Source organism: Nocardioides cavernae (assembly GCF_016907475.1).
Taxonomy (GTDB): domain Bacteria; phylum Actinomycetota; class Actinomycetes; order Propionibacteriales; family Nocardioidaceae; genus Nocardioides; species Nocardioides cavernae.
The window spans coordinates 1,760,605-1,818,275 of record NZ_JAFBCA010000001.1 but is presented as its reverse complement, the minus strand read 5'-3'; the positions used below and the strand labels follow the sequence as shown (position 1 = coordinate 1,818,275).

General features: G+C 70.8%; 51 protein-coding genes, 1 pseudogene and 1 riboswitch (2 of these 53 only partly in view). Of the genes and pseudogenes, 26 read left to right on the top strand and 26 right to left on the bottom strand.

The window, feature by feature from the left end:
• The 5 genes from JOD65_RS08395 to JOD65_RS08375 form a co-directional block, all read right to left on the bottom strand.
• Positions 1 to 547 carry the 5' portion of a family 43 glycosylhydrolase gene (locus JOD65_RS08395; protein WP_191196296.1) on the bottom strand. 503 nt of this gene lie to the left of the window's left edge, so 547 of the gene's 1,050 nt are visible here — the first part of the coding sequence; its start codon is at positions 545 to 547; the stop codon falls past the left edge of the window.
• A gap of 25 nt (positions 548 to 572) precedes the next feature.
• The gene (locus JOD65_RS08390) at positions 573 to 1,187 is read right to left on the bottom strand and encodes a histone deacetylase (RefSeq protein ID WP_204811035.1); all 615 of its coding nucleotides are present in this window, start codon (positions 1,185 to 1,187) and stop codon (positions 573 to 575) included.
• Positions 1,184 to 2,746: a peptide ligase PGM1-related protein gene (locus JOD65_RS08385; protein ID WP_191196294.1), complete on the bottom strand. Its 1,563-nt coding sequence runs from the start codon at positions 2,744 to 2,746 to the stop codon at positions 1,184 to 1,186. The genes JOD65_RS08390 and JOD65_RS08385 overlap by 4 nt, the downstream gene beginning before the upstream one ends.
• 4 nt (positions 2,747 to 2,750) lie before the next feature.
• The gene (locus tag JOD65_RS23960; RefSeq protein ID WP_191196293.1) at positions 2,751 to 3,860 is read right to left on the bottom strand and encodes an adenylate/guanylate cyclase domain-containing protein; all 1,110 of its coding nucleotides are present in this window, start codon (positions 3,858 to 3,860) and stop codon (positions 2,751 to 2,753) included.
• Positions 3,861 to 4,056: 196 nt separating this feature from the next.
• Positions 4,057 to 5,364 (bottom strand): cytochrome P450, encoded by a 1,308-nt coding sequence (locus JOD65_RS08375; protein WP_191196292.1) that lies wholly within the window; start codon positions 5,362 to 5,364, stop codon positions 4,057 to 4,059.
• A 33-nt stretch (positions 5,365 to 5,397) separates the two neighbouring features.
• Here JOD65_RS08375 and JOD65_RS08370 point away from each other — a divergent pair, with 33 nt between their 5' ends.
• Complete coding sequence (locus JOD65_RS08370) at positions 5,398 to 5,766, top strand: DUF3054 domain-containing protein (RefSeq protein WP_191196291.1); 369 nt, start codon at positions 5,398 to 5,400, stop codon at positions 5,764 to 5,766.
• Positions 5,753 to 6,970 carry an MFS transporter gene (locus JOD65_RS08365; RefSeq protein ID WP_191196290.1) on the top strand — a complete coding sequence of 406 codons (1,218 nt, stop codon included), beginning with the start codon at positions 5,753 to 5,755 and terminating at the stop codon, positions 6,968 to 6,970. The genes JOD65_RS08370 and JOD65_RS08365 overlap by 14 nt, the downstream gene beginning before the upstream one ends.
• Before the next feature lie 18 nt (positions 6,971 to 6,988).
• On the opposite strand, the gene JOD65_RS08360 is transcribed toward JOD65_RS08365, so the two are convergent.
• Both JOD65_RS08360 and JOD65_RS08355 read right to left on the bottom strand, forming a co-directional pair.
• Entirely contained in the window at positions 6,989 to 7,762 is a 774-nt protein-coding gene (locus tag JOD65_RS08360; RefSeq protein WP_307821030.1) for an FAD:protein FMN transferase, read from the bottom strand.
• Positions 7,759 to 8,022 carry an FMN-binding protein gene (locus tag JOD65_RS08355; RefSeq protein WP_224747943.1) on the bottom strand — a complete coding sequence of 88 codons (264 nt, stop codon included), beginning with the start codon at positions 8,020 to 8,022 and terminating at the stop codon, positions 7,759 to 7,761. The genes JOD65_RS08360 and JOD65_RS08355 overlap by 4 nt, the downstream gene beginning before the upstream one ends.
• Here JOD65_RS08355 and JOD65_RS23190 point away from each other — a divergent pair.
• A complete protein-coding gene (locus JOD65_RS23190; RefSeq protein WP_224747942.1) occupies positions 8,021 to 8,185 on the top strand; it encodes a hypothetical protein in 165 nt (54 codons plus the stop codon). The genes JOD65_RS08355 and JOD65_RS23190 overlap by 2 nt on opposite strands.
• A 63-nt stretch (positions 8,186 to 8,248) precedes the next feature.
• On the opposite strand, the gene JOD65_RS08350 is transcribed toward JOD65_RS23190, so the two are convergent.
• Entirely contained in the window at positions 8,249 to 9,664 is a 1,416-nt protein-coding gene (locus tag JOD65_RS08350; protein WP_191196288.1) for a ferredoxin reductase family protein, read from the bottom strand.
• A 114-nt stretch (positions 9,665 to 9,778) separates the two neighbouring features.
• On the opposite strand from JOD65_RS08350, the gene JOD65_RS08345 reads away from it, so the two are divergent.
• From JOD65_RS08345 to JOD65_RS08330, 4 genes are all read left to right on the top strand, one after another.
• Positions 9,779 to 10,696, top strand: a complete 918-nt coding sequence (locus JOD65_RS08345) for a carbohydrate kinase family protein (protein ID WP_191196287.1) — start codon at positions 9,779 to 9,781, stop codon at positions 10,694 to 10,696.
• Positions 10,697 to 11,611: a pseudouridine-5'-phosphate glycosidase gene (locus tag JOD65_RS08340; protein WP_191196286.1), complete on the top strand. Its 915-nt coding sequence runs from the start codon at positions 10,697 to 10,699 to the stop codon at positions 11,609 to 11,611.
• Between the two features lie 65 nt (positions 11,612 to 11,676).
• Positions 11,677 to 11,898, top strand: a riboswitch (cobalamin riboswitch).
• A 131-nt stretch (positions 11,899 to 12,029) separates the two neighbouring features.
• Complete coding sequence (locus tag JOD65_RS08335) at positions 12,030 to 14,411, top strand: ribonucleoside-diphosphate reductase subunit alpha (RefSeq protein WP_204811033.1); 2,382 nt, start codon at positions 12,030 to 12,032, stop codon at positions 14,409 to 14,411.
• Positions 14,408 to 15,430, top strand: a complete 1,023-nt coding sequence (locus JOD65_RS08330; protein ID WP_307821028.1) for a ribonucleotide-diphosphate reductase subunit beta — start codon at positions 14,408 to 14,410, stop codon at positions 15,428 to 15,430. The genes JOD65_RS08335 and JOD65_RS08330 overlap by 4 nt, the downstream gene beginning before the upstream one ends.
• 103 nt (positions 15,431 to 15,533) lie before the next feature.
• Here JOD65_RS08330 and JOD65_RS08325 read toward each other — a convergent pair whose 3' ends face one another.
• Together JOD65_RS08325 and JOD65_RS08320 are read right to left on the bottom strand one after the other, a co-directional pair.
• The gene (locus JOD65_RS08325; RefSeq protein WP_191196285.1) at positions 15,534 to 15,932 is read right to left on the bottom strand and encodes a YccF domain-containing protein; all 399 of its coding nucleotides are present in this window, start codon (positions 15,930 to 15,932) and stop codon (positions 15,534 to 15,536) included.
• Positions 15,933 to 15,971: 39 nt separating this feature from the next.
• Positions 15,972 to 16,259, bottom strand: a complete 288-nt coding sequence (locus tag JOD65_RS08320) for a glutaredoxin domain-containing protein (RefSeq protein WP_204811031.1) — start codon at positions 16,257 to 16,259, stop codon at positions 15,972 to 15,974.
• A gap of 32 nt (positions 16,260 to 16,291) precedes the next feature.
• Here JOD65_RS08320 and JOD65_RS08315 point away from each other — a divergent pair, with 32 nt between their 5' ends.
• Entirely contained in the window at positions 16,292 to 16,708 is a 417-nt protein-coding gene (locus tag JOD65_RS08315; RefSeq protein ID WP_191196284.1) for a VOC family protein, read from the top strand.
• Positions 16,705 to 17,295: a GNAT family N-acetyltransferase gene (locus JOD65_RS08310; RefSeq protein WP_307821027.1), complete on the top strand. Its 591-nt coding sequence runs from the start codon at positions 16,705 to 16,707 to the stop codon at positions 17,293 to 17,295. Before JOD65_RS08315 ends, JOD65_RS08310 begins: the two co-directional genes overlap by 4 nt.
• Before the next feature lie 182 nt (positions 17,296 to 17,477).
• Here the strand turns inward: JOD65_RS08310 and JOD65_RS08305 are convergent, their stop codons facing one another.
• The 3 genes from JOD65_RS08305 to JOD65_RS08295 are packed head-to-tail and all read right to left on the bottom strand — an operon-like array spanning position 17,478 to position 23,167.
• Entirely contained in the window at positions 17,478 to 18,920 is a 1,443-nt protein-coding gene (locus JOD65_RS08305; RefSeq protein ID WP_191196283.1) for a basic amino acid/polyamine antiporter, read from the bottom strand.
• A 30-nt stretch (positions 18,921 to 18,950) separates the two neighbouring features.
• Entirely contained in the window at positions 18,951 to 22,325 is a 3,375-nt protein-coding gene (lysX, locus tag JOD65_RS08300; RefSeq protein WP_191196282.1) for a bifunctional lysylphosphatidylglycerol synthetase/lysine--tRNA ligase LysX, read from the bottom strand.
• Positions 22,322 to 23,167, bottom strand: a complete 846-nt coding sequence (locus JOD65_RS08295) for a DMT family protein (RefSeq protein ID WP_191196281.1) — start codon at positions 23,165 to 23,167, stop codon at positions 22,322 to 22,324. The genes lysX and JOD65_RS08295 overlap by 4 nt, the downstream gene beginning before the upstream one ends.
• Before the next feature lie 89 nt (positions 23,168 to 23,256).
• Between JOD65_RS08295 and JOD65_RS08290 the strand changes: the two genes are divergently transcribed.
• Positions 23,257 to 24,531: an LssY C-terminal domain-containing protein gene (locus JOD65_RS08290; protein WP_191196280.1), complete on the top strand. Its 1,275-nt coding sequence runs from the start codon at positions 23,257 to 23,259 to the stop codon at positions 24,529 to 24,531.
• Positions 24,532 to 24,541: 10 nt separating this feature from the next.
• The gene (locus JOD65_RS08285; protein ID WP_191196279.1) at positions 24,542 to 25,225 is read left to right on the top strand and encodes a DUF998 domain-containing protein; all 684 of its coding nucleotides are present in this window, start codon (positions 24,542 to 24,544) and stop codon (positions 25,223 to 25,225) included.
• On the opposite strand, the gene JOD65_RS08280 is transcribed toward JOD65_RS08285, so the two are convergent.
• Genes JOD65_RS08280 through JOD65_RS08270 form a run of 3 tightly spaced genes read right to left on the bottom strand, consistent with a single transcriptional unit; the run spans position 25,179 to position 26,943 of the window.
• Positions 25,179 to 25,676 carry a VOC family protein gene (locus tag JOD65_RS08280; RefSeq protein ID WP_191196278.1) on the bottom strand — a complete coding sequence of 166 codons (498 nt, stop codon included), beginning with the start codon at positions 25,674 to 25,676 and terminating at the stop codon, positions 25,179 to 25,181. The genes JOD65_RS08285 and JOD65_RS08280 overlap by 47 nt on opposite strands.
• A 5-nt stretch (positions 25,677 to 25,681) precedes the next feature.
• Positions 25,682 to 26,497, bottom strand: a complete 816-nt coding sequence (locus JOD65_RS08275; protein ID WP_204811029.1) for a maleylpyruvate isomerase N-terminal domain-containing protein — start codon at positions 26,495 to 26,497, stop codon at positions 25,682 to 25,684.
• 2 nt (positions 26,498 to 26,499) lie between these two features.
• The gene (locus JOD65_RS08270; protein ID WP_204811027.1) at positions 26,500 to 26,943 is read right to left on the bottom strand and encodes a hypothetical protein; all 444 of its coding nucleotides are present in this window, start codon (positions 26,941 to 26,943) and stop codon (positions 26,500 to 26,502) included.
• 234 nt (positions 26,944 to 27,177) lie between these two features.
• Between JOD65_RS08270 and JOD65_RS08265 the strand changes: the two genes are divergently transcribed.
• Positions 27,178 to 27,702 carry a DUF402 domain-containing protein gene (locus JOD65_RS08265; protein ID WP_191196276.1) on the top strand — a complete coding sequence of 175 codons (525 nt, stop codon included), beginning with the start codon at positions 27,178 to 27,180 and terminating at the stop codon, positions 27,700 to 27,702.
• A gap of 16 nt (positions 27,703 to 27,718) precedes the next feature.
• On the opposite strand, the gene JOD65_RS08260 is transcribed toward JOD65_RS08265, so the two are convergent.
• A complete protein-coding gene (locus tag JOD65_RS08260) occupies positions 27,719 to 28,729 on the bottom strand; it encodes a quinone oxidoreductase family protein (RefSeq protein ID WP_204811025.1) in 1,011 nt (336 codons plus the stop codon).
• A gap of 193 nt (positions 28,730 to 28,922) precedes the next feature.
• Between JOD65_RS08260 and JOD65_RS08255 the strand changes: the two genes are divergently transcribed.
• Positions 28,923 to 30,212 carry an esterase-like activity of phytase family protein gene (locus JOD65_RS08255; protein ID WP_191196275.1) on the top strand — a complete coding sequence of 430 codons (1,290 nt, stop codon included), beginning with the start codon at positions 28,923 to 28,925 and terminating at the stop codon, positions 30,210 to 30,212.
• 224 nt (positions 30,213 to 30,436) lie between these two features.
• Here JOD65_RS08255 and JOD65_RS08250 read toward each other — a convergent pair whose 3' ends face one another.
• Positions 30,437 to 31,450, bottom strand: coding sequence for an NAD(P)-dependent alcohol dehydrogenase (locus JOD65_RS08250; protein ID WP_224747941.1), 1,014 nt, complete (start codon positions 31,448 to 31,450; stop codon positions 30,437 to 30,439).
• Positions 31,451 to 31,491: 41 nt separating this feature from the next.
• A complete protein-coding gene (locus JOD65_RS08245; RefSeq protein ID WP_204811023.1) occupies positions 31,492 to 32,085 on the bottom strand; it encodes a DJ-1/PfpI family protein in 594 nt (197 codons plus the stop codon).
• Positions 32,086 to 32,322: 237 nt separating this feature from the next.
• On the opposite strand from JOD65_RS08245, the gene JOD65_RS08240 reads away from it, so the two are divergent.
• From JOD65_RS08240 to JOD65_RS08215, 6 genes are all read left to right on the top strand, one after another.
• Positions 32,323 to 35,052 carry a helix-turn-helix transcriptional regulator gene (locus tag JOD65_RS08240; RefSeq protein WP_191196273.1) on the top strand — a complete coding sequence of 910 codons (2,730 nt, stop codon included), beginning with the start codon at positions 32,323 to 32,325 and terminating at the stop codon, positions 35,050 to 35,052.
• A gap of 111 nt (positions 35,053 to 35,163) precedes the next feature.
• Positions 35,164 to 36,492, top strand: a complete 1,329-nt coding sequence (locus tag JOD65_RS08235; protein WP_191196272.1) for an alpha/beta fold hydrolase — start codon at positions 35,164 to 35,166, stop codon at positions 36,490 to 36,492.
• Between the two features lie 92 nt (positions 36,493 to 36,584).
• Entirely contained in the window at positions 36,585 to 38,114 is a 1,530-nt protein-coding gene (locus tag JOD65_RS08230; protein ID WP_191196271.1) for an MFS transporter, read from the top strand.
• 363 nt (positions 38,115 to 38,477) lie between these two features.
• Positions 38,478 to 39,947, top strand: a complete 1,470-nt coding sequence (locus tag JOD65_RS08225; RefSeq protein ID WP_191196270.1) for an MFS transporter — start codon at positions 38,478 to 38,480, stop codon at positions 39,945 to 39,947.
• A gap of 181 nt (positions 39,948 to 40,128) precedes the next feature.
• Positions 40,129 to 41,241 carry a sugar phosphate isomerase/epimerase family protein gene (locus JOD65_RS08220; protein WP_191196269.1) on the top strand — a complete coding sequence of 371 codons (1,113 nt, stop codon included), beginning with the start codon at positions 40,129 to 40,131 and terminating at the stop codon, positions 41,239 to 41,241.
• Positions 41,242 to 41,351: 110 nt separating this feature from the next.
• Positions 41,352 to 44,708, top strand: a complete 3,357-nt coding sequence (locus JOD65_RS08215) for a PQQ-dependent sugar dehydrogenase (protein ID WP_191196268.1) — start codon at positions 41,352 to 41,354, stop codon at positions 44,706 to 44,708.
• Positions 44,709 to 44,901: 193 nt separating this feature from the next.
• Here the strand turns inward: JOD65_RS08215 and JOD65_RS08210 are convergent, their stop codons facing one another.
• The 5 genes from JOD65_RS08210 to JOD65_RS08190 form a co-directional block, all read right to left on the bottom strand.
• The gene (locus JOD65_RS08210) at positions 44,902 to 47,241 is read right to left on the bottom strand and encodes a hypothetical protein (protein ID WP_191196267.1); all 2,340 of its coding nucleotides are present in this window, start codon (positions 47,239 to 47,241) and stop codon (positions 44,902 to 44,904) included.
• Between the two features lie 590 nt (positions 47,242 to 47,831).
• Positions 47,832 to 48,542, bottom strand: coding sequence for an SDR family oxidoreductase (locus JOD65_RS08205; protein WP_307821022.1), 711 nt, complete (start codon positions 48,540 to 48,542; stop codon positions 47,832 to 47,834).
• Positions 48,543 to 48,710: 168 nt separating this feature from the next.
• Entirely contained in the window at positions 48,711 to 49,007 is a 297-nt protein-coding gene (locus JOD65_RS08200) for a DUF4193 family protein (RefSeq protein WP_191196265.1), read from the bottom strand.
• A 314-nt stretch (positions 49,008 to 49,321) separates the two neighbouring features.
• Positions 49,322 to 50,362, bottom strand: a complete 1,041-nt coding sequence (locus JOD65_RS08195; protein ID WP_191196264.1) for a PASTA domain-containing protein — start codon at positions 50,360 to 50,362, stop codon at positions 49,322 to 49,324.
• Complete coding sequence (locus JOD65_RS08190) at positions 50,363 to 50,560, bottom strand: hypothetical protein (protein WP_204811021.1); 198 nt, start codon at positions 50,558 to 50,560, stop codon at positions 50,363 to 50,365.
• 322 nt (positions 50,561 to 50,882) lie between these two features.
• On the opposite strand from JOD65_RS08190, the gene JOD65_RS08185 reads away from it, so the two are divergent.
• The 7 genes and pseudogenes from JOD65_RS08185 to JOD65_RS08155 all read left to right on the top strand — a co-directional run.
• Positions 50,883 to 52,073 carry an IS110 family RNA-guided transposase gene (locus tag JOD65_RS08185; RefSeq protein ID WP_204811019.1) on the top strand — a complete coding sequence of 397 codons (1,191 nt, stop codon included), beginning with the start codon at positions 50,883 to 50,885 and terminating at the stop codon, positions 52,071 to 52,073.
• Between the two features lie 84 nt (positions 52,074 to 52,157).
• Positions 52,158 to 52,727 (top strand): GrpB family protein, encoded by a 570-nt coding sequence (locus tag JOD65_RS08180; protein WP_191192902.1) that lies wholly within the window; start codon positions 52,158 to 52,160, stop codon positions 52,725 to 52,727.
• A 524-nt stretch (positions 52,728 to 53,251) separates the two neighbouring features.
• Positions 53,252 to 53,572, top strand: a complete 321-nt coding sequence (locus JOD65_RS08175) for an ArsR/SmtB family transcription factor (protein WP_191192903.1) — start codon at positions 53,252 to 53,254, stop codon at positions 53,570 to 53,572.
• A gap of 27 nt (positions 53,573 to 53,599) precedes the next feature.
• On the top strand, positions 53,600 to 53,887 hold the full coding sequence (locus JOD65_RS08170; RefSeq protein WP_191192904.1) for a hypothetical protein: 288 nt from the start codon (positions 53,600 to 53,602) through the stop codon (positions 53,885 to 53,887).
• Between the two features lie 4 nt (positions 53,888 to 53,891).
• A complete protein-coding gene (locus JOD65_RS08165; protein ID WP_191192905.1) occupies positions 53,892 to 54,590 on the top strand; it encodes a DUF4386 domain-containing protein in 699 nt (232 codons plus the stop codon).
• A gap of 196 nt (positions 54,591 to 54,786) precedes the next feature.
• Positions 54,787 to 55,623, top strand: coding sequence for a hypothetical protein (locus tag JOD65_RS08160; protein WP_191192906.1), 837 nt, complete (start codon positions 54,787 to 54,789; stop codon positions 55,621 to 55,623).
• Positions 55,624 to 55,859: 236 nt separating this feature from the next.
• A pseudogene (locus tag JOD65_RS08155) lies at positions 55,860 to 56,093 on the top strand (tyrosine-type recombinase/integrase); the annotation flags it as partial.
• 59 nt (positions 56,094 to 56,152) lie between these two features.
• Here JOD65_RS08155 and ychF read toward each other — a convergent pair.
• Together ychF and JOD65_RS08145 are read right to left on the bottom strand one after the other, a co-directional pair.
• On the bottom strand, positions 56,153 to 57,229 hold the full coding sequence (gene ychF / locus JOD65_RS08150; RefSeq protein WP_191192907.1) for a redox-regulated ATPase YchF: 1,077 nt from the start codon (positions 57,227 to 57,229) through the stop codon (positions 56,153 to 56,155).
• A 120-nt stretch (positions 57,230 to 57,349) separates the two neighbouring features.
• Positions 57,350 to 57,671, bottom strand: partial view of a M57 family metalloprotease gene (locus tag JOD65_RS08145; RefSeq protein WP_191192908.1) — the end only. It continues 500 nt past the right edge of the window; only the last 322 of its 822 coding nucleotides appear in the window; the start codon falls outside the window, past its right edge; its stop codon occupies positions 57,350 to 57,352.

Below are 57,671 nucleotides of genomic sequence, written 5' to 3'. Positions count from 1 at the left end.
ACGACGACCCGTCGGCGTCGCGGAAGTAGGACGGGTCGATCACCCCGGCGCGCGGGAGCGTCGGGTCGCGCGGCAGCAGCGGGTCCTGCGCGGTGGGCGTGCCGGCGTACGACGGGCACACGAGCGGAGCACTGCCGACCGGCCGGAACGGCCCGCGCGCGGCACGCGAACGCGCGACGCCGATGCAGCGTCCGTGCTCGCCCATCCCCTTCACCGGGGTCGCGTAGTAGAGGAGCCACTGGCCGCGGACCCGCGCCACGTCGACCGCCCACACGCCGCCCTCGCGCGACCAGGACGGCTTGTGCGTCAGCAGGCCCGGCCCGCGCCGCCACGGCCCGTCGGGCTGCCGCGACCAGGCGTGTGGGACGAGGTCCCCGGTGGCGTAGGCGACCAGGCCGCCGGGCGCGGCCACGACCGCCGGATCGGGGAAGTCGACGTTGAGCACGGGGCGCGGCACCCACTCGTCGGCGGACGCGGGACCGGCGATCGACAGCACGGTCGCGGCGAGCAGCAGCACGAGCAGGCGCGCTGCTCCTCGGTTCGGCACCGGGGGAACCTATCCCGGGGTCGACTCACGCGGGCAACATTCGACGGAGCGTCGGCACGGTCCAGCGGAGAGCGACCCCGTCGGCGCTCGCGAGGTAGGCGACCCGGGCGTCCGCGTCGAGCCCGAACCCGTCGGCCAGGCCCTCGAGCATCGTGCGGACGTACGACGCCGACGGGGCGTGGGCCGGCGGGACGCTCGAGCCGGTGAGGGTGAGCATGCGGTGCCCGTCGAGCTCACCGACGTCGAGCAGGACGTCGTACGTCCGCGAGAGCCCGTGACGGGTCGGGCGCCTGTCGGGCGCGAGCACGAGGTCCGCGCCCACCGGCTGCCGCACCTCCTGCGCGACGAGGTCGCCGAGCTGCTCGAGGCGCAGCAGGTAGGCACGCGCGTGGACCACTCCGCCGGCGTCGCTGGTGAAGAACGCCATGCCACCTCCCCACACGCTCGACTCACCGGCGAAGGTGAGGCGGCCACGCAGCTCGACGGGTCGGACGTCCCGTGGCGGAGAGGGGTCGCGGCATCCGTCGTAGCGGCGCTCGGCTCCCGAAGGACGTCCACCGGAGAGGTAGCAGCCCAGCCGGACCGTCGACAGGTTCGTCCCGTAGGCGGCGTACCAGACGAACGGCCCGCCGCCCGTCACCTGGGGAGCATCCCCGGCGTGCACGCCAGCTCGGCCTCCTCCAGCAGCGCCTTCGTGGCGTCCTGGTAGGTGTCCCAGGCCTGCTCGGGGCTGTCGCCGATCGCCGTCATGCCGAGCCGCCCGCACTCGGTCACGCAGCTGATCATGTGGAAGACGACACCGGTCTTGCGCGAGTGGTCGAAGTGCAGTCGCCGGCGTGCCACCACGTCGAACACGTCGCGCGGGGTGAGCGCCATCAGGCGTTCGTCCTCGAGGTGGTCGGTCGCAACGAGGAACTTCGCGGACCCCGAGGCCGCACGGTAGAGCCCCTCGTCGCCGTGGTACTGGCCACCGACCAGGTACTGCAGGGTGAGGAAGGGGTGGGTGGTGCCGCCCTTGCGCAGGTTGAGCTCGATCGCGTAGGCCGTCCAGTCGTCCGCGGCGTCGCGGACCGTGACGAAGTCGACGGCGAACCGACCCATCACGCCACGCTCGGCGAGGTCGCGACCGACGGCCATCGCGGGGTCGGAGATCAGGCGGGAGTACGCCGGGTCGGCCGGGAACACGCACCCCAGGTACTTCTGCCCGCTCGCTCCGCCGAGCAGCTGGTCGTGGGTCGACAGCAGCTCGACGGTGCGGTCCGGCAGGACCCGCATCTGCACGCTGGGGCTGGTCAGCGCCGTCCCGGTGATCCGCTCCTCCACCACCCCTCCGAGACGCTCGAACCCTGCGAGGAACTCGTCCACGCCGAGGCCAGAGGCCTCTGGCTGCAAGCTGTGGATCCGGGCGCGCACCGCGGACGCCTCGTCGGGGTCGCCCGGCGTCGGCAGCCCCGACAGGTCGACGAGCGCGTTGCCCGACCCGGACACGCCCTCGTTGATCTTCACGATCACCTCCGTCAAGGACGGCAGGTCGGCCCGCATCGGCGCCACCGCGGCCGCGAGGTCGTCCACCGACCGGAGGCCCTCGGCCCCCGCCGGCGCGCGGACGCCGACGTCACTGAACAGCCGGCGGCACCCGGACTTGCTGCCCAGCGGCGCGAGGCGCGGGTCCGCGCCGTACATCGGGATGCCGAGGCTGATCGCGACGTCGCGCTCGAGCTCCGTGGTCGTGTAGGGAATCAGGTGGCTGGCGGACCGGTCGGGGACCAGGTCGCGGATCCGGTGAAGCACGCGGGGCCGCTCCAGCACCTTCTGGCTCAGCGGCCGCGCCGACGCGTCGCCGACCGACACCAGGAAGAGCCGCCGGCGGGCGTTGCTGGGGATCACCCCGGGCAGCAGGCTGAGGTAGTAGTCGACGATCTCGTCGGCGATGGGTGAGGACGTGACGTAGACGAGCCGCAGCATCGGTTGTCGCAGCAGCAGCAGCTGGAACAGCGCGCGCTCCTCCATCGCCTGCATGAGCGTCCCGCTCGTCGCCGTCGTTCCCTCGAGGCTGACGGACGGCACCACGACCGCCGACTCCTCGGGCCGGTCACGCTGTATGGCGTCCCACACCTGAGGCAGCCGTTGCTGGAGGAGGTCGAAGGCGGCGTAGCGCTCCTCCTCGTCCAGGTCCGCCAGCGTCGTCGACGCGTCCATCCGCCTACCTCCCGATCGTCCCCGGCAGCACGTCGTGCACCCGTACGGGTCGGCTGAAACCCTTCGGCTGCACGTCGCCCACGACGTCCGCCGCCACCTTCTCCTCGACCTGCGCCAGCACGCGGTCGGTGACCAGCACCTGCCACGGGCCCGCGTCGGAGCAGAGGCGAGCCGCCAGGTTGGTGACGCTCCCGATCGCCGCGTAGTCCGAGCGACCGGGATACCCGATCCGGCCCAGCGTCGCGAAGCCCTGCGCGACGCCGATCCCCAACGACAGGTCGTGGCCCCGACGCGCCCAGCCCGTGGCGAGGCGTCGTACGTCCTCGCGGACGGCCAGCGACATCGCGATCGCCGCACCGGCCGCGTCGGGCACAGGCACGGGATCGTTGAAGAAGACCATCACGCCGTCGCCGGTGAAGCGCTCGAGCGTCCCGCCGTGATCCTCGATGCGTGCCCCCAGCGCCAGGTGGAACTCGCCGAGCACGTGCATCACCTCCTCCGGCTCGGAGGCTTCGGCGAAGGACGTGAAGCCGCGGAAGTCGCAGAAGACCACGACGATCTCGCGGCGGTGGCTGGCCAGGAGACCTTCGTCGTTGACGACGACGTCGGCCAGCTGCGGCGACAGGAAGCGGCGCAGCCGACCCATGCGCTCGATCTCCTCCACCTGCGCGGTCACCCGTTCCTCGAGCTCGCGGTTCCATGCGGCGAGCTCGGCGGCCTGCCTGCGCACGGTGTCGTGGTAGCCCTTGATCCGCGCGAGGGACCGCACCCTGGCCAGCAGCTCGGACTGGTCGAAGGGCTTGGTGATGAAGTCGTCAGCCCCGGCCTCGAGCCCCTCCAGCCGCTGGGCGCCACCGCCGGCGGTGATCATCACGACCGGCAGGAACTCGGTACGGGGGTCCTGCCGGATCCGACGGCAGACCTCACAGCCGTCCATGCCCGGCATCTGCACGTCGAGGAGGACCACGTCGACCGGGGACGACCGGAGGAGGTCGAGCGCCTCCTGCCCGCTCGTCGCCGTCAGCACGTCGTAGCCCCGGGGCGAGAGCACCGCGTCGAGGAGGCGGAGGTTGGTCTGCTGGTCGTCCACCGCGAGCACGGTCTGCCCGGTCACGGTGCGCCCCCTGCCAGGATCTCGCGCGTCGCCGCCGCCTGCTCCTGGACGTCGTCCGACCTGCGGTGCACGTCCGCACCGCTGCCGGCTCCCGTCGTCGGGCCTTCCTCCATGGCACCGTCCCTGCAGCGCCCCCGCTTCTCGAGTGTCTCCCCGCCGTCCGCGACCGGCAAGCCCCGAATTGGGGAAGGGTGGTTCAGGGTCGGAGCGTGGCCGGGAGCGTCTCGAAGCCGCGCAGGATGCGGGTCTCCCGGCGACGAGCGCCCGGCTCGAGGCGCAGGTCCGGGAACCTTTCCCAGATCGCGCGCAGCCCCACCTCACCCTCCATCCGCGCGAGCTGGGCACCGAGGCAGTGGTGACGGCCGGCCGAGAACGAGATGTGGTCGCGAGCGTTGGCTCGGGCGACGTCGAAACGCAGCGGGTCGGCGAAGACCTCGGGGTCGCGGTTGGCGCCGCCGAGGATCGCGGTGACCATCGAGCCCCCGCGCACCTCCTCGCCGGCGACCTCGGCGTCGCGGACCGCCATCCGGCCGGTGAGCAGCACCGGCGGGTCGAGGCGCAGCGCCTCCTCGACGACGTTGGGCCACAGCGACGGGTCGGCGGTGACGCGGGCCCGCTCGGCGGGGTGGTCGTGGAGCAGCGCGATGCCGTTGCCGAGCAGGTTGACCGTGGTCTCGAAGCCTGCCGCGAGGACCAGCCCGGCCGTGGCCTTCAGCTCGGTCTCGTCCAGCCCGCGGCCCTCCTCCCGGACGGCGACCAGCTGGCTGAGCAGGTCGTCACCGGGGGTACGGCGGAGCGTCTCGAGGTGCCGGCCGAGCCAGGCGTCGAACTGCGCGAGCGCCCGGGCGACGGAACGGTAGCGCCGGAACCCGAGCCCCAGGTCGAGGCTCGGTGCGGCCGCCGCGCCGAAGTCTAGGACCTGCGCGCGCTCCTCCTCGGGCACCCCGAGGATCTCGGCGATGACGGTGACGGGCAGGACCGAGCAGTAGGTGTCGACGAGGTCGACCGGACCTGAGGCCCTCCTCTCGAGGGTGTCGAGGAGGTCGGAGGCGATCTCCTCGGTCCGTTCGCGCAGCCGCTCCACCGCGCGCATGGTGAACACACGCGTGACGAGCTTGCGGTAGCGGGTGTGGTCGGGCGGCTCGGTCACCAGCAGCGACGGCGGCTCGACAGGGTGGAGCGTCGTCGGCGCGGCCCAGCGCGAGATCCGGCCCAACGCGCCCTGGGCGGTCGGCAGCCCGGTGCGGAAGTCGTCGCTGGTGAGGACGTGGCGTACGGCGGCATGGCCGGTGGTGACGTAGCCGATGCCCGAGCGGTAGAGCGGGCCCTGCGACCGGATCTCCTCGACCAGGCCGAAGACGCCGTCCGTGCCGGTCGCCCCGAGCCGGATGAGCCGGGCCTGCAGGTCGCCCTGGGCGGCCGCCCGACGGAGGTACAGCGTCGGCAGGCCGTGGGCGACACCCCAGTGGACCGCCGACCTGAGCTCAGTGGTGGGGGCCGCCATGACCCGAGGGTAGTGCTGCCTAGGCTGGCCGGCATGTGGCTCGCGCTCGACCTCCTGCTCGTCGCCGTCTTCGCGGCGATCGGGCGGTTCAGCCACTACGACTCGCTCACCGTCGCCGGCTGGTGGACGACCGCGTGGCCGTTCCTCGCCGGCACGCTGCTCGCCTGGGCGGCCCTGGTCGCAGCGAGGAGACCGCCCGCCGCCCTGACGTCCGGACTCTTCGTGTGGGTGGGAGCGCTGGTCGGTGGCATGGTCCTGCGACAGGCCAGCGGCCAGGGCACCGCGACCGCGTTCGTCGTGGTCGCGACCCTGGTCCTGGGCGCGTTCCTGGTGCTGCCCAGGGTCGGCGCGAAGCTCGGTGCGAGGACCGTCGCGGGGGTCGGTGCACGTGACCGACGCTGACGCCCGCCCACGCGGCGCCGTACGCACCACCGGCCTCGCGTTCGGCATCCTGTTCGCCGCCGTCGTCCTCGTCTCGGTCAACCTGCGTCCCGGCGCCTCGTCGGTCGGACCGGTGCTCGAGGAGCTGCGCACCGGGTTGGGCATGAGTGCGGCGGTCGCCGGAGCCATGACCGGTCTGCCCGGCCTCGTCTTCGGCCTCGTCGGGGCCGTGTCTGTGGCCTTCGCCCGCAAGGTCGGGATGACCGCCGGCATCACGATCGGTCTCGCCGCGGCAGCGCTCGGCCTCCTCCTGCGCGTCACGACGGGCAACGTCCCCCTCTTCCTGCTCCTCACCGTCGTCGGCCTGGCCGGGATGGCCGTCGGCAACGTCCTCGTGCCGGCATGGATCAAGGCCCACGGGCACGCCGTCGCGCTGATGACGGTCTACGGCACCGGACTCGTCGTGGGCGCCACCCTCAGCTCCGTGCTGACCGCGCCGGTCAGCGAGGCAGCCGGGTCGTGGCGGGCCGGCCTCGGCATGTGGGGTCTCCTCGCGGTGGTCGCCCTCCCGCTGTGGGGATGGCTGACCCTCCACGAGCGGCGCTCCCCCGCCGAGCACCAGGTCAGCGGCGACGCCGCCCCCAGCGGGCGGATCATCCACTCACCCACCGCCGTGGCACTGACGGTGCTCTTCGGCGTCCAGTCGATGCACGCCTACGTCCAGTTCGGCTGGCTCCCGCAGGTCTACCGCGACGCCGGGATCTCGGCGTCGCACGCCGGTGCGCTCCAGGCGCTGCTCTCGAGCGTGGGCATCGCCGGCGCCCTGGTCCTGCCCACGATCATCCAGCGCGGTCGCGGCCTGCGCGCGATGGCGGTGTCGTTCGGGGTGATGCTCGCCCTCGGCTACACCGGCCTCATCGTCGCGCCGGCGACCGTCCCTTGGGCCTGGGCGCTGATGCTCGGCTACTCCGGGCTCGCGTTCCCGACGGCCATCGCGCTCATCGCCGCCCGCACCCGCCACCCGTCGGTGACCGCCCAGCTCTCCGGCTTCGTGCAGCCCGTCGGGTACGCGCTCGCCGCCGCCGGGCCCTTCCTCGTCGGCCTCGTCCACGAGGCCACTGGTGGCTGGACGCTCATCCTCGTGCTGCTCGCCCTCACCTCGGTGCCGCTGACCATCGCAGGCGTGCGCGTGGCGCGACCGACGTACGTCGACGACGAGATCTGACGCGGGCAGCCCGGCCGCTCACGCCACCGTCTCGACGCGGCCGTCCGCCCACACCACCACGCCGGTGCGGAGGCGTGAGCGCAGCCAGCCCGGGCCGTCGACCCCGAGGGCGAGGGCGGTGGTCGCGTCGACGTCGACGCTCGTGAGCGAGGCGCCGACGACCGTCACCGAGGCGAGCGCCGTCGACGGCACGCCCGTCCGCGCGTCGACCACGTGCCCACCGCGGTGCGCCGACCCGGAGGTCGCGACGGCGCCACGCAGGAGGGGAACCCGCGCCACCAGTCGCGTGGGGTCGTGCGGGTCCTCGACGCCGACCACCCACGGCTCGCCGTCGGGATCCGTGACGTGGCAGACCATGTCGCCGCCGGCCGACAGGCACACGTCCGTGCCGGGCAGCGCCAGCAGCGGAGCGATCGCACGGTCGACCGCCCATCCCTTGACGACCCCGCTCGGATCGAGGCGTCGTACGCCGTCCGGGTCCGTCAGCCACACGTCGAACGCCCCGTCGGAGGACGCGCGCGCGTCGTCGCCCAGGCGCATCACCTCGGCGACCGCCGGGTCGCACTGCTCGAGCGTGAGGTCGCCCCGGCCCAGCCGCGAGACCTGGCTGTCGGCACGCCAGGTGCTGAACACCGCGTCCACCCACCGCAGCTCGGCCAGCGCCTCCTGCCACGCCGCCTCGGCCCGGTCGTCGCGGGTGTGCGTGCCCCGCAGCGCGAGACTGATCGGCATGCCCATCACGTGCTCGACGCGACGGACGACCGGGGCGACTCCGGCCCCCACCGCGGTCACAGCCCCGCCTGGTCGAGGGCGCTCTGCAGCGACTGCAGGTAGCCCTGGCTGGTGTAGGTGGCGCCGCTGACCATGGAGATGCCGCTGCCCTGCGCGTCGAGGGTCTCGTTGATGAGCTGCGGCAGGGCGTACTGGTTGATCTGCACGCTGTGGCCGTCCTGGTCGGGGTACCGCAGCACGGTGACGTCGGTGATCGTCGACCCGTCGACGGCGACCCGGACCTGCACCGGGCCGTAGGGCGTGCCGACACTCTCGCCCATGACGGTGGACGCCGGGGTCGAGGACTGCCCCGCGGCGGACCCCGACGCGGATCCCGAGGCCGATCCCGACGTGGACTTCGTCGCAGCCTGTGCTCGCAACGAGCCGGAGATCGCGTTCTCGGGGGCCGCGGTGGCCATCACCGACGAGGTGGAGGTGTGGTAGCCGAGGAGGGCGACCAAGGCGGACAGGGTGCTCAGGACCCACAGGACGATGCGTCTCACGGGGTCACCAGCCGAAGCTCTCGACGTGGACGTGCCGGTCGGGCACGCCGGCCGCGCGGAGGTCGCGGACGACGAGGTCGGCCCAGGGGCCCGGGCCGCAGACGTAGACGTCGCGCTCGGCCACGTCAGGCACCCAGGCGGTGAGGGCGGCGAGGTCGGTGGGGGCCTCGACCCCGTCGCCCAGCCAGGAGTCGGGTGCCCGCCGGGCACCGGGGATGCCCCAGGCGACGAGGCCGCGGTGCCGGGCCAGGGCGATGAGCTCGTCGGCGAAGATCGGCTCGTCGGACCAGCGGTGGAGGAGCACCGCGTCGCCGGGTGCGTACGCCAGCCCCTCCGCGAGCGCGCGCAGCGGGGTGATCCCCACGCCGGCGCCGATCAGCAGCACCTTGCGGTTGCGGCGGGCGCGGGGGCTGAGGCGCCCGTAGGGCCCCTCGACCCAGACCCGTGAGCCGACGTCGAGGCCGGGAGCGGCGCCGCTGCCGTCGCCGACGTCCTGCACGGTGATCCGCAGCGACCGGCCGTCGGGGGCCGCCGACAGCGAGTACGGGTTGGCGCGCGTCCTTCCCTTGCGTCCGAGGAAGCGCCAGGTGAGGAACTGCCCGGCCTCGACCGGCAACCGGTGCAGGTCACGTCCCGTGACGTGCACCGAGACCGTGCCGGGACCCTCGGGCACCACGGCGGCGACCCTCAAGTCGTGGCGCAGGTTGCGCCAGACCGGCAGGGCGACGCGCCACACCAGGACGCTCCCGGCGCACGCCGCCCACGCGGTCCACCAGAAGACCCGGCGGCCCGGCGAGGAGGTGAAGTCGGCACCGGTCCATAGCTGGTGCGGGATCGCGAGCCCGACGCCGAGGTAGGCGTAGAGGTGCATGAGGTGCCACGACTCGTAGCGGAGGCGGCGGCGGGCGGCGCGGATGCTGGTCGCCACCACCATCACCAGGCACACCGTGGCCGCGGTGGCCAGCAGCATTCCGGGGTAGTTCACGACCAGGTCCCACAGGGTCGCGGGCACGGCGGTGACCGAGCCGGCGGCGTAGCCCCACGTGATGAGGACGACGTGCGCCACCATGAGGTCGAACGAGGTGAGGCCGACCAGGCGGTGGATGCGCACGAGCCGTTCCTGGCCGAAGGCCCGCTCCAGGACCGGGATGCGCGCCATGAGCAGGACCTGGGCGAGGAGCAGCACGGCGGCGACGAGGCCGGTGACCCGACCCAGGGACGACAGGCCGGCCGCCCAGCCGCCCAGGTCGGTGATGCCGCCACCGGTGAGCCACCACCAGACGACCAGGAGCAGCGAGAGCCACAGAGTGGTCCCTGCCACGAGCCGGACGACGTCGTCGCGCCGGGCCCGGACGCCGATCGCCGGGTCCGGCGTCGGCGGCGCGAGCGGGATCGCTGCCGGGGTGTGCAGGTGGGTCATGGGGACGAACCTGCCGGTCCCCGCTGGGGCCTGCGTGGGTGCGACCTGTGACGTTCCTGTGAGTGTTCCCGCGGGTGCCGCGTCCGTCGGCGCGGCGTCTGTCAGGATCTGCGCGTGAAGCAGTGGGTCGTGGTCGTCGGCGGGACCAACATGGACGTCGTCGCCCGCACCTCCTCGCCCCTCGTCCCCGCGACCAGCAACCCCGGCCACACCCGGATCTCCCCCGGCGGCGTCGGCCGCAACGTCGCCGCATGCCTGGGGCTGCTCGGCACCCCGGTGCGACTGGTGTCCGCCGTCGGTGACGACGCCTTCGGCGACGAGGCGCTGCGGGTGACCGCCGCGTGCGGTGCCGACATCGCCGCCGTACGCCGTGCGCCCGGTGCGACCGGCACCTACACCGCCGTGCTCGACGACCGCGGCGAGCTCGTGGCCGCGGTGTCGGACATGGCGATCGTCGACGAGCTGCAGCTCGAGACGGTCCACCTCACCGACGCGGCGCTCGTCGTGCTCGACGGCAACCTCCCGCACGCCCAGGCGACCCGGGTCGTCGCCGCCGCCGCGGACGCCGGCGTCCCGCTCGCCTTCGAGCCGGTCTCGGTCGCCAAGGCAGCTCGGCTGGCGGACCTGGTGCACGACCTGTTCCTCGTCACACCCAACGCCGACGAGATCGCGGCGCTCACCGGTCGCGCCCCTGCTGACTGGCGCGCCGCCGTGGCCGACCTGCACGAGCGGGGCGTCGAGCACGTCTGGCTGAGGCACGGTGCCGAAGGGTCGTGGATGTGCAGCCGCGGCGAGGAGCCGGTCCACCTGCCCGCCGTCCCGGCCACCGTCGTGGACGTGACCGGCGCGGGTGACGCGATGCTCGCGGCCTGGGTCGCGGCCTGGCTGACGGGCGCGGACCCCGTCGAGGCCGCGCGCCTCGGCCACCGCGCCGCCGCCGCGACCGTCGAGAGCCACCACACCGTCCGGCCCGACCTGGCCGACGCCATCACTCACGACACCGAGCAGCACCCGTCCGAGAAGGGATCCTGAATGCTGACCGTCACCGACGAGGTCCGCGACGCGCTCGCGTCCGGCCTGCCGGTCGTCGCGCTGGAGAGCACCATCATCAGCCACGGCATGCCCTACCCGCAGAACGTCGAGATGGCACGCACCGTGGAGGGCATCGTCCGCGACGGCGGCGCCGTGCCGGCCACGATCGCCGTGCTCCACGGCCGGCCGACGATCGGCCTGTCCGCCGACGACCTCGAGCTGCTTGCCTCCGACGAGTCGGTCATCAAGGTCTCCCTGCGCGACCTGCCCTACGTCGTCTCGCGCGGCCTGCACGGCGCGACGACCGTCGCCTCGACGATGCGCCTGGCTGCCCTCGCCGGCATCAGCGTCTTCGTGACCGGCGGGCTCGGCGGCGTGCACCGCGGCGCCGAGACGTCGTACGACGTGTCGGCCGACCTCACCGAGCTCTCGACGACGTCGGTGGCGGTGGTCTGCGCGGGCGTCAAGAGCATCCTCGACATCGGCCTGACCCTGGAGAAGCTCGAGACGCTGGGGGTGCCGGTCCTGGGCTACGGCACCGACGAGTTCCCGTCGTTCTTCTCCCGCTCGTCGGGATTCGCCGCACCGATGCGCGTCGACTCCCCCGCCGAGGTCGCTGCGCTGATGCGGGCCAAGTGGGACCTCGGGCTCGCGGGCGGCGTCGTCGTCGCCAACCCGATCCCGGCCGAGTCCGAGATCCCGGCCGGGGAGATCGGCGCGATCATCGACCGCGCGCTCGCCGACATGGACTCCCTCGGCATCACCGGCAAGGACGCCACGCCCTACCTGCTGGGCCGCATCGTCGAGATCAGCGACGGTGCCTCGCTCACCGCCAACATCGCGCTCGTCGAGCACAACGCGCGCCTCGGCGCGGCCATCGCGCGGGAGCACGTCGCGCTCACGCCCTCCTCCTGAGCGGACACGGCGGGCCGACACGCCGCCACTAGATGTGGTCCCACACTTCTCCGCGAGCCCTACATATGGTGTTCCACGTAGCTGGTTCGGCGCGTCAGCCAGGCGCGTCGAGGCAAGAGGGAACCCGGTGTGAGTCCGGGACTGCCCCGCAGCGGTGAGTGGGAACGACAGCCGTCACACAGCACTGGGTCGCCAGACCTGGGAAGCGACGGCCGGTAGGGGTCGACCGGACGAGTCCGGGAGGCGCGCCCACGAGTCCGAAGACCTGCCAGCGCACCGTGCCCGACCGGGCGCGGTGGTCCGGGGCCTCGTGGGAAGGCCGGTGGGCTCGTACGACGCTGCGCCTGCGCGACCTCGTGCTCCCTCACTCCTCCCCGCGACCCCGGACCTCCCCAGGACCGACCTCGCGAGGAGAGAAATGACGGTCACCACCGCACCGGGACGCACGTCCATGCAGGTGCGCAAGCGCAACGGCGACGACGAGCCCGTCGACGTCAACAAGATCGTCCGGGCCGTCGACCGGGTCAGTGCCGACCTGGCCGACGTCGACCCCATGCGCGTCGCGACCCGCACGATCAGCGGGCTCTACGACGGCGCCACCACCGCCGAGCTCGACCGGCTGTCGATCCAGACGGCCGCCGAGATGATCGGCGAGGAGCCGCAGTACTCCCGGCTGGCCGCACGCCTGCTGTCGTCGTACGTCGACAAGGAGGTGCGCAACCAGGGCGTGATGTCGTTCAGCCAGTCCGTGGCGCTCGGCCACGCGGAGGGGCTGATCGGCGACGACACCGCCCGGTTCGTCAAGGACAACGCCCGCAAGCTCGACTTCGCGATCGACGTCGACGGCGACCGACGCTTCGAGTACTTCGGGCTGCGCACGGTCTACGACCGCTACCTGCTGCGCCACCCGTCGAGCCGGCTGGTCGTCGAGACCCCGCAGTACTTCCTGCTGCGCGTCGCCTCGGGGCTGGCGGAGTCCCCCGGCGAGGCCATCCGGTTCTACCGGCTGATGTCGTCGCTGGCCTACCTGCCGTCGTCGCCGACGCTGTTCAACTCCGGGACCCGGCACACCCAGATGTCGTCGTGCTACCTCGTGGACAGCCCACGCGACGACCTCGACTCGATCTACGCGCGCTACGCCCAGGTGGCGAAGCTGTCGAAGTTCGCCGGCGGCATCGGGATCGGCTTCTCCCGCGTCCGCTCCCGCGGCGCCCTGATCCGCGGCACCAACGGTCAGTCCAACGGCATCGTGCCGTTCCTGCGCACCCTCGACTCGTCGGTCTCGGCCGTCAACCAGGGCGGTCGGCGCAAGGGCGCGGCCTGCGTCTACCTCGAGCCGTGGCACCCCGACGTCGAGGAGTTCCTCGAGCTGCGCGACAACACCGGCGAGGACGCCCGGCGGACCCACAACCTCAACCTCGCCAACTGGGTCCCCGACGAGTTCATGCGTCGCGTCGAGGCCGACGCCGACTGGTCGCTGATCGACCCCGACCAGGCGCCCGAGCTGCCCGACCTGTGGGGCGCGGCGTTCGACGAGGCCTACCGCCGCGCCGAGGACGAGGGCCGAGTGGTGCGGCAGGTGAGGGCCCGCGACCTCTACGCCAGGATGATGCGCACCCTCGCCCAGACCGGCAACGGCTGGATGACCTTCAAGGACGCCAGCAACCGCACCTGCAACCAGACCCGCGACACCCCGGGCGGGCCCGTCGTCCACCTGTCCAACCTGTGCACCGAGATCATCGAGGTCTCCTCCGACCGCGAGACCGCGGTCTGCAACCTCGGCTCGATCAACCTCGCCCAGCACCTCGCCGACGGGGGCGTCGACTGGGACAAGCTCCGCGAGACCGTGCGCACGGCCGTGCCGCTGCTCGACCGGGTGATCGACATCAACTACTACCCCAGCGACGAGTCGGCCGCGTCCAACCCGCGCTGGCGCCCGGTCGGGCTCGGCCTGATGGGCCTGCAGGACGCCTTCTTCGCCCTGCGGCTGCCGTTCGACTCCCCCGAGGCGCTCGAGCTCTCGACCCGGGTGCAGGAGGAGATCTACCTGACCGCCCTCGAGGTGTCGGTCGACCTCGCGCGACGCCACGGCCCCCACCCGGCGTACGACGAGACGCGTGCGGCCGCAGGCGTGCTCCAGCCCGACCACTGGGACGCCTCGCCGGCCCAGGCCGAGCGATGGGCCGCGCTGCGGAAGTCGGTCGCCGAGCACGGGCTGCGCAACTCGCTGCTCGTCGCCATCGCGCCGACGGCCACGATCGCCTCGATCGCCGGCTGCTACGAGTGCATCGAGCCGCAGGTGTCCAACCTGTTCAAGCGCGAGACCCTGTCGGGCGAGTTCCTCCAGGTCAACGCCGCCCTCACCCGGGAGCTGAAGTCGCGCGGTCTCTGGACGGCCGAGGTGCGCGGGGCGATCAAGCGGGCGGAGGGGTCCGTGCAGGGCCTCGCCCAGCTGCCCGACGACGTCCGCGAGCTCTACCGGACTGCCTGGGAGCTGCCCCAGCGGGCGCTGATCGACATGGCGGCCGCGCGCTCGCCGTACATCGACCAGAGCCAGTCGCTCAACCTCTTCATCGCCGGACCCTCGATCGGGAAGCTCTCGTCGATGTACCTCCACGCGTGGAAGTCCGGCCTGAAGACGACCTACTACCTGCGCTCGCGCCCGGCGACGCGGATCCAGCAGACGACCGTGTCGGTCACCGCACCTGACGCCGTCGAGACCACTCCCCTGACCATCTCGGACGACGAGGCGCTCGCCTGCTCGCTCGAGAACCCCGAGAACTGCGAGGCCTGCCAGTGACCATCACCCATGACGACACGAAGATGCTGCTCGACCCGGGGATGAACCTCACCCTGCGGCCGATGCGCTACCCGCACTTCTACGACCGCTACCGCGACGCGATCAAGAACACCTGGACCGTCGAGGAGGTCGACCTCCACTCCGACCTCAAGGACCTGCAACGGCTCAGCGACGCCGAGCGGCACCTGGTGTCGCGACTGGTGGCGTTCTTCGCGACCGGGGACACCATCGTCGCCAACAACCTGGTGCTCAACCTCTACCAGCACATCAACTCCCCCGAGGGCCGGCTGTACCTGTCGCGTCAGCTCTTCGAGGAGGCGGTGCACGTGCAGTTCTACCTGACGCTGCTCGACACCTACGTGCCCGACGAGACGGAGCGCCACGAGGCGTTCGCGGCGGTCGACAACATCCCCTCGATCAAGGCCAAGGCCGACTTCTGCTTCCAGTGGATCGACTCCGTCTTCGACCTCGACGCGCTCGAGACCCGGGAGCACCGGCGGAAGTTCCTGCTCAACCTGATCTGCTTCGCCGCGGTGATCGAGGGCCTGTTCTTCTACGGGGCGTTCGCCTACGTCTACTTCCTCCGCTCGCGTGGATTCCTCAACGGCCTCGCGTCCGGCACCAACTGGGTCTTCCGCGACGAGTCGATGCACATGGCCTTCGCCTTCGACGTGGTCGACACGGTGCGCGAGGAGGAGCCCGAGCTCTTCGACGACGAGATGGCCGCGCAGGTCCGTCAGATGCTGGTCGACGGCGTCGACGCGGAGGCGCTCTTCGCCGAGGACCTCCTCGGCGGCGGGGTCGCCGGGCTCTCGACGGCCGACATGCGCTCCTACCTGGAGTACGTCGCCGACCGCCGGATGGAGCGCCTGGGCCTGCCGGTCATCTACGGCTCGAAGAACCCGCTGGCGTTCATGGAGCTGCAGGACGTGCAGGAGCTCTCCAACTTCTTCGAGCGCAAGGTCTCGGCCTACCAGGTCGGCGTGAGCGGCGCCGTCGGGTTCGACGAGGACTTCTGAGCGCCGCACGTGCGGCGGTCGTGGCCCTCGTTCCGGTCATTCGGGGGCCACTTCCGCCGCACGTGCGCGGCCGTAGGGCGCGGCGAGGGCCTCGCGCGGCTCGCTAGCGGTGGCGGTCGAACTCGCCGCTGCGGGTGGGGACGATGTCCTTGCCGAGCGGCGCCAGCGAGATCGGGATGAGCTTGAGGTCGGCGAGCGCCAGCGGGATGCCGATGATCGTGACTGCGAGCGCCACGGCGGACACGATGTGCGCGATGACCAGCCACCAGCCGGCCAGCACGAACCAGATCACGTTGCCGATGAACGAGCCGACGCCCGCCGACGGCTTGGCGACGATGGTCCGGCCGAAGGGCCAGAGCGCGAAGCCCGCGATCCGGAAGGCAGCGATCGCCCACGGGATCGTGATGATCGGGATGCACAGCAGCACTCCGGCGAGCACGTAGCCGAGGAACAGCCAGAACCCGCCGAGGACCAGCCAGACGAGGTTGAGGAGCGTGCGCACAGGGCGATCAAACCAGACCACCGGCTGCCGCCGGGAGGTTCAGAGCGCCGCGAGGACCTCGCGCGGGGGCGGGTTCGTGTGAGGCACGCCGCCGATGACGACCGTCGGGACGACCTCGTCGCCGTCGTTGACGCTCCTGACGTACGCCGACGCGTCGGGGTCGGCCCACACGTCGACCCACACGACGTCGTCCACCCGATTCCCGAGCACGAGCTGGAGCCGCTTGCAGAACGGGCAGCCCTTGCGCCAGTAGACGACCACCCGGCCCGCGTCCGCCGCACGGGCAGCGTCAGAGGCCGACACCGACGGGGGCTTCCGATTGAACACGTCCGCCAGTATGACCGTGCTTGGATCGCTGCATGGCCTCCCGACTGACCGAGATCTCGCTCGACTGCCACGACCCGGACCTGCTCGCCGACTTCTGGTGCGGGGTGCTGGGCTGGGAGGTCGTCCACCGCGAGCCGGGGCTCGTGGAGATCAGTCCGGCGAGGGTCGAGGACCAGGCCCTGCTCGACGCCGTGCGTTCCGGACCGGTGCCGCCGACGATCTTCCTGGCGAAGGTCGACGAGCCGAAGGTCGTCAAGAACCGCGCGCACTTCGACGTCTCCCCCGTCGACGTACCGCAGGAGGAGGAGGTCGAGCGCATCCTCGCCCTGGGTGCCACGCGGGCCGACGTCGGGCAGACGGGCGAGGAGTCGTGGACGGTGCTCGCGGACCCGGAGGGCAACGAGTTCTGCGTGCTGCGCAGCCTCGCGCCCGGTCACTTCTCGCTGTGAGCGCGCCCGAAGACTCCCTCGCGGGCGAGGCCGGGCCGGACGTGCGGTTGCCGATCGAGACAGACCGGCTGCTCCTGCGTCCGCACCGGACGAGCGACCTCGACGACCTCGCGCAGTTCCGCGGCGATCCCGAGGTCGTGCGCTACGTGCCGTGGCCGGTCCGCGACCGCGCGGCGACCGAGGAGACTCTGCAGGTCAAGCTCACCCAGACCGAGCTCGTCGCCCACGGCCAGTGGCTGGTGCTCGCCGTCGAGGTGCGGTCGACCGGCACGGTGATCGGCGAGGTGCTGCTCAAGTGGGCCGCGGACCGTCAGGGCGAGGTCGGCTTCGCGCTCGGCCGCGACCACCAGGGACAGGGCTACGCCGCCGAGGCCGCCACGGCGATGCTGCGGCTGGGCTTCGACGAGCTCGGCTTCCACCGGATCTCCGCCGTCTGCATCGAGGAGAACGTCGCCTCCGCCCGGCTGCTGGCCCGGCTGGGCATGCGGCAGGAGGCACGCCTGGTCGACAACGTGTTCTTCAAGGGCGCGTGGGCCACCCAGCTCGTGTTCGCGATGCTCGAGGACGAGTGGCGCGCGCCGAGATGACGAAGGAGCCCCGCCGATCGCGACGACCGGCGGGGCCTCGACCGTCCCCTGTCGGTCACCTCGACGATGACCGGAGCCCGGCCCCGTCTCTACACCCTGAGGGCGGATGGACAAACCCTCCCAGGTGCAGCGGGCGGGGACGCCACCGTCGTGGGGACCGAACGGGTCGGCCAGACCGGACCTCACATGGCCAGGGTGCCGGTGGAGATCACGACGATCCCGACGACCGCCGCCACGCTGAGCAGCGCGCACGCCACCGCCTCCACGGGAGTGAATGCGCGCAGTCCCTGCTCGCGTCGTGCGGCCAGGTACAGCAACGTGCCCGGCGCGTAGATCATGCAGGCGAGCAACAGGTACTCCGCGCCCGCCGAGTACAGCAGGAACACGGCGTAGAGAACCGCGACGACGGCGATGCTCCGCTGCCTGCGCCGCTCGCGCTCCTCGTCGTCGCGGTAGGTCTCGCGGGTCACGGTGAGCTTCAGCGCATAGCCCGCCGCGAGCAGGTAGGGGATCAACGAGAGCGCCGTGTCCAGCTTGAGCATGAAGTCCAGGGCATCATCGACGAAGAGCACCAGCAGGAGCAGCACCTGGACGGCGATGGTGGTGCTGACCAGCGCCGCGATCGGGGTGGCGAACCTGTTGTTGCGGGTGAGGAACCTGGGCATGACGTCGGTCGTCGCGGGCGCGTAGAGCACCTCGGCGTTGACCAGTGTCCAGGCCAGGTAGGCCCCCTGCACGGAGATGATCACCGCCACGTCCACGAGGTCCGAGCCCCACGGGCCGACCACGGACTCGAGCACGCTGCCCATCGACGGCGGTTCGGCGGCGGCGAGGTCGGACCGCGGAAGCACGCCGTACGAGACCAGCGTGACCGACGCGAACAGCGCGAGCACGCTCAGGAACCCCAGCACCGTCGCGCGCCCCACGTCCCGGCGTCGCCGCGCCAGTCGCGAGTAGACACTGGCTCCCTCGACACCCAGGAAGACGAAGGTGGTGACGAGCATCGTGTCCTTCACCTGGTCGAACAACGATCCGATCGTGTGGGTCTCGCTCCCCCAGAAGTTGTCGGTGAAGGTGCGGGCCTCGAAGGCGAGCAGCACGACCACGATGAACACCACGATCGGAATCAGCTTGGCCACGGTGACGATGCGGTTGATCACGGCCGCCTGCCGGATCCCGCGGGCGATGAGGATGTGGAAGAGCCAGACGCCCACGGATGCCACGACCACCGCGAGGACGGTGTTTCCCTGGCCCAGGCCGGGGAAGAACGCTCCGAGCGAGGTCATCGTGAACACCATGAAGAACACGTTCCCGGCGACGTTGCTGGCCCAGTAGCCGAAGGCGGAGTTGAAGCCGGCGTAGTTCCCGAACCCGGCCTGGGCGTAGACGTAGATGCCGTTGTCCAGGTCGGGTCGCCGGACGGCCAGCGACTGGAAGACGAGGGCGAGCATCAGCATGCCGGTGCCGGCGATGACCCAGGCGATGACCGCACCCAGGACACCAGTGGCGGCACCGAACTGCCGCGGCAGCGTGAAGACGCCTCCGCCCACCATGGACCCGACGACCATGGCGCCGAGGGTGAGGACGGAGACCTTCTGTACGACGTTCTCCTGGCGCGTGCTCACCGGGTTGCTCCTGTGTGCCGGCTGGACGGGTCAGTCGTTCGGACGGGTGAGGGGGAACAGGATCGTGTCCCTGATGGACAGCCCGGTCAGGTTCATCACGAGGCGGTCGATGCCGAGTCCCATCCCACCGGTCGGCGGCATGCCGTACTCGAGTGCTCCGAGGAAGTCCTCGTCGACCTGCATGGCCTCGGGATCGCCGGCTGCCGCCAGCAGCGACTGGGCGACGAGCCGCGCCCGTTGGTCGAGCGGGTCGACCAGCTCGGAGTACGCCGTGCCCTGCTCGGCCCCGAAGATCACCAGGTCCCACTTCTCGGCCAGCCGCGGGTCCGCGCGGTGCGGTCGGGTCAGTGGAGCGTTCTCCTTCGGGAAGTCCTTGTAGAACACCGGGGTCGTGGTGCTGCCCTCACAGAGCTCGGCGTAGACCTCCTCCAGCACGAAGCCCCAGGACGCGTCCGCATCGAGGTCCAGGCCGATGGCCGCGGCATGACGCTGGAGGAGCGGCAGTGGTGTGTCAGCGGTGATCTCCTCGCCGAGCGCCTCCGACACGGCCTCGCACACGGACTTGACCGGCCAGGTTCCCGAGAAGTCGTGCTCGACCGTCTTGCCGTTCTCGTCCGTACGACGCGCGATGGGCGATCCGTAGATCGCCGCGGCCGCCTCCTGGATGATCTCCTGCGTCAGGACCCGCATGGTGTCGTAGTCGCCGTAGGTCGCGTAGACCTCCATCGAGGTGAACTCCGGGTTGTGCTTGAAGTCGACGCCTTCGTTGCGGAACTGTCGCCCCAGCTCGAAGACCCGTTCCATCCCACCGACGACGAGGCGCTTCAGGTGCAGCTCGGTGGCGATCCGGAGGTAGAGGTCCATGTCGTAGGCGTTGATGTGGGTCTCGAACGGCCGGGCGTTCGCACCCCCGTGGACCAGCTGCAGGATGGGGGTCTCGACCTCGGTGAAGCCGCGCGCGTGCAGGGAGTCACGCACGCTGCGCACGATCGTCGCCCGCTTGTAGGCGATGTCGCGAGCCCCAGGGCGCACGATCAGGTCCACATGTCGGTTGCGGACCCGCGCCTCTGGGTCAGTGAGGCCGAGGTGCTTGTCGGGCAGCGGCCGGAGCGACTTGCTGGTCAGCGCGAGGCTCTCGGCGCGCACCGACAGCTCACCCTTCCTCGTGGTGATCACCTCACCGGTCACGCCGAGGTGGTCACCGAGATCGATGTCGCGGCGCCAGAGCTCGTCCTGTGCGGCACCCACGTCCGCGATGTCGACCATGACCTGCAGGTCGCCGCTCCCGTCCCGCAGCTCAGCGAAGCCGAGCTTGCCGTGGTCACGCTTGAGGATGACGCGGCCGGCGATCGAGACGCGCCGCCCGGTGAAGGTGTCCGGCGGCAGGCCGGCGGACTCCGCGATCACCTCGGCCATGGTGTGGGTGCGGGGGAAGGTCACCGGATAGGGGTCGATCCCCGATCGCCTGATCCGGTCCAGCTTCTCCCGACGTACGCGCACCTGCTCCGGGAGCCCTTCGGTCGACAGGGCCTGCGCCACCGGGTCCGGCGCCGGCGGCACGAGGGCGAGCACGGCGGCAGCGTGCTGCGATCCCCCGGTCTCGAGCGCCTCGCCCGGCTTCCTGCCACGCAGTGAGGCGAGCGTGGGCCGGGACAGGAACCCCTCGGCGTTGCCCGCCGCGGTCCCGACCCGCGGCAGGTCGGAGGCGTACTCGAAGCACATGAAGCGCGGTTGCCAGCTCGGCAGGTACTTGGCGTTCGACCGGTAGAGGGACTCCAGCTGCCACGTCCGGCTGGCCAGCAGCAGTCCCTGCCGCCACAGCCGCGCCACCGGACCGGCCCCGATCTGTGCACCTCGCTCGAACGCCTCACGGAACATGGCGAAGTTGAGCGAGACGCGACCCACACCGAAGGTGGCTGCACTCCCGGCCAGTGCAACCACCATCAGCTCCACCAGCCCGTTGCCCGCCGTCGGATCACGTCGCATCAGGTCGAGGGACAGCCCGTTGCGACCCCACGGGACGAAGCTGAGGAAGCCACGCAACCTTCCCTCCTCGTCGTGGGCCTGCACCATCACGCAGTCACCGTCGAGGGGGTCCTCCAGTCGACCCAGCGCCATCGAGAAGCCCCGCTCGTCGCCACCGTCACCGCGCCACTGTCCGGCAGCTGCGATGAGCTCGGCGAAGTCCTCCTCGGTGAGAGTGGAGTGGCGCATCGTCCGGGTCGTGTAACCACGGCGTTGCACCCGCGCGACCGACTGCCGCACGGCCTTCATGCCGGGCCCGCCGAGCGAGAACTCGCTGAGGTCCACCACGGCTTCGTCGCCGATCTCATAGGCGACCAGGCCGGCTTCTGCGAGGGCGGTCGCTCCTTCCTCGCCGGCGCCCATGTTGGCCAGCGACCACCCGTTCGACCGCGCTTCCTGCCGCCACCGCTCGATCGCCGCCGCCCAGTGCTCGGGGTCGCCCACCGGGTTGCCACTGGACAGGCTGACCGAGCCGAACACCCGGTAGGAGACCCCTGCCCGCGCGGTCGCCGGATCACCGGTGTCCCACACGACCGCCTTGTCGCGGCGGGTCGCGAAGTAGCCCAACGAGTCCCGCTCACCGAAGTCGCGCAACAGCGTGCGCACGCAGGCCTCGTCCGCCACCGTCAGCGAGTGTGTGTCACGGGAGGGTCGGAACAGCAGGCTCGCGGAGACGACCACCACCGTCGCGCCGCCCAGTCCGACCACGGCCCGTACCCAGATCGGCGCCGTGACCGGAACGCCCTGCTCGGCCACCCGGCCGACGTCGGCGAGCATGAAGCCGTACACGTACTCCAGCGCCTTCACGTAGCTCGAGGCGCTGCCGAAGGCGAGGACCAGGCCGGCCCCACCGAACAGCACGACGGCGCCCCCCAGGACGAAGAAGGCGACGGCACGTCGCAGGCTTCCCGGCACCTGGGTGGCCACGAACTGGCGGCGCGCCCGGAAGGCCAGCACCAGCACGACGAGGCAGATCACCAGGCCGATGAGGTTGAGCACGACGTCGTCGCCTCGGGCGAGGGCAAGGACCCGGCCCAGCTCGGGCAGGACCAGCCACCAGAGCAGGAAGAGCCACCAGGCGGCTGCGAGCCGGCGGCGCAGGCCGACAGCGAGGACCGTCAGCAGGGCTGCGTAGACCACGCTGGGCACGATCGGGATGGTCAACAGCGAGAGCGCGTCGTCGGCGTCGCTGAAGTAGCGCCGCCACGGGGGGACCAGGGCCACGACGAGGACGAAGGCGGCGAAGGCGAACGTGGTCAGGGCGAAGTAGTCGGGCCAACGGTCATCCTGTGGCGTCGGACGTGTTCCTCGGTCCGACGTCGCCCCCGGCCCCGCGTCGGGGTCCGCCGGGTCCGGCTGCCGCTCGATCACGTCTGTCATGCGGCGTCCCCGTACCGCGCGAGGCTGACTGCTCCCCCGACCGCCAGCACGAAGCCCGCGACGGCAGCCCCGCCCCAGCCGGGTCGGGGTTCGTCGCCGAGCATCAGCAACCCCACGAGGGCGGGTGCGACCGTCTCGCCCACCACGAGCGGGGCCGTCGCCTGTGTCACCGTGCCGCGTTGCAGGGCCGTCGAGTACGCCAGCATGGCCAGCGCCCCGGCGATCACGAGGGCGTACGTCGCCGGGCTGCGCAGCAGTTCGCCGAGCTGGCCGCCGATGCGATCGGGAGCGAGCGACCCCGGGAGCATCCGCGCAGCCACCGAGGTGGCGCCGAACCCGAGACCCGCGATCGCACCCAGCGCGGCGGCTCCTGCCGCGCCGCTCAGCCGGCCCATCGGCACCGCGAGGACCGCGATCGCGACGGTCACCCCCAGGACCCACCACTCCTCGGCCCTGCTGGTCTCAACCGTCCTGTCCTCGGCCGCGGACAGGCCCACGAGAACGAGGCCCCCCATCACCACGGCAAGCCCGATCTTGTCGGCCCGTCGCAGTGGCATGTGCAGCACGACGGCGCCGACGACCGCCGTGATGGCCAGGAAGCTGGCCACGATCGACTGCACGACGAAGAGCGGCAGCGTGCGCACGGCCGCGACGGAGAGCACGAAGCCGAGCCCGTCGAGGCCCACGCCCACGACGTATCGCCAGTTCTTGACCAGCCGCAGCAGGAGCTGGGGGTCGAGACCCTCAGCCGTCTCGGTGCCCCGCGCAGCGACGGCCTGCAGGACCGACCCGATGCCGTAGCACAGCGCCGCTCCGACCGCGCCCAGCAGGCCAAGGACCATCGGTCGACGCTAGAGGTGGCCCCGCGCCCCTCACCTCACCCGGAATGGGTGGGGGCAGCGGGCCCGGAGATCGACGCACACTGGAGGCCATGCGGCAGGGTCGAGGAGTCGAGCGCCGGACCTCGGGGTCGGGCCGCTTGGACGCCCTCTTCTTCACGTTCTCGGCCCTCTCCGCGATCTGGCTGGCGTACCTGCTGCTGGACGCGGCGATCCGCCCGGGGTGGCCCTGGCTGCTCCTCATCGTCTTCTGGGTGTTCTTCTCCTACCTCGTGCTCCCGCGGGTCCACCGCATCCTGACCCGTCTCTACCTGCCGGGGTACTTCATCGGCCGCGCCCGCACCAGTGACGGTCTCCTCGCAGACCCCGTCAACCTGGCGCTGCTCGGCCGCGAGGAGCAGGTGCACCAGATGCTGCGCATCGCAGGATGGATCCGGGCCGACGACATCTCCGTGTCCTCGACGCGGCGCATCGTGCTCGCGACGCTGCGACGGCAGAGCTACCCGCGAGCACCGGTGAGCCCGCTGGTCCTCTTCGACCGCCAGCAGGACTTCGCCTACCAGCAGGAGGTGGCCGGCAGCCCGGCCCAACGGCACCACGTGCGGTTCTGGCGCTGTCCGACAGGATGGATGCTCCCCGGCGGACAGCCGGCCGACTGGGTCGCGGCAGCCACCTTCGACCGAAAGGTCGGGTTGTCCCTGTTCACCCTGCAGATCACCCACAAGATCGCGGAGGACACCGACGTCGAGCGCGACTTCCTCCTGCGGTCGGTGACGGCGAGCAACCCCACCGTGGAGGTGGAGGTCATCTCGAACTTCTCCACGGGCTACCACTCGCGCAACGGAGGCGGTGACCTCATCCAGACCGACGGTGACCTGCCGATCGTGGTGGCCACCGGCGTCCAGGCTCCTCCGTCGCTGCACCCGCAGTCGACCGACAGCCGCAACCGGAGGCCGGCCCAGACCGTCTTCGGCGCTGGCGTGAGCATGCTGCGGGCGGTCACCTACCTCGTCGCGGCCATCGTGATCCTCGCCCCGACGGAGTACCTCGTCGCGGCAGCGGACCGGGGCATCGCCCTCGCTTCCGACGGACGTCTCCAGCTGGGTCCGACTGCGGCTGCGGTCCTCGCTGTGGCCGCAATCGTTGATCTCGTCCTCGCGATCGCCGTGCTCTCAGGCACGAACTGGGCGAGGGTGTGGCTGATGAGCGTCTGCGTGTGCTCCACCACGGTCGCGTTCCTGGCCCACGTACGTGACCGCGACGCCGTGACGCTGGCGCACCTACCCGTCGTGGGGAGCAGCATCCTCGTGCTGCTGGCACTCTCCAGCCACCGCGCCCGCGAGTACGCCACCGGACAACGGGACTAGGTCACCTCGGGTGAAGGACTGGCGCGCGCCCGTGCTCGTCGCCGACGGCATCCTGGCCGCGGTCTTCTACTCCAACTTCCTGCTGGACGCGGTGCTCCCCAGCGACCACGACTGGTCCGCAGTGGTCAGCGAGCTCGAGGTCCCCGGCGCGCAGACTGCGACGTGGCTCCGCACGACCGACGTCCTGTGCGGTGTGCTCGTCCTCCTGCTGCTGCCCCGTGTGTGGGCCGGACTCCCGGTGGGCAGCTGGCGGCGCTGGGCGATCTGGGCCACTGCGATCTTCGCCGTCGCGGGAGCGGCCGCCGGCATCGTCCCGCTCCCCTGCGCCGGCCCCGAGGTGTGCACGAGCACCCGCGACGACCTCCAGCGCTGGGTCCATGACGGGCTGAGCAACGTCTCCCAGGCCGCGATCTTCGTCGGCGCGATGGCCGTCGCCCTCGCCTGTCGTCACCCAGGGCCCCGATGGATGCACCGGGCCGCCTTGATCACCTTCTGGGTCGGCGGGGTGATCGGGACGATCGTGTTCGCCTACTTCGGCGCCGCGGACCCACCGACCTGGCAGACCGGCATCGCGCAGCGCTTCCAGATCGCGATGACCAGCGGCTGGATCATCTGCCTGGCGGTGTTCGCTGCCGGGGCAGCAGGACCTACAGCACCTTGGTGCCGTACATCTCGCCCAGTGGATCCGCGATGAGCTCGAGCCTCGCGCCGTTGGGATCGCGGAAGTAGATCGACGTCCCGCTCTCCTCGAGGTACTCGACACCGGCCTCGTCGAGGTTGCCCTTCAGCCGCTCCCACGTCGCGGGCTCGATCGAGATGGCGATGTGGTGCAGCCCTCCGAGCACCTCGGCGTACGGACCGACGTCGAGACCGGGGAAGTCGAAGAACGCCAGCAGGTTGCCGTGGCCGATGTCGAAGAAGAAGTGGTTCGAGCCCCGGTAGTCACGGTTCTCGAAGATCTCCGTGAGCGGGAACTCCAGCACGTCCTGGTAGAAGGTGACGGTCTCCTCGACGTCGCGAGCCACCACGGCGAAGTGGTGGAGACCGCGGGCGCTCGACGGGCTGCGGGTCGCCTCGGGCCGGAGATACGTCTCGCGGATGCGCTCGCGCTCGGCGTCGATGGCGGCCAGGTCGATGTCGGTCATGGGGCTCAGATCCTGAAGAAGGTGTTCAAGAAGCGGGTGGCGACCGCGCGATCGCCGCGGATCGTGCCGGAGTTGCTGCGACCGAAGGCGGTGAGCACGAAGCTCCCGGGGTCGAACTCGAGCACGGTGACGTCGCTGACCTCGCCCGGCGCGTATGAGAAGCCGTCCTCGGTGAGCGAGATGCGGGTGTCCCCGGCGTTCGGCCCCGACGTGATCCGGATCCCGACCTCGTACGGCCCCTCGGAGGACAGGGCGTTGCTGGTGTACTGCCACAGCACGAACATGAAGGGAGTCAGCAGGTCTGCCGCTTCGCCGGACAGGCCGTGTGCCCGGCCGGTGCCCTGTCGGGCGTCCCAGGAGTGCACGCCGTAGTCCATCAGCTGGAAGGCGGGATAGAAGAACGCCGGCAACGGGCCCATGTAGAAGTGGGGCACCTGGAGGTCGGTCCAGTCCTCGTCGGTGAGTCCCTCGAAGGTGCTCATCATCTGGTCGAAGTCCGCCCGCGCCCGAGCGACCAGCTCGGGACGGGGCACGGACCGGAGGGCGAGCGCCATCTCGTCGCACCGCTGTCCCATCCCGGGCAGGCCGAAGGGGGCGTCGACCTCGGTGCCGTTGCGCGCCGCGTCGAAGGCGACGAAGTAGGCCTCGGTCGTGTCGACGAGGTGCCCGACCAGGTCGCGGACCTGCCAGTGCCCGGCGCCCGTGGGCGCCTCCCAGACCTCGTCGCTGTCGACCAGGTCGAAGAACTGCTCGGCTTCCTGGCGCACGACGCGGAGGATCGTGTCCTTGGCCTCGGGCGTCATGGCGTTCCAGGTGGCCATGCTCATCCCACGGACCCGCGGTAGACGTACGGAACCGGCTCACCCGGGAAGTCCTTGAAGTCGAGGCGGCCCGTCGCTCCGGCGAACCCACCCGTGCCGCTGCCGGCGATGATCGGGTGCTGGCAGCGTCCGTGCACCTCGACGCCGGTCGCCGCGTCCCATTTGGACTCGAACCGGTAGCCGGTCGTGAAGGTGCCCATCGGTCCGCCGTCGAGCCGGCCGACGAAGACCTCCTGGCCGGTCTCGAGGTAGACGCCCGACGGGGTCTCGTGGGTCCCGGTGACCTTGGTGTAGAGGCACCCGTCGAGGCTGCCCTCGAGCGCGAGCCCGGGATAGGTGTCGAAGTCCGCGTACGCGGGCGGAGGGCCGGGGCACTTCGTCGTGTCGTAGTCGGCACTCCCCGAGATGCGCGTCGCGGCCTGGCTCGCCGCGGGATGCACCAGCACGAGAGTCAGCACACAACCACAGAGCGCCCCGAGTCGTCGTCCCTTTCCTTGCATGGTCGTTCCCCGATCTGGACGGGTGGGCCGGGTTGCCCATCAACCTTCCATCCTGCTCCCGGACGAGCCGGCCGGCGGTTCTGTCTAGACCGAAATCCCGGTATCGAGAGCTACGGCCCGGCTCACCACTGACGCGTTCCGACCATTGCCTCCCCCGACGTGGCGCGGGATCCTGTGCTGGTGACCGACGCGGCACCCCCGGCCACCGTGCGGGTGGTCAAGCGCAAGTGGGACGGCACGGTGTCGGCCGTCGACACCGCGTCCCGGTTGGCCGTCGCGGACGGCCAGGTGGCCTGGGTCGTCCGCGCCGGAAGCAGCCGGTCCAAGCCCCGCTCCGGCACCGTCGAGGTGGTCGAGGGCGACGAGCTGTGGCTCTCGGTCACCGGCGCGTGGTGGGTCCTGTGCGGCTACCCCGACGCGGGAGGGTCGCTCACCACCTTCAAGGTGCACGCGTCGGCACCCTTCGAGACGCCAGGCGCGGACGAGATCCGGTGGGTCGACCTCGACCTGGACTTCGACATCACCAGCGGAGACGTCGCCCTGCGCGACGAGGCCGAGTTCCATGACCATGCCCGCACGATGGCGTACCCGAAGGACGTCGTCAGGGGCGCCTGGTCCGGGATCTCCGTCATGGCCGCGCGGTACACCACCGGCGACTGGCCGTTCGACGGAGCACTCCAGGACTGGATCGACGACGGCTGCTAGCCCGCACGGCAGGACCCTAGGACCCGCCCGCGTCGTCGGCGACGTCGGTCATCCGGACGACGACGTTGCCGACCTTGCGGCCGCTGTCGACGTACGCATATGCCTCGCGCAGGTCGTCGAAGGAGTACGTCCGGTCGACCACCGGTCGGTAGTCGCCGCGCTCCATCAGCCGGCGCAGGTGGGTGGCGAGCGTGGAATCGGCTCGCGGGAAGGGGAAGCGCACGTGCCGACGGCCACCGAGCCGGGCGAGCGGGCCGACGGCGGACAGGAGCACGTTCTGCCCTCCGCGTCCGAGCTCGGAGGAGACGTACGTCCCTCCCGGTCGCAGGAGCCGGCTCGCGGCGCCGAACGACAGGTGTCCGGTCGCGTCGACGACGACGTCGAAGCCCGCGCCGGCGTCGTCCGGGACATCGACGCCTTCCTGCACGACGACGTGCCCGGCGCCGAGCCGGGTGAGCAGATCGGGGCGTCCGGGTGGCAGCCGGTCGCAGACAGCCGTCACTTCGACGCCCGCGGCGTGCAGCAGCTGCACCAGGGCGGTGCCGATGCCCCCCGTGGCACCGTGCACCAGGGCTCGGTCGCCCGCGCCGACGCCGGTCACCCGGAGGCAGGCGTGCGCGTAGTGCGCGGCCTCCATGCCCGGGGCGGCGTCCGCGAGGTCCCAACCGCGCGGTACGCGGGCGACGAGGCCGCCGACGGGCACCGCGACGAGCTCGGCGTGGGCGCCGGGCCGGCCGTCGACGAAGCCGAACACCCGGTCCCCCACGTCGTAGGACGTCACCCCCGTGCCGGTCGCCGCCACGACGCCGGCGTACTCGGAACCCAGGACGTGGACGCGCGGCCGTGGCCACCCGCAGGCGAGCCGGTTGACCCACGGGAGGCCGGAGCGGTAGGCGCAGTCGGTGCGGTTGACGGTCGTGGCGTGCACCCGCACCAGCAGCTCCCCCGGACCGGCGACCGGCGCGGCGACGTCCTGGAGGGCGACGACCTCCGGGCCGCCGTAGCGGGTCCGGACCGCTGCTCGCACGCCGTCAGTATGGCGGTGCCGGCTCGCGAGCGGCAGGGGCGGATCAGCGCGGCCCCGGGACCGACCGGGCGTCCGCCCGGAGGACGTCGTGGTCGGTGTGGACGGCGGCCGAGCACGCCGGTCATCCGTTTGCTGGCCCGACTGACGTCCGCCGTTCATGCGGCCGACACCGCCGTCGGCTGGAATGCCGGCCATGACCAAGCTCGGGATCCTCGCCGCTGCCACCCTCACCGCTGCCACCCTCACCGCTGCCTCCCTCACCCCGCACGCCTTCGGCGCCGCCGTCCAGGCGAAACCGCACACCGAACCCGACCCGGCCCGCGCCACGCTGGTCGGCTGGTCAGCGCTGCCGACGCAGACCTATGTCCCGGGAAGCGCACCGAGCGGCCACTGGACGGCGGGCAACACCGCCGTCCCGGCCCCCTACCCGGGCCAGCCGGTGCAGGGCTTCTCGGCGACCCACGCGCTGGCCGACGGCAGCTTCCTCGTGATGAGCGACAACGGGTTCGGCGCCAAGGCCAACAGCGCCGACTTCGAGCTCGCCGTGCACCGCGTCCGCCCGGACGTCGAGACCGGCGCGACGGCCTACGACGGCCTCGCGTTCCGGCTGAGCGACCCCGAGCGACACATCCCGTGGACGACCTGGCGCGACGGCGGGTGCGGTGCGACCGCGACCCTTCCCGCCGGCTACACGTGCCCGGAGCCCGACCGCGTCCTGACCGGGTGGGACTTCGACCCGGAGTCGATGCAGGTCGCCAGGGACGGCACCTTCTGGTTCGGCGAGGAGTTCGGGCCCTACCTGCTCCACACCAAGGCTCGCGGCGAGCTGCTCGAAGCGCCGATCCCCACACCCGGCGTCATGTCGCCCTCGAACCCGACGCTGGGGAGCGCGACGCCGAACCTGGCCAACAGCAAGGGCTACGAAGGCATGGCGATCGCCCCGAACGGCCGCGTGCTGCACCCGATGCTCGAAGGCGCCACCGCAGAGGACCAGGCCGCCGTCCTGGTTGCCGACCTGCGGATCTACACGGTGGTCGACGGCGCGTTCGAGGAGGACTTCCTCCGCTACCGGATGGAGTCCCCGGCACACGCCCTCGGCGACTTCATCATGATCAACAGCCGTCAGGCGCTGGTGATCGAGCGGGACAACCTCCAGGGTGCGACCGCCGTGTTCAAGAGGATCTACCTCGTGGACCTCTCGGACGCCGACCGCGACGGGTACGTCGAGAAGACGCTGCTCGTCGACCTGATGGACGTGCGCAACCCCGACCGCCTCGGAGGCCTCGGCGAGACCTTCACCTTCCCCTTCTTCACCATCGAGGACGTCGAGATCATCGACGCCCGGACCATCGCGGTCATGAACGACAACAACTTCCCCGCAACGGGCGGCCGCGGTCCCGACGTGCCGGACGTCAACGAGTACCTCGAGATCCGACTCGACCAGCCGCTGAAGGTCCACCCGCGTCTGCTCCCCCGCGGCTGACTTGCACGCCTGCCGGGTCGTGAGGGCGCAGGTAAACTGACGCGATGGGCGCAATTCAAGAAGCCCTGCAGATCGCTTCTGCGTGGTGGTCTCGTCGGCAACCGTGGTGGCGGCCATCGTCGTGTGGCGGGACGACCACAGCAAGCGGGTCGACGGAGGCCGGGCCTAGTCCCTCCCGTCACGCCCACGGCGCGTGCAGATCAAGGCGATGTCGAGCGGGTTTCTCAGACGACGATGGCGACCTTTCCGCGAATAGCACCGTGCTCGAGCTGCCTCATCGCGTCTGCGGCCTGCTCGAGCGGGTAGGTGCGGTCGAGTGCTGGGTCCACCTGGCCCGCTTCGATGAGGCTGGCGAGCCGCTTGTAGTGGTCCGCGTGCTCGCGGGCGAGAAGTGGAACCAGCCGTTGCCCGATGAACGGGGACAGGAGGGCCCCGCGGATCTGGCGGGCCATTCCGAGGATGGCGCCGGCGTTCTCGCCGCCGACGAACACGGCGGTGCCCCGCGGGGTGAGGGCACGCCGGAGCTGACGCACGGTGGGGTTGCCGGCGATGTCGATGACGAGGTCCCAGCGGCGGGTGCCGTCGGTCCAGTCGTCGCGGTCGTAGCTCAGGACACGGTGGGCGCCGATGGCGCGGACGTAGTCGGCCTTGGCGGCGCTGCACACGCCGGTGACGTCGGCTCCGAGCGCGCGGGCGATCTGGACCGCGTAGCTGCCGACGCCGCCTGAGGCGCCTGTGACGAGGACGGACTGGCCGGCCTGGAGCCGACCGGTGTCGGTGAGTGCCTGGAGGGCGGTGCCGGCTGAGATGGGCACGACGGCGGCCTGGGCGAAGGACAGGTCGGCTGGTTTGCGGGAGAGCTTGTCGGGAGTCGTCACGGCGTACTCGGCGAACGAGCCGGGTGCGACTCCGTAGACCTCGTCGCCGGGGGCGAAGCCGCCCACACCGGTGCCGACTTCGGCGACGACGCCGGCCACGTCCCTGCCCGGCACGGGGTTCCTGGGTCGGCGCAGTCCCACGGCGAGGCGCACGGCGTACGGCTTGCCGGTGAGGAGATGTTCGGTGCCGCGGTCGAGTCCGGCGGCGCGGACGCGGACGAGGACCTGGCCGTCGCCGACGACCGGCCGCGGCACGTGGGCGGCACGCAGGACGTCGGAGGTGCCGTAGCGATACTGGGTGATCGCCCGCATCGCGTTGGCCCGGACGGTGGGGGTGTCGGTGGGGGGCTTGGTTCTCATGTCGTCGTCCTTGTCTGCGTGCAGGTGTGTCGTGGTCTGGTTCAGATCGGGGGCATGGGGTCGTACTGGATGTCGCGTCTGACCTCTCGTGCGCGGTCGGGGCCGGCGAGGCGGGCGACGAGGTGGAGTGCCATGTCGATGCCGGCGCTGACGCCGGCGCTGGTGATGAGGTCGCCGTCGTCGACGAAGCGGGAGCGGACGTCGGTGATGACGGTGGGGTCGAGCTCGGCGAGGTGGTTGAGAGAGGCCCAGTGGGTGGTCGCTCGCCTGCCGGTGAGGAGGCCCGCGGCGGCGTAGACGAGGCTGCCGGTGCACACCGATGCCAGCAGGGGGACGTCGCGGCGGGCGTTGCGTACCCATTCCAGGTGTTCGGGGTCGTCGAGCATCGGGCGGGTGCCGGGGCCTCCGGGGTGGATGAGCACGTCGAGCTGCGGGGCGGTCTCCGTCGAGTGGTGGGCTCCGGGCACGAGTGCCTTCGCGCCGACGACCGGCCCGCCGTGGACGGACATGCAGAAGACGTCCCAGCCGTCTTCGGGGTGCTCGCGCGTCCAGCTGGACAGCACCTCCCACGGGCCGATGGCGTCGAGCTCCTCGACCCCGTCGAAGACCAGCAAACCGATGTGCCGGCGACGCACAGCGCCTGCGTCGCTGCCCTTGGATGGCCGCGGGCTGGGCTCTGTGGTGGGTGGAGTGCTCGAGGTGGGGTACTCGTGCATGAGTAGGTCTCCTGGTTGTGGGACGTTCCGGGGCCCAGTGCCTCCGAAGCGTTACGACGAGCGTCCTTGGACCGCCTCCACATCGCCCCGGCAAAACCGCCGGGATTGGTCCGGTCCACATCTGCGGACGGGGCGGAGCGGTTGTACCTTCGTGCCGTGCTGGTCGGCCGGGAGCCCGAGCGGGCACTCCTGGGAGCGCTCGTCGACGACGCACGCAACGGCACGGCCGGAACCCTGGTGGTCCGCGGCGACCCAGGGGTCGGGAAGTCCGCGCTCCTCGACGTCGTCGCCGCCGAGGCTGCGGACGTCACCCTTCTCCGCACCCAAGGGCTGGAGGTCGAAGCGCCGCTGCCCTTCGCGGCCTTGCATCGACTTCTGCTTCCCCTCACGAGGTTGCGCGACCAGCTTCCCCCGCCGCAGGCGCGGGCGCTCCGGGTGGCGTTCGGGGAGGAGGACGGCCCGTCGGTGGAGCCGTTCCTGGTCGGCGTGGCGACGCTGTCGCTGCTCACGTCAGCCGGCGAGGAGGGGCCCGTGTTGTGCGTCGTCGACGACGCCCACTGGCTCGACCCGGCCTCGGCCGGCGCCCTGCTGTTCTGTGCACGACGCCTGGGCGCGGACCGGGTGGCGATGGCGTTTGCGGCCCGGGAGGACGCTGCCGCCCGGTTCGACGCACCAGGGGTTCGCGAGGTCACGCTGGGTGGGCTCGACGATGACGCGAGCCGGGCCCTTCTCGCCGGACAGCTCGGCGAGTCGGCGGCAGAGGGCGTTGTCACGCGCCTGGTGCAGGAGAGCCGCGGCAACCCGCTGGCGCTCCTCGAGCTCCCGCGCGAGCTCGACACGGCTCAGCTCGCCGGCGCGGCGTCGCTGCCCGCCAAGCTGCACCTCACGGACCGAGTCGAGCAGGCGTTCCTCGACCGGAGCCGCCGGCTCCCCGACCCTGTCCAGCAGCTCGTCCTCCTGGCAGCTGCCGACGACTCGGGCCAGGTCGACGTCGTCCGGGACGCCGCCCACCGGCTCGGCCTCGACGACCACGCGCTACGCGCCGCCGTGGACTCCGGACTGCTCGTGCAGACCGACCACACGGTCGCGGTGCGGCACCCCCTCGTCCGCTCGGCCATCTACCAGACCGCAGCCGACGACGACCGGCGCCGGGCCCACCGTGCCCTGGCCGACTCACTGAGCAGCTCCGGGGAGGCCGACCGTGCCGTCTGGCACCGCGCCTTTGCCGTGAACGACGACCACGACGACGACCACGACGACCTCGTCAACGCCCTGGCCGACGTCGGTGCGCGGTCCCAGAGACGCGGCGGATACGTCGCCGCGCTGGCGGCGTACGAGCGCGCCGCAGGTCTGTCGACCGACCCGGCCCGCCGGGCACCGCTGACGGTTGCGGCCGCTCGAAGCGCCTGGGCGTGCGGTCAGGCGGAACGGGCCCGCACACTGCTCACCACCGCACGGCAGGTGACGGACGACCCGGTCGTGCTGTGCGACATCGCGAGCCTGCGCGGGCACATCGAGGTCAACATCGGCTCCGCGCCCGAAGGGCACCGGATCTTCGTCGAAGCCGCGCACGCCGTGTGCGACGTCGATCCCGCCCGGGCGTTGCAGATGGGGGTCCTCGCGGCCGTCATGCGCACCTTCGGGGCCGACAGTGGCACGCCGCTGAGAGCCGAGCACCTGCTCGCCGCGACCGCGGGCGACGACTCGGTGCGGACACGGTGCTTGCGAGCGATGCTGACGTCGATGACCGAGTTCGCCGAGGGACGCTGGGGCGCGGCCGTCGACGCGCTGGACCTCGCCTTCGACCTCGGTGCGGACGTCGACGACCGGGACGTGCTCTGGAACCTCGGAAACGCCGCCCTGCAGGTCGGGAACGATCGAGGCCAGCGGCGGTTCTACTCGCACGCCCTGTCACGGGCCCGTGAGAGCGGAGCGGTCACCGCAGTCATCTACTGCCTGCAACGCCTCTGCTTCGTCCACGTCGCCACCGGCGACCACCTCGCGGTGCGCGTCAGCGCCGAAGAGGCGCTCGCCCTCGGCGAGAGCATCGGCCAGCCCGCCATGACAGCCCTGCCGGTCGCCTGGCTGACGTTGCTGGCCGCCCACCAGGGCAGCGACGACTACGACCACCTCGCCGGCCGGCTGGACACCCTGGTCGCGGCACACCCGCTCGGCATCACCGCCGACCCGGTGCACGACCTGACCCGCTGGGCTGCGGCCGTGCGAGCCACCGGACAGGGAGACACCGCGGGCGCACTCCACCACTTCACCCGGATACGGCTCGGCTTCCTCGCCCGGATGGTCGCAACCCAACGGCTCGAAGCGGCAGTCCGCGCCGGGGACGCCGCGCAGGCACGGGCGTGGACCGCAGAGCTCGAGGCGTTCGCGGCCCAGGCTGCGCGCCCGTGGGCGCGGTCTGTCGTCGCCTTCGGTCGCGCGCTGACCGAGGACGGTGACGTCGAGGAAAGCTTCCGCCTTGCGCTCGCCGAAGGCGTGAGAAGCGAACGTCCCCTCGACGTGGCGCGCATCGAGCTGACCTACGGGGAGTGGCTCCGCCGCCAACAGCGCCGCGTCGATGCGCGGCAGCATCTGCGGCACGCGCTCGACACCTTCGCTGACGTGCGCGCCAGCGCGTGGTCGTCGCGTGCCGAGCAGGAGCTCCGCGCCTCCGGCGAGACCGCCCGCAAGCGCGACCCGTCCACGCAGCTGCAGCTCACGCCGACGGAGCGCAAGATCGCCCAGCTCGTCAGCTCCGGGATGTCCAACAAGGACGTCGCGGCGCAGTGCTGGATCTCCCCCCGGACCGTCGCCTTCCACCTGCGCAACGTCTTCACCAAGGCAGGTGTCACCTCCCGAGGCGAACTGGCTCAGCTCGACCTCAGCTGACCCCGCTCTCCGCGCGCAGTGAGGGCATCCCGGCCATCTGGCCGGGGCGATGAGTGCCGCCTCCCGACCACTCTCAGCAGTACCCCGTCCCCCGCTGAGAGCGAGAAGCTGATGAGCACCCCCGACACGTCGCCGAACGCACGCTCCACGACCGCAGTCGTCGTCGTCGCCCTGGCCATCGGAATGGCTGCGACCGCTGTCCTGACGATGCTGGTCTTCCCGGGCGCCACCGAAGGTGTCACCACCGGCGCGGCCCTGCTCGGGTTCGGCGTCGGGTGGGCAGCGCTGCACGCGCTGTCGCGCAGGACGCCCCGGCCGCAGCGGTGGGCTGCCGTTCCGGCCGTCGCCATGGCGTCCACGGGCCTCGCTCTCATCGCCACCGCGCCGTCAGACCAGACCCTCGGCGTGCTCACCTGGATCTGGCCGCCACTCGCGCTCGCGCTCGCCGGATGGACGTACGTCCGGATGCGCCGCCACGTGGCCGGCGCCGGCCGCTGGCTCGTGACCGCGACGCTGCTGGCGTTCGCCGCCGCCGCCGTGGGTGCCGGTGCGCGGCAGGTCAGCACCGAACCGTTCGTCGACGCCAACCCTGTCCCGGGCACGACGTGGTCGGTGCACGGTCACGACCTCCACCTCGACTGCCGCGGCCAGGGCAGTCCCACGGTCGTGCTCTTCAACGGTCTCGGGGAGTTCTCCCGCTCGTGGGCCCGGATCGTCGACGGTGCAGCCCTCACGACGCGCGTCTGCGCCTACGACCGCGCCGGCCAGGGCTGGAGCGACGACCTCCGCGAACCGCAGGACGGAGTCGCAGCGGCCGAGGACGTCCACGCCCTGCTCGACGCCGCCGGTGAGACCGGTCCCTACGTCGTCGTCGGGCACTCGATCGGCGGCCCGTACGCCATGACCTACGCCGACCAGTACGCCGACGACGTGGCCGGGATGGTGCTGCTCGACGGCACCAGCCCGCACCAGTTCACCGCCATCCCCAGCTACCCCCGCGACTACGCCATGTTGCGTCGCGCCTACGGCGTCCTGCCCACCCTGGCCCGGCTGGGTCTCGGCTCCTTGCTCGCCGGGTCCCACCTGCCCGCTGACGAAGCACGCCCCGTCGACGACATGAACGCGTCCCCGCGAGCCGGCCGGAACAGCCGCGACGAGGTGTCGGTGCTGCCCGAGGTGTTCGAGGCTGCCCAGCAGCTCACCACCCTCGGCGACCGTCCCCTCGCCGTGTTGACCAGCACCGAGACGGCACACAACACCGGCGGCTGGACAGCAGCGCAGATCCGGCTCGCGGCCTTGTCCAGCGATGTCATCCACCGATACGTCAACGCCAGCCATCAGGGGATGGTCGAGGACCCCGCCGGCGCGGCCGCCTCCGTCCAGGCCATCACCTCCGTCCTTCAGGCCATCCGCACCCACACCCCGCTCGCGACGCCCTGACCCGACGCAGGGACCCATCGCCCAGCTCGCCCAGGCCATCCGAGCCTGCTCAGGCCGCCCACCACCACCACTCACCCACGCAGGAGCAACGCATGTCCGACACACACCACGGCGCAACCCACGCCGCAACCCACGCCGCACACCACGCCGCACACCACGCCCCGCACCATGGCTCACCGCACGGATCGCCGCACCCCGCGCCAGGTCCCGAGGAGGAGGACGGTCCGCGCCGCCCGTGGACGGTCCTCGCCGTCGCGCTCGCCGCCCAGATCCTCGTCGTTCTCGACATCTCGGTGGTCAACACCGCTCTCCCCACCATCGGGCGCTCCCTCGACATCGACGGAGGCAACCTGCAGTGGCTCGTCACGGCCTACGTGATGATGTCCGGCGGCGGTCTGCTCCTCGGAGGCCGACTCTCGGACCTGCTGTCCCGCCGCGGCGTGTTCCTCACCGGACTCACTCTCTTCACGGCCGCGTCCATCGTCAGCGGATTCGCCGGCTCGACCCAGGAGCTCATCGCCGCGCGAGCCGTCCAAGGCCTCAGCGCCGCGCTCCTCACCCCGTCCGCGCTCTCCCTGATCACGACCACGTACGCCGGCGCGCAGCGCAGGACCGCGCTCGCCCTGTGGGGCGTCGTCGGCAGCCTCGGTGTCGCGGCAGGCGTCCTGCTCGGCGGGGCCGTGACGACCTGGACGAGCTGGCAGTTCATCTTCTGGATCAACGGCCCCGTCGGCGTCGTCGCCCTGCTCGTCGGCACCCGCACCATCGCCAAGGAGCCCGTCGCACGTCCCCGTCTCGCCGATCTCGACCTCCCCGGAGCCACCGCGGTCATCGGCGGGCTCGTGGCGCTGACGTACGCGCTCGGTGCGACCGCCACGCACGGCTGGTGGTCGGCCCACACCGTCGTCGCGATGGCCGTCTCAGCCGTCCTGCTGGTGGCGTTCCTCACCGTCGAGCGAAGCGCCGCCAAGCCGCTGTTCCCACCGCACGTGTGGAAGCTCAAGGCCCTCGTGTCCGGCACCGCCGTGATGCTCGGCATCACCGGGCTCCTCGTCGGCGCCGTGTTCCTGATCTCGATCTTCGTGCAGACCGTCCTTGGCTACACCGCCCTGCAGACCGGCGTCGCGTTCCTGCCCTTCGCGCTCGCCATCACGGCCGGGACTGTCGCCGCCCGTCACCTGCTCGGCCACGTGGCACCGCGCGTCGTCGCCGCTGTCGGCCTCGTGGTGACCGGAACTGCGGCCGTGCTGCTGTCGGTCGCCGGCGCCGGTGCCGAGTACGCCGTCGACCTGCTCCCCGGGCTGGTCATCATGGGCGTCGGCGTCGGCATGGTCTTCGTGCCGGTGTCGGTGACGTCCATGGCCGGCATCCCCTCCTCCCACGCCGGTGTGGCCTCCGGCTTCCTGATGACCGGGCACGAGGTGGGCGCCGCGCTGGGCGTGGCCGTCCTGTCCGCGGTGGCCAGTACCGCCGGGTCACTCGCCACGGTCGAGGGAGCCGCCGACGCGTTCCGCCGAGGCTTCACCTGCGCCGCCGTCATTGCGGCAGTCGTCGCTGCGTACGCCCTGTGGCGGATGCCCGCACAGCGCGTCACCGGCGCCATCGGCCACATGCACCACTGAACGTGTCGCGGACCCGGCCCGAGCTCGGGAGAACCGGCAGAACCCGGCCATTCGACCGGTTCGAGCGCGCCGGGTCCGCGACACCGTGGACACACCAATCGACCCACGACACGAGGACACAGGCGGTGAGAACCATGGAGAGCAGCTCCCGGAGCGAGAGGGCCGCGACAGCCACGACCATCACAAGCATCTTGGGAAGGGCCGACCGACCGGCCGCCGATGCACGGCGCGACCTGTGCTGGTGCGGCCAGGACATGGACGTCGTTCGGGGTGACCACTGCCCCCGGTGCGGCACGATGCGCGTGGCGCGGGCCGGGGCAGCCCTGCCCCGCCTCGCGGCGTGAGGGCGGGGCACCCGTGAACATGACCATCGTCCCCCACCAGTCGCCCACCGGCGCCACCGCATCCACCGGGCGGCTCCCGGACCGGCAGCGGCAACGGCTGGCGCTGGCGCTGCTCGTGTCGGCCCAGTTCCTGGTCATGCTCGACACGTCGATCGTCAACGTCGCACTGCCGTCCATCCAGTCCGAGCTCGGGTTCGGGTCGGCCGCGGTGACGTGGGTGGTGAACGCCTACGTGCTGTCCTTCGCGGGCCTGCTGCTTCTCTCCGGTCGCGCTGCCGACGTCTTCGGCCGCCGTCGCCTGTTCATCACCGGTGCCGGCCTCTTCACCCTCGGAACCCTCATCGCCGCCCTGGCGACCGGCCCCGTGATGCTGATCGGAGGTCGGGTCGTGCAAGGTGTCGGCGCAGCCGCCCTCAGCCCCGCCGCCATGTCCCTCCTGCTGGCCACGTTCCCCGCAGAGCAACGGGCTCGGGCGATGGGCTCCTGGGGGGCCGCGTCCACCTTGGGTGGAGCGACCGGCGTGGTCACCGGTGGTCTCCTTGCCGGCAGCGTCGGCTGGCGGTCGGTGTTCCTCGTGACCGTCCCGGTCTCCGTGGCCGCCGCCGCGCTCGCGCGACGCGTCCTCCACCCGGACGTGGCCACCGGGCGGCGTACTCTCGACTGGGTTGGCGCGGCCCTCGCTACCGCAGCCGTCATCACGCTCGTGCACGGCGCCGTCGACGCCGGCGACCACGCCTGGACCTCACCGCGCGTCCTCGGCCTGCTGGCCGCTTCGGTGGTCCTTGCGACGGCGTTCGTCCTCGTGGAGCGACGCGTGGCCGACCCGCTCGTCCCGCTCGAGCTGTTCGGCTCCCGCATGACACGCCGCGGCGTCGGCCTTGCCCTGCTCGGCGGGTCGACTCGAGGGTCCACCTTCGTGCTCGTCGCGCTGTACTTCCAGCAGGCCCTCGCCATGACGCCCCAGCAGGCAGGCATCGCCATGGTCCCCACCTCGCTGGCAGGTTTCGCAGTCTCCCTCGGCCTCCTTCCGCGCGCATTGAAGACGTTCGGGCCGCTGCGCACCCTCGTGCTCGGCCTCGTCCTCCTCGCCGGCGGACAGCTGTGGCTCGCGTACTCGCCCCAGGAGCTCGGCTACGTGCTCGAGGTCCTCCCCGGCCTGCTCCTCGTCGCGACCGGAGTGGCGCTCAGCTTCACCCCCACCACCATGGTGCTCGCTTCCGCCGTCCCCGCCTCCCACACCGGTCTGGCCTCCGGCCTCGCCTCCGCGTCCATGCAGGTCGGCGGCGCGCTCGGCACCGCCGCGTTCATCGTCGTCGGCGCATCAGCCGGCCGGCAAGCCACCGGCGTCCTTGACGGCTCAGGGTTCACCGCGGCGTTCACCGCAGCCGCCGTCGTCGCGCTCGCGACCGCCGCCCTCGGCTGGCACGCATGCGCCGGCCGGGCCGTTGATGGTCGCGAGTCCGAGGTCCGTGGACGGACGTGCCGGTGACGAGGATCACGCTCATGCGCAGTGTCGCGGACGCCCTTGTACCTCATTGCCCACTTTTGCCGAGTGGTGGACAAAACGTTGACCCCGGGCGGCACCCTTCCGTACGTTCACAAGCACACCCTGTGATCCAGGTCACATCGCTCTCCTGTCCCCCCAAGGTTCGACCACCCGAGGAGCCACCATGAACACCCCTGACATCAAGTCCACCGAGACACCCGCGCTGATGCGCCGGATCGGCCTCAGCCGGCGACAGCTCCTTGCGGCGTCGACCGGTCTTGCGGCCGCGTCCGTCGCCGGCCCGCTGACGTCGTCGGCTGCTGCGGCTGGCAACGGCGTCCTGATCCCGAGGGGAAAGCTCGGCATCATCCTCTACACCGTGCGCGACGCCATCGGTCGCGACCCGAACACCACCGACCTCGCCTCAGGCTTCAAGGAGGTCTTCGCCGAGCTGGCCCGGATCGGTTACAAGCAGATCGAGTTCGCCGGCTACACCCAGCATGCCAATGCCGAAGGTGGGCGCACGCCGGCTCCGGAGGTGCTCAAGCAGTGGCTCGACGACAACGGCCTGGAGGCTGAAGGCAACCACGGCAGCATCCCGAGCACCATCACCGACGCCACCCTGGCGAGCTTCGACGCGGCCTGCGAGGCGGCCAACATCCTCGGCATGGGCCACATCGGCACTGGCAGCGACCCCACCAGCTCGGCCTACCTGGCCGACTGGCAGGCCGCGGCCGAGCGATGGAACATCCTCGGCGAGCGGGCGATGAACATGCACGGGCTGAAGCTCTACACCCACAACCACTCGCCGGCGTACAGCTTCCTGCTCGACAGCGGGCCGCTCGACGCATCCGGGCGCCCGACGCGCTCGTCGGGCATCCGTCGCCTGGAGTGGTTCCTCGACAACACCGACTCCCGCTACGTCTTCCTGGAGATGGACATCTTCTGGGCCCACGTGGCGCAGTACCAGCACCACACCTACACCGCGCCCGACGGGTCGTCGGTGCAGGACATCTTCGACCCGCTGGCCACCGTCAACACCTACGGCCCGATGCGCTATCCGCTGTTCCACGCCAAGGACGGCGACTCGCGGCCGGGCACCGCCAACGGCTACGAGATCGTGCCCTTCGGCGCCGGTGACATTGACTACCGAGCCTTCCTGGGCGGCGTCGGCGCCAAGGGTTACCACAACCCGATGTGGGAGCAGGACAACGCCGGAGGCGGCGCCGCCAACCCCGGTCAGTCGCTGGCCTACGCCCAGTACAGCTACGACAACATGGCCCGCCTTCGCGGCTGACCCGCAGGCCTCCACCCACGTAGAAGAGCCCGGGGCGCACTCGGGCGGCTGTTGCACCAGCCGCCGCGCCCCGGGCTCGCACGCCCTCCCTCGGAAAGCAGGACGTACAGATGGAATCTACCCGCCCCACCACGCGTCGACTGGCATTCGCCGTCGCCACCGCTGCACTCGGGCTCAGCGCCCTCTCGGCCGTCCCAGCACCGGCTGCCGCCCACGACGGAGTCGACCACGGCACCGAACCCGGCGCCGCGGAGGCACTCGACTGGTCCAACTACGAAAAGGTCACGCTCACCAAGAACACCGGTGAGCCCGTCGACATGGCCGTGCTTCCCGATCGCCGGGTGCTGCACACCGCCCGCAACGGCGATGTCCGGCTGACCGACCCCGACGCCGGCACGACTCGCGTCGTCAACACAGTCCCGGTCTACAACAACTCCGAGGACGGCCTGCAGACCGTCACCCTGGACCCCGACTTCGCCACCAACCAGTGGGTCTACCTCTACTACGCGCCGCGGACGATGACCGCTCCGTACCCCACGACCACCCCGGCCGGATCGGCGCCCAACACATTGCCCGCCGGTGCGGACGTGTCCTACTGGGACCAGTGGAAGGGCTACAACCAGCTCACCCGGGTGAAGTGGGACGAGGCGACCGACTCCCTCGACCTGGGCACCGAGCAGGTGATCCTCAAGGTCGAGGTCCAGCGCGGCCAGTGCTGCCACGTGGCAGGCGACGTCGACTTCGACGACGCCGGCAACCTCTACCTCGCGACCGGCGACAACACGCCCGCGAGCGCACCCGGCGCGAACGGGTTCGCCCCGAACAACGATGCGCCGGGGATGAACCCCGGCTTCGACTCGCGCCGCGGGGCGGGCAACACCAACGACCTGCGCGGCAAGATCCTGCGGATCAGCGTCCAGGCGGACGGAAGCTACGAGATCCCCGACGGCAACCTCTTCGCCCCCGGAAGGGCCCAGACCCGTCCCGAGATCTTCGCGATGGGGCTGCGCAACCCGTTCCGCATCGACGTCGACCCGGAGACCGGCTCGGTGAGCTGGGGTGACTACGGCCCGGACGCCGGGGCCCCCAACCCCGATCGCGGCCCGCTGGGGTACGTCGAGTGGCAGACGACCGCGATCGACGCGCCGCTCAACGCCGGATGGCCCTACTGCACGGGCGACCAGTTCAACTACAACGAGTGGAACTTCGCCACGTCCACCCCTGGACCGTTCTTCGACTGCGCCGCGGGCGCGGAGAACAACTCGCGGTGGAACACCGGGCTGGACGTCGTACCCCCCGCGGTCCCGGCCACCCTCTACTACGGCGACAACAACACCCACCAACCGTGGCCCGAGCTGACCGACTTCTCCCCCGCAGGCGGGCAGGGCCCCATGGGCGGCCCCGTCTACCAGTTCGACGAGCTGAACCCGTCGGCCACGAAGTTCCCCGCCTACTGGGACGACAAGGCATTCTTCGGCGAGTTCTCGCAGGACTACCTGGCGGCGTTCACCCTCGACTGGCCAGCCGGTCCGGTCACGCACATCGAGCACTTCCTGCCCAACGCCGCCCTCGAGACCAACGGCATGCCGATCACCGACAGCCCGATGGACCTCGAGTTCGGCCCGGACGGGTCGCTCTACGTCCTCGACTACGGCGACGGCTTCTTCCGCGCCAATCCGGACGCCGGGCTCTACCGGATCGACTACAGCCCCGGCAACAAGGCTCCGCGGGCGGCGATCGAGGCTGATCCCGTCTCGAGCAGCTCGGCGCCACTCACCGTCGACTTCGACGGTGGCTCCTCGCTCGACCCGGAGGGCGGCCCGCTGACCTACGAGTGGGACTTCGACGGCGACGGCAGCTTCGACGCCACCGGAGTGACCGCTACCCACACCTACACCACGCTCGGGGCCTACACGGCCCGGCTGCGCGTGACCGACGCGGAGGGTCGCCGGGGCCTCACCTCGACGACGATCAGCGTCGGCAACGTGGCGCCCACCGTGTCCATCGACCAGCCGGCGGACGGGTCGTTCTTCGACTGGGGCCAGGCCGTCCCGTTCCGGGTGAGCACGTCGGACCCGGAGGACGGCAACCAGACCGTCTGCTCCCGGGTCACCTGGACCTTCGGGCTGGGCCACGACATGCACGCCCACCCGCTGAGCCAGGGCACGGGATGCCAGTTCGCCATCCCGACCCCGGCCGACGCCACGCAGCACGGCGAGACCGAGAACATCTTCGGGGTCGTGGTGATCACCTACACCGACGCCGGCGCCAACGGCGTGCCGGCGGCCACCACCACCGAGCAGCTGGTCCTGAACCCGAAGCCGCAGGAGGCGGAGTGGGCCGACTCGTCGTCCGGGGTGGCGATCGAGGGTGACGCGACGGCGAGCGGCCTCAGCAAGGTCACGTCGTTCGACGCCGGCGACTGGCTCGCGTGGGACCCGGTCAACTTCGAGGGCATCGACTCGGTCCGGATCCGCGCGAGCGGGACCGGCGCTCTGTCGCTGCGCTGGGGCGCCCCCGACGCACCTGCGTTCGCCCAGGTCACGGTCGACTCCGCCGGCTGGGCCGAGACCACCGGTTCGCTGGCCGACGCCCCCGAGGGCACCGGACAGCTCTACGTCACGTCCACGGGAGGAGTCGTGGTCGACCGGCTCACCTTCGTCGGAGCGGGGGTGGCCGACACGGTGCCTCCCACGGTCACGGCGACGCTCGACCCCGCGCAGCCCAACGGTGCGAACGGCTGGTGGACGTCGAACGTCGTCGCCACCATCACGGCCACCGACAACGGCACCGTGTCGTCGCGCCAGTCCTCCGTCGACGGCGGCCAGACCTGGACCAACGTCCCCAACAACGGCCGGGTCACCATCTCGGCCGAGGGGACGACCACCCTGCTCTACCGAGCCACCGACAACGGCGGCAACGTCTCGGCGATCGGTTCGACGACGATCAAGATCGACAAGTCCGACCCGGTCGTCTCGATCGCCGGCGTCACCGCGGGGCAGAGCGTCGCCAACACCGGGGACGTGACGTGGACGACGACGGACGCGGTCTCCGGCATCGGGTCGGTGGCGGTCACGGTCGACGGGGCCACCGTGCCGTCGGGTCAGCCGCTGGAGCTGTGGCGGCTCTCGCTGGGCAGCCACACGGTGGTGGTCACAGCGGCCGACGTGGCCGGGCGGTCGAGCAGCTCGGCGGTGACGTTCACGACCACCACGTCACTGCCGACGCTGACCACCCTGGTCGGCCAGCTGGCCGACGACGGGTTGGTGTCGAACGCCGGTGAGTCCCGGCTGGCGAAGCGTCTCGACCAGGCCAGCAAGCATCTGGCCGCCGGTCGTCGGACGCCCGCCATCGCACAGCTGCGCGAGTTCATCACACTGGCCTCCGACCCGGTCAACGTGCCGGACGCCGCTGCCCGAGCCGCGCTGGTCCGTGACGCCCGAGCGGTGATCGACCAGCTGGCCTGACCGGCCCTGCAGCTGGCACAAGCCTGCTGGCTCGCCCCACCTCGTGCGGACCACCGCCGGGGTGGGGCGTGTCAGCGGGGTGCGGCGAGACGTAGGGCTGTCCAGACCTACCTGCTCGTGGTCGCCGGCGGGACCACGGCGGCGTGGGCAGGCGTTGACCGCGCCGGCTCGAGGATGTGAGCCAACCGGCGTGCTACTCGTCGGTGCCTTCGCCGCTGGCGTCCTCGTTGCACTCGATCTGCGGCGGCTCCTCGCCCGGCACGACGAGCAGCTGCAGCTGCGCCATCTCGGGCCCGCGGATGGCGAAGGAAAGGGCGCCGGCGCGGATCCCCCGGCCGTTCCGGGTCTGGTAGCGGTAGCCGCCGGACTGGCGGACCCCGATGGTGTAGACGCACTCGTCGAACTGCGTGATCTCCGAGACCGGCTCTCGCAGGTCCTCGACGTCCTCGCTCAGGGACGCGATGCCCTTGCGCACGTCGTCCCTGGTCGTGGCGCGGGGCCGGTCCGGCCGGGTCCGATCGAGGGACTCAGCAGGGTCGGCGCCGCAGTCGCCGCGACCGTACGGCCGATCGGTCCCACGGAACGCCAACAATTGGTAATCGGGGTCGTCCCACTCGCTCGTGTCGCGGTCGATGGCGGCCCGGTAGTGGGGGCGGCGCTGCGGACGACCGGTGAGGTAGCCGAGTCGCTGCCACTCGGCGCCGGCCTCGGTGACGGGCACCGCGGTCAGGCACGACTCCCACTGATCGAACCGCTGCGTCTGCTGCTCGACGTCCCGGGCGACCAGCTCGAGGTCGTCCAACCAACGCAGGAGCCGGCGCGGCGAGGAGCCGCGGGACGAGCGGCCCCACGGGGCGGGCTGCGCCGCGGCACGCGCGTCCGCACCCGTGCCGTTGGGGTCTGCCGGCCGCGACAGGCAGCCGGGGGAGCTGGCGAGGTCGAGCAGGCGCCAGTCGGGCCGGCCGCGGCGGGCCAAGGCGAGTGCCGGCCGGAGGTCGCGTCCGGTGCCGTCGCGCTCGTCGTACTCGTAGCCCCACCGGTGCTGCGGGTCGCCGCGCCGGCTGACGCCGACCTCGGTCAGGCACGACTCGATCCCGGTGAAGCGCCGAGCGTGTGCCTGGAGAACCGACAGGGTCCGTTCCAGTCGGACCAGACGTCCGCGCAGCGATCGGGGACGGTGCGGAGCAGCCCGGGCAACGGCCCGATCCACGCCTGCAGGATCGGCGTACGGCCACGCGCGCGCCACCGCGACACGTGCCGGCGGCACCTCGGTTCGCGGTGTCGCGGCGTGGTCACGTCCTCCCTGCGCGGCGCCGATGTCGCACCTCTTCAGGCCGGCGCGTGGTCGGCCCAGTGCGTCGTGCGAGAGCACGTCCTTCCACGACACGTACCCGGTGAGCAGCTGGCCGGCGGGGAGAGGCCGCGGCAACCTGGAGGTGCGACCGACGCAGTGACGGCCCGGGAGCGCGCGTCGGACGGGGCTGTTGCGGCGGGGAACGAGCACGAACCCTCGAGGGTCGTCCTCCAACGCCCTGAGCTGCGGGTCCTCACCGAGGATGTCGTCGCGACGATCGAGCCGGCAGGTGTCGTCGTTGACGAAGTTGAAGCCGTGCGAGATCGCTGCGTAGACCCGGCAGCTGCGGCGGGTCGGGATGGTGTCGCCGGTGACCCCGTCCACGACGGGAGGGCCGATGATGGTGGCGTGGCTGGTGAAGGTGCCACCAGCACCAAGGTCACCGCCCACCGGCGCGATGTTGGCGACCACGGTCGAGTGGAGCAGGGTCATCGCTCCGGCCGAGAGCAATCCTCCGCCCTCCCCCTCGGCGTAGTTGTTGGCGACGGTCGCGTTGATGAGCACCATGTCTCCGCGTGCCCACAGGCCGCCGCCGGGGTGGGCGACGGCGAGGTTGCGGGCGATGGTGGAGTTGACGACCAGGACGTCGTCCTCGCCGGAGATCGCGCCGCCCCGGTCGTCGGCGCGGTTGCCGATGAGGGTCGAGTCGTAGACAGCCACGTCGCCGTCGAGCGTGAAGATGGCGCCGCCCGGCCCGTCGGCAGCGCTGCCGTCGATGTGGGAGCCGATCACGGTCACGTCGCCGTCCTCGTCGGCATACAAGGCGCCGCCGTCGCCGTCCGTGGTGTTGCCGTCGATCTCGGAGCGCACCACGAGGATGTCCCCGGTGGACCCGATCGCGCCACCAGAGCCGTCGACGAGGTTGTTGCCGAGGATCGAGTCGTAGACCTGCACCCCGCCGCGCCGTGCGTAGAGGCCGCCGCCGTCGTCGTTGGCCAGGTTGCCGGTGATCCGCGACCAGTGCGCGGTGATCCGCCGCATCGAGAACACGCCACCACCCGGCTCCTCGGCGAGGTTCTGGAAGACGACGACCTGTCGCAGCATGATCTCGCCGCGTGACGTCAACGCAGCGCCGGGCCCCTCTGACCCTCCCCGGGTGAGCGTGACGCGTCGGATGTCGAGGTAGCCCGAGCCGTCCTGACGCAGCACCCGCTTCTCGAAGCAGGTCTGTTGCAGCACGTGACCGTCACCATCGAGAACCAGCGGGTACGGCGACTCACGAATCGGGTCACCAAGACGGCAGTCGCGAAGCAGGATGTCTGCGCCGAGCTCGATCCGGCGGCGCAGCGGATCGGCCCAAGCAGCGCGAAACTCCTGCTCCGTGCTGACGGCATCGCGCCGTGCAGTCCTCTGGGGGGTCGTCGTCGCGCGTCCAGACAGTCTCGGTGGGGTCGCCGTCCGAGCGCCCACCGACATCGTCTGCACAAGCTCATCTCGGCGCGGTCCAGGCGACTCGGGTACTACCAATGCCCCGGCAGCCAGCGAGGCCGCACCCAGGATGACGGACGCCAAGGCAGTAGCGGATCGGCGGCGCGCCATCTCGCCCTCCCGTCCCAGGCAGCCGAATCCACAGTAGGAACGGCTGGAGCGGCGCCGGGGAAGGCGCGCTGCAAGGCGTCATCGAATCTGCCGTCCGGTTTGATCGCTCATCAGCATGAGTGCTCGAGTCGAGGCAGATCCGGGTGAGGACAAGCCCACAACGCGGCAGATCCGGATGACGTCGGCCCGGGCACCATCATCCAAGTCCGACGCGGTTGTCGGTCGGGGTCCTAGATCACGTGCCCACCGTTGACCGTGATGCGCTGGCCAGTGATGAAGCCGCCAGCGTCCGATGCCAGATGCCCAACCATCGCGGCAACGTCATCCGGCGTACCCATCCGTCGCAATGGGACCTCAGCGGCGTAGGACTCGGAGTCGACACCGGCGTGGCGCTCGACTGGGATCCATCCGGGTTGGACGAGGTTGACGGTGATGCCGGCCGGGCCGAGTTCCTTCGCCCACACCTTGGTGAGCCCGATCTGGGCGTTCTTTGCTGCCACATACGCCGACATGAGGGGCGCAGCTCGATCCGCGAGGTCGGAACCAATCAGGATGACCCGCCCGCCGCCGGTCGACCGCATGCTCGGAAGGGCTGCCTGAACGAGCAGAGTGGGACTCTTGACGAAGAACTCCAGCTGGTCGAGATGAGTGCGCCAGGTCAGGTCGACGACGCTCACTTCTGGCTGCGGACCTGTGGCATTGGCGACGACCGCCGTGACCGGACCGAGCGCTCTGGTGACATCCGCAAACAGGCCGGCTACCCCGTCCTCAGTGACGACGTCAGCGCCGAACGCCTCGGCCACACCACCGGCCTCCCTGATCCGTTCGGCAACGGACTCTGCCGCCTCGCGACCACGGAGGTAGTTGACCGCAACCGGCCTCCCATCGGCCGCAAGTCGCAGAGCGATCGCCGCGCCAAGACCTCGCGAAGCACCAGTCACGACCGCGACTCCAGAGGTAGCCATTCGCCCACATTACGAGCCGGAGCCGTCGGCGAAGTCCCGCGGCGCTCGCATCGGACATCGGTGCGGGCTCAGGCGGATCCGGATGCTTGGCTACGGGCCGTCAGCTGCGCAAGAACGCGCGTGTCGAGAGGATGGACCGGCACCCTAGGCGCAGTCGGCACAGAGGTCGACAGCAGGCGAGGATCGTCGGGAATCGTGCTGCACCAGGAAGCAGGACGTGCACGTGAACTCACCTGTCTGCTTCGGCACGACCTCGACGGAGAGCGTTTCGTGCGACAGATCAGCGCCAGGGAGCTCGTATGACTCAGCCAGCTCGGTCTCGTCCTCGTCTACCTTCCCCGAGGTCTTGTCCTGCTCACCCGAGGTGAGGCGGCGGGCCTCGAGACTCTCCTCCTTCTGCTCTTCTTCGGTCTTGCGGGATGCGTCGTAGTCGGTAGCCATGTACAGGTCCTCTCGGGGCGAAGCGCGAATCCTAGTTTGCGTGCCGTCGCGGCCCACCATGGGCGAGGCTGGAAGGAGGCGGGGCGCCGCCGTCGCGAGCGCTGGCTGGCAGCCCGTCAGGCGGCGGAGAGGCGCACGTTCGATGGCGTGGCGGTCAACCACGGTCGCCGGCGGGCACTTCGTTCGCGGGACGTCGTGCGCGCTTCGGTGCCCCGCGTTCCCGCCAGCCGATCGGCGGGCTTCCGTGCAGCTGGCCCGCCGGGCCAGGTCCGTACCGCGGACCGGACTCGGTCACCCACCGAGCACGCCAGCGGTCAGTCGTCGAGTGCGTCCCGGTCGTCGCGGGTTCGTACCCAGGGCGGTGGTCCGAGACCGCTGCCGCCGGGAACGGTCACGGAGACGACCGCGATGGCTCCGCCGTCGTCCTTGAAGAGGTCGATCGTGAGCTGGCACTCGAGCCCCGGTCCGTCGCCCTGTCCGTCTCCCGATCCGTCGCCGGGTCCTGCGCCGCTGGATGTGAGCACTACCCGGGTGGGAGCCCCAGCGACACCGGACGGGCTCGGCGTGGGGAGGCCGCACGTGGTGGGCGGTGGCGGTCCACTGGTGATCGAGACGACCGGCTGTCCGAGGTCGTTGGCCACGGGGCGCACCGCGTGGGCCACGACGGGGTCGCGCACGCGCCAACGCCAGTCGGGCGAGGTGGCCGAGTGGGTCCCGTCGGCCGTCCCGGCCGCGTTCCCGTCGACGTAGAGCCGCACCTCGGGCGCGAGGTGCGGGCGGGCCGAGCCGGAGACCAGGAAGCGCAGGAACGCCCACGCCTGGACGCGGCCTGCGGCGTCGGCAGGGCAGCTCCATGACGGGGTCGCCGTCGCGATGACGACCACGACCTCGTCGAGCCGGACCGTGTCGCCGGAAGGCGGCACGGACCCCAGCACCTGCCCGGCCGGATCACACTGGGGCGCCGGGTCGACCCGCGACAAGATGCCGGCGCGCCCCAGCGCGCTGACGGCCTCGGCGGAGGTGAGACCTACGAGGGCAGGCACCGTCGCGGCCCTCCGCTCGACCGTCTCGGGGTCGGGCGGACCGGTCAGGATCGTGACCGCGAACGCCGCCGCGACGGCGGCGACGAGCACGAAGATGGCGAGCGAGGGGAAGCGAGACCGCCCGCCGAGCACCTCCTCACGCAGTGCGGGAACGACGACCTGGTCGGGGTCGGCGGAGCGCACGATGCGGCGTCGCTGGTCCTCGATCACGCGATCGACCACCGCCGCTGCGCGGTCCGCCGGCACGCCGAGCTCGGTCGCCATCTCGACGAGTGTCCGGTGGCGCGCAGCTCGGTAGTCCTGGAGGTCCATCTACCGCTCCTGGTCCTTGCGTCCGGAGTCGTCGAGCGCGTCGAGCGCGGCGTCGTTCGCTGCGGTCCGTACGCCGCTGCGGCCGCGGCCGAGGTGTGAGTTCATGCGCGCGAGCGCGTCGCCCGGGAGTGCCGGGTCGGTGCGCCGCCAGCGCCGGCCGTCGACGACGAGCCACTTCTCGTCATCAGTGCGCGCCATCCGCTGAGTTTCGCAGAACTTGTCGGCGCTCCGGTCGTCAGCGCCAGCGCGCGAGCGACAGATCGCTGGCTGAGTCCCAGGTATCCGGACATCGGCTGCTTGTTTCATTGACGGCAGGACCGAGTCTGGCGAGGCTCGGTCCAGGCGCCCGGGTCGTCGCTCTCACATCGGCTGCCCACGCTGGTCGTGTGGCTCTCATCTGGCCTGCGCGGTCCCGGGCGTCGCCAGGGCCAGGAGAGGCTCAAGAGGGGTTTGTCCAGCTCGAAGCAGCGTTGCCCTCCCGGCTCGACAACCGAACAGGTTTCGAGGATCGGAGGAGCTGATGAAGGACGAAAGCGGTCGTGTGGTGATCGGGATGGACCCACACAAACGGTCGGTGACGATCGAGGTGATGACAGCCGACGACACCGTCCTCGGTGGCGGCCGATACGGCACTGACGAAGCCGGGTTCGCCGACATGGGGCGCTATGTCAGCCAGTTCCCTGATCGTGTCTGGGCGATCGAAGGCTGCTCCGGCATCGGGCATCACGTCGCAGTTCGGCTGCTCGCCGCGGGCGAGGACGTCGTCGACGTCCCGCCGAAGCTGTCCGCGCGCACGAGGGTGTTCGCGACCGGTCAGGGACGCAAGACCGACGCCACTGACGCCCACTCGGTCGCGCTGGTCGGGACCCGGATGGCCGGGTTGCGGCCGGTCGTGAATGACGAGCAGCTCGCGGTCCTACGTCTGCTGGTCGACCGCCGTCGTTCGCTGGGTGAGGAGCACAGCCGCAAGACCTCGCAGCTGCACCAGCTGCTGCTCGAGCTGATCCCGGGCGGTGCGAAGCGGGACCTGTCCGCGGCTCAGGCGAAGGCGCTGCTGGCCAAGGTCCGTCCACGCGATGTGGTCGGCAAGACCCGACGGCGCGTGGCCGCGGAGCTGGTTGCGGACCTGGAACGGATCTACGCGCGGAAGAAGGCCGCGAACAAGGAGCTCACCGAGCTGGTCGCGGCCACCGGCACCGGACTGCTGGACCTGCACGGCATCGGCCCTACTGGCGCCGCGCGCTTGTTGGTTGAGGTCGGTGACATCACTCGGTTCCCGAACAAGGCGCACTTCGCGTCCTGGAACGGCACGGCCCCAATCGACGCATCCTCCGGGGACCACACGCGCCACCGGTTGTCGCGTGCCGGGAACCGTCAGATCAACCGCGTGCTGCACACCATGGCCCGCGTCCAGCTCCGCAACCCGACGCCCGGGCGCGAGTACTACGACCGCAAGAAGGCCGACGGCAAGGCGCCGATGGAAGCGATGCGCTGCGTCAAACGCCGGCTGTCCGACATCGTCTTCAAGACCATGCTCGACGACGCCGTCCGATCTTCCCCACCACTCGAAGGGACGGGCCCGGGAGGACACCGGGGCAACGACTCTGACTCCAGCGCGACCGGCTCACAGCCCCACACCGGCTCTTCGGACAAGTCACTTCCCGGACCCGCCACCACCGATCCTAGAACCCCGCTTCCCGCAGCGTCTTGACACAGAGGGGAGCCAGATCTGCGCACCATCAGCGGCAGATCCGGGTGGTCGGGCGTGTCGGGACCCGATGCCAGACTTCTGGCCATGGCCGAACCTCGCCGGATCGTCATCCAGCCCTATAGCCACCAGTGGCCCTCTGAGTTCGAGAAGGTGAAAGTCACTCTGCAGGAAGGACTGGGTGACGTTGCAGCGCGCATCGACCACATCGGCTCAACCTCGGTGCCTGGGCTCGCTGCCAAGAACATCATCGACGTGCAGGTCAGCGTTCCAGATCTGGCAGACCGAAGGTTGGTCGCAGCTTTCGAGAGCCTCGGCGCAATGGCTACCGACATCACCAGGGACCACGTCCCGCCTGGCGATCAGAGGGAGCCTTCAGAGTGGGAGAAGAGGTACTTCCGAGCCCCCGCGTCGTGGCGGCCCACTCACATACATGTCCGCGAAACTGGTCGAGCCAACACCCGGTACGCGCTGTTGTTCCGCGACTACCTGCGCCATTCGCCGCCTGCTGCCGCCGCTTACGCCCAGATCAAGGTGACGCTGTCCCGACTACACCCAGAGGATGTGGACGCCTACTACGCGGTGCAGGACCCGGTCTGCGACCTGATCATGGACGCTGCGGAGCATTGGGCGGACGGTGCGGACTGGGCTCCCTAGTCTGAACGGACGTCGGCAGATCCGGTCGTCGCACCGGCGCCGACAGGCGGCGGATTGACGCACTCGTCGCGGCATGTCCGGACGTCGAGGCGCTGCCGTCCGCTCCCTTTGAGACTGCGAGCGGGCGTTATGAATGCGTCGACTTGGCAAGCGCGGACAGGAGTCGGACACCGAGTGCATCCACCGCCCGGTGTTGCTCAGGACGATCACTCCGAGGTGTGCCTCGGGGAGGAGGCCGGCGTTGCTGTAGCTGCCGGCCGTGGCCCCGTCGCGCCAGACGACCGTCTGGCTGGCGCCTCGGAGCGGGGAGAGGTGCCAGCCCAGGCTCAGCTGGATCCATCGGTCCGCGTTCACCGGTGGATGTTGCACGAGATGCAGCGCTGTCGGCGTTGAGCTCGACCCGGGGTGAGGAGGGCGTAGAGGTAGCGGTGGAGGTCGTCGCTGGTCGACCACAAGGATCGCAATCGTTGACATGTACGTCTTGCATGCGTCAGACTTTTCTGACACGGGTAAGGGGATGTTGATTGGACACGCGAACGACTGACGGCGAGGAGCTGCTGGCCCTTCTTGCGGCGTTGGCGAACCCGATTCGGCTCCGGATCTTGGCGAGGCTGGCAACGGGTCGCGACTACGTCAGCAACTTGGCTCGCGAGCTCGAAGTCAGCCGTCCCCTTCTCCACATGCACCTGCAGCGCCTTGAAGCCGCCGGACTGGTTGTTGGGACTTTGGAACTGTCAGACGACGGCAAAGCCCTGAAGTACTACGAAGTGGGCGATCTGGATCTGCACCTGACCCCCGCGACGATCGCGGCGGCCGCACGAACTCTCACCAGTCCGGGCCATTAGAGCCCCAGAATCCTGAAGGAGATCATGATGCGCTCATTGGCAGCAGTGCAGACGTTCAGTTGGCCGGACGCAGTCGCCGTGACAGCCCTCGCTCTTGCGGCCGCCGCCATCGTCGGTTTCGCAATTGCAGGGTTCGTTCAACTCCGCACCGCGAAGATCAAGGCCGCGCGGCAGGACGACCTGCACCAACTCGTGCACCGCTACGAGCATCTGGCAGAGAAGACCCTGGACACCCAGCAACGTGCTGCGGCCGACCTGTCCGAGATGAGGTCGCGCTCCGCGTCCATTGAACAGATCCTCCGCACCGTGGAGTGAGGTCATGCCGCACGCCGCCGTCGCGACGCCCCCGTTTCGTTTGGCCGGATGGTGCTACCTCACGGTCATCGCGTGCGGCGCGTTCACCGAGATCGTCGTTCGCCAGTCCGTGATCGTCGCCGACGACGTCATGGGCACCGCCTCGGCACTCGCCGAACACGACACGCTGTGGCGCTGGGGGATTGCAGTGCACGTCCTCTACCTCGTCGTGGCAGCACTGGTGAACCTGCTCCTGTTCGACATCTTCAAGGCCGGTACGGGCGCCCTCCCGCGATTCATGCTGATCCTTGGGCTATTGAGCGTCGCCATCGAAGCGAGCATGCTGACACTTCTAGCGACGCCGCTCGTGCTCGCTGACGAAGGCGCTGCCTTCGAAATCGTGAGCGCGCACGACAAGGCGGCCTGGTCCTACCTAGCCGTTCAACTGTATGGCGCAGGGTGGGCGCTCGGATTGATCTTCTTCGGCACGTTCTGCGCGTTATTGGGAGTGCTGATCTTGCGTACGCGGCGGGTACCGCGCGCCCTAGGAGTCCTCATGCTGATGGCAGGCGCCTGCTACGTCGCGAGCAGTTTGCTCGCCTTCCTGAGCCCTGACGTCCTAGCCCGCCTCATCCCTTGGATCTTGCTCCCTTCGCTCATTGGCGAACTGTCTCTCGCTGTCAATCTGGCCATCAGAGCTCCACGACCCGCCCATAGCGCGTGATACAGCGCCACCGCCTACGCGGTGAGCGAGCCCTAGAAAGCCTGGCTCCTTCCACGTCATGCCCGGGCTGCGGCCGAGATCGGAAGGACGCTGTCGTCCAAGGGGAACGCGTTCGGCAGCTTCGAGTCCACACCCGCCCGCCTTCGTCCCGGAATTCGGGCGGGCGGGCAGGGAGATCGGGGTGGAGAATGGGTTGGTGGCGACCAATGCGGAGACCGTCGCCGCTGACGGGGCGGCAGGTGCTCGTGTGGGTGCGGCTGTGGTCGCCTTGTTCTGGGCGGTGCTCTTCTTCGGGATCATTGACCTGATGGTCGCGATCACGCCGTCGGTGTTCCCGGAGTTCGCCAACTACATGGTCCTCGAGACCAGTTGGGGATTGCTCTACACATGCCTGATCCCGATGCCGTTGCTTGCATGGGCGGTCCGACCTGTCGGTTGGGTGGGACCCCAGGTGCTGGCGATCGCGGGGTGCGTGCTGGTTGCTGGCCTGGCCGGGTTCGCGCTGGGGCAGGTGTTCGTTGCCGTGTTCATGGTGGCCGGCTCAGTGTCGTTCCCGCGCATGTGGCGACCGCCGCCGACGTGGGCGGTGCCGCGGTCGGATCCGTCGTCGGCGTGGCGTGCGGCCACGACTCCGGTGTTCTGGCCGGTCGGCGCCGCGGTGTTCTTCGGGCTGGGCATGGCGGCAGTGCATGCGTGGGACGTGCTCGGTAGCGTCAGCGAGGCTGAGGATGACAACACGTGGGGGCTGATGCACGGGCCGATGCAGGCTGGGTTTGCGTTGGCAGTCCCAGTGGCGGCGGGGGTGGCCGTGCTCGCGATGGCGAACGCGATGGGTGGCTGGTCGTTCGCGGTCGTCCCGCCGGCGGTGTCGGCGATCTGGTTCGGCGTGGTGTCGGTGCGGTACCCGGACCTGGTCGGGAGCCCTGGCGAGGTCGGTGGGGTGCTCGCAATCTGCTGGGGTGGGTCAGTGGCCGCGCTGACATGGGGGACCGGATGGCTGCGCCGACGACGCGCATCCGTGCCCACGTCCTGACCGTGTCCTGGTCACCTCCCCGGACATGGGCCGCGATCGCCGGATCGAGAGTTCCGCCCGCGGCGAGAAGGCCCACCCGTCGCGACACCAGAAGCGGCCGCACGAATCGTGCGGTCTGACATCACCCTGTGTCATGTCCGGTCGGCGAGGAGGGTACGGCCGCGGGCATCGCTAGCGAGTCCGGCGACCCCGAGGTTGTGTGGATGTGCGATGGGTATTAACACTGGCGCACCACCCTTCAGCGGGCCAGGGTGACCGACGTCCGGATGCACGACCTGCGCCACCTCCACGCCTCCGGGCTGACCGCCTCCGGCCGCGACGTGGTCGCCGTCCAGCGCGCCCTCGGGCACGCCAAACCAACAACGACGCTCTCCACCTCCGCCCACCTGTCGCCGACGACCGAAGACCGCGTCAGGGATGCCGCGGCTCGCCTGGTCGCCCAAGTCGTTGCTCTGGTGAGGGCACAGTGAGGGCAGAACGGGTCTAGAAAGCGCCGAAATGCCGTCTGACCTGAGCAAACAGTGGTCCGTCAGACGTTGAAGCGGAACTCCACCACGTCGCCGTCGGCCATGACGTAGTCCTTGCCCTCCATGCGCACCTTGCCGGCCTCGCGGGCCTTGAGCATGGAGCCGGCATCCATCAGATCGCCGAAGGAGACGATCTCGGCCTTGATGAAGCCCTTCTGGAAGTCGGTGTGGATCACACCGGCGGCCTCGGGGGCGGTGGCGCCCTTCCTGATCGTCCAGGCCCGCGTCTCCTTGGGTCCGGCGGTCAGGTAGGTCTGCAGGCCGAGGGTGTCGAAGCCGACGCGGGCGAGCTGGTCGAGCCCGGACTCGGTGATGCCCATCTCGGCGAGCATCTCGTGCGCCATCTCGTCGTCGTCCATCTCGGCCAGGTCGGCCTCGAACTTCGCGTCGAGGAAGATCGCCTCGGCGGGCGCGATGATCTCGCGCATCTTGTCCTTGAGCGCCTCGTCGGCGAGCTCGTCGGCGTCGCAGTTGAAGACGTAGATGAACGGCTTGGCGGTCAGCAACGACAGCTCGCGCAGCAGGGAGCGGTCGATGTCGGTGGCGATGATCGGGGTGCCGGACTCGAGCGCCTCCTTGGCGGCCCTGGCGGCCTCGAGGTTGGCGACGAGGTCCTTGACCTTGCGCGACTCCTTCTCGAGCCGGGCGATCGCCTTCTCGACGGTCTCGAGGTCGGCGAAGATCAGCTCGGTCTGGATGGTGGAGATGTCGTTGGCGGGGTTGACCTCGCCGTCGACGTGGGTGACGTCCTCGTCGCGGAAGACGCGGGTGACCTGGCAGATCGCGGCCGACTCGCGGATGTGGGCGAGGAACTTGTTGCCCAGGCCCTCACCCTGCGAGGCGCCGCGCACGATGCCGGCGATGTCGACGAACTCCACCGTGGCAGGCAGCAGCTTGGCCGACTCGAAGACCTCGGCCAGACGGGGCAGCCGCTCGTCGGGGACGCCCACGACGCCGACGTTGGGCTCGATGGTGGCGAACGGGTAGTTCGCCGCGAGGACGTCGTTCTTGGTCAGTGCGTTGAAGAGCGTCGACTTGCCCGCGTTGGGGAGACCGACGATGCCGATGGTGAGAGCCACGGGCCGGGAGTCTACGGCTGCGCGCTGCGCGCGAGCGATTCGCGGCCGGCGGGAAAGGAGAGGACGGCAGAGGGCCCGGCCGCGTGGCCGGGCCCTCCCTCCTGCGCGCCTCGGCGGCCGTCAGGAGCCGTAGACCGACCGCACCCCCGCGCGATCCGTCTCGGTCATCGACAGGTCGCTCGAGGACCCGTTGCACTGCGGGTAGTGCATGATCGACGCCGCGTCGTACGGCGTCAGCGGCCGCCAGTTGTTGTCCTCGAAGCACGTGCCGGCCTCGGGACGGGTGTGCTCATGGCGGAAGCCGAGGGTGTGGCCGAGCTCGTGGGCCATGATGTTGCCCGGCGTCCAGGAGCCGCTGCTCATCAGCGAGCCGGCGTTGACGAGCACGTTGCGCTGGCTGTCGGGACTGCTCGGGAAGAAGGCCCGGGCGATGTACTGGGTG

Bases quoted from the DNA above. Each gene is read 5' to 3' on its own strand.
- JOD65_RS08385 (WP_191196294.1), bottom strand. From the start codon at position 2,746: ATGGACGCGTCGACGACGCTGGCGGACCTGGACGAGGAGGAGCGCTAC.
- JOD65_RS08375 (WP_191196292.1), bottom strand. From the start codon at position 5,364: ATGGCGGCCCCCACCACTGAGCTCAGGTCGGCGGTCCACTGGGGTGTC.
- JOD65_RS08370 (WP_191196291.1), top strand. From the start codon at position 5,398: ATGTGGCTCGCGCTCGACCTCCTGCTCGTCGCCGTCTTCGCGGCGATC.
- JOD65_RS23190 (WP_224747942.1), top strand. From the start codon at position 8,021: ATGACGGTGGACGCCGGGGTCGAGGACTGCCCCGCGGCGGACCCCGAC.
- JOD65_RS08355 (WP_224747943.1), bottom strand. From the start codon at position 8,022: ATGGGCGAGAGTGTCGGCACGCCCTACGGCCCGGTGCAGGTCCGGGTC.
- JOD65_RS08350 (WP_191196288.1), bottom strand. From the start codon at position 9,664: ATGACCCACCTGCACACCCCGGCAGCGATCCCGCTCGCGCCGCCGACG.
- JOD65_RS08340 (WP_191196286.1), top strand. From the start codon at position 10,697: ATGCTGACCGTCACCGACGAGGTCCGCGACGCGCTCGCGTCCGGCCTG.
- JOD65_RS08335 (WP_204811033.1), top strand. From the start codon at position 12,030: ATGACGGTCACCACCGCACCGGGACGCACGTCCATGCAGGTGCGCAAG.
- JOD65_RS08315 (WP_191196284.1), top strand. From the start codon at position 16,292: ATGGCCTCCCGACTGACCGAGATCTCGCTCGACTGCCACGACCCGGAC.
- lysX (WP_191196282.1), bottom strand. From the start codon at position 22,325: ATGACAGACGTGATCGAGCGGCAGCCGGACCCGGCGGACCCCGACGCG.
- JOD65_RS08295 (WP_191196281.1), bottom strand. From the start codon at position 23,167: ATGGTCCTTGGCCTGCTGGGCGCGGTCGGAGCGGCGCTGTGCTACGGC.
- JOD65_RS08290 (WP_191196280.1), top strand. From the start codon at position 23,257: ATGCGGCAGGGTCGAGGAGTCGAGCGCCGGACCTCGGGGTCGGGCCGC.
- JOD65_RS08280 (WP_191196278.1), bottom strand. From the start codon at position 25,676: ATGACCGACATCGACCTGGCCGCCATCGACGCCGAGCGCGAGCGCATC.
- JOD65_RS08275 (WP_204811029.1), bottom strand. From the start codon at position 26,497: ATGGCCACCTGGAACGCCATGACGCCCGAGGCCAAGGACACGATCCTC.
- JOD65_RS08255 (WP_191196275.1), top strand. From the start codon at position 28,923: ATGACCAAGCTCGGGATCCTCGCCGCTGCCACCCTCACCGCTGCCACC.
- JOD65_RS08250 (WP_224747941.1), bottom strand. From the start codon at position 31,450: ATGAGAACCAAGCCCCCCACCGACACCCCCACCGTCCGGGCCAACGCG.
- JOD65_RS08235 (WP_191196272.1), top strand. From the start codon at position 35,164: ATGAGCACCCCCGACACGTCGCCGAACGCACGCTCCACGACCGCAGTC.
- JOD65_RS08230 (WP_191196271.1), top strand. From the start codon at position 36,585: ATGTCCGACACACACCACGGCGCAACCCACGCCGCAACCCACGCCGCA.
- JOD65_RS08225 (WP_191196270.1), top strand. From the start codon at position 38,478: ATGACCATCGTCCCCCACCAGTCGCCCACCGGCGCCACCGCATCCACC.
- JOD65_RS08220 (WP_191196269.1), top strand. From the start codon at position 40,129: ATGAACACCCCTGACATCAAGTCCACCGAGACACCCGCGCTGATGCGC.
- JOD65_RS08215 (WP_191196268.1), top strand. From the start codon at position 41,352: ATGGAATCTACCCGCCCCACCACGCGTCGACTGGCATTCGCCGTCGCC.
- JOD65_RS08200 (WP_191196265.1), bottom strand. From the start codon at position 49,007: ATGGCTACCGACTACGACGCATCCCGCAAGACCGAAGAAGAGCAGAAG.
- JOD65_RS08195 (WP_191196264.1), bottom strand. From the start codon at position 50,362: ATGGACCTCCAGGACTACCGAGCTGCGCGCCACCGGACACTCGTCGAG.
- JOD65_RS08190 (WP_204811021.1), bottom strand. From the start codon at position 50,560: ATGGCGCGCACTGATGACGAGAAGTGGCTCGTCGTCGACGGCCGGCGC.
- JOD65_RS08185 (WP_204811019.1), top strand. From the start codon at position 50,883: ATGAAGGACGAAAGCGGTCGTGTGGTGATCGGGATGGACCCACACAAA.
- JOD65_RS08180 (WP_191192902.1), top strand. From the start codon at position 52,158: ATGGCCGAACCTCGCCGGATCGTCATCCAGCCCTATAGCCACCAGTGG.
- JOD65_RS08170 (WP_191192904.1), top strand. From the start codon at position 53,600: ATGCGCTCATTGGCAGCAGTGCAGACGTTCAGTTGGCCGGACGCAGTC.
- JOD65_RS08165 (WP_191192905.1), top strand. From the start codon at position 53,892: ATGCCGCACGCCGCCGTCGCGACGCCCCCGTTTCGTTTGGCCGGATGG.